Origin of the sequence: Pantoea sp. Ap-870 (assembly GCF_011752515.1) — a bacterium.
GTDB classification, from domain to species: Bacteria; Pseudomonadota; Gammaproteobacteria; order Enterobacterales; family Enterobacteriaceae; genus Pantoea; species Pantoea dispersa.
Genome location: NZ_VWXG01000011.1, coordinates 1 through 57,214, shown reverse-complemented (window position 1 = coordinate 57,214; position 57,214 = coordinate 1). Strand labels below are relative to the sequence as shown.

Here is a 57,214-nt window from a genome sequence, read left to right as displayed (position 1 = left end):
CTGACACTGGCGCTGCTGAAAGGTTTTCGCGATGCGCGCGGTAACGCGCTGGCGCTGATTGCCGGCAGCCTGATCGGCGTGGTGGGTTATGTGTTGTGCTGGTGGCTGGGTGGCTATGCCGGTGCGCTGGTCGGGCTGGCGCTGGTGCCGGCGCTGCTGGTCGGGCCGGCGCTGTGGATGCTGCGACGCCACCGCGAGGAACTGCCGCTGCGCTGGCTGATGCCGCAGTGGCAGCCGGCGCTGGCGCGTAATCTGGCCAAATTTACCCTGATGGCGCTGATGACGGCCGTGACCCTGCCGGTAGCCTGGGTGATGATGCGTAATCTGCTGGCGCAGCAGCAGGGCTGGGCGCAGGTCGGGCTGTGGCAGGGCGTCACCAGCATCTCCGATGCGTATCTGCAATTTATCACCGCCACGTTCAGCGTCTGGCTGCTGCCAACGCTGGCGCGGCTGGAGCATAAAGCCGACATCGCGCGCGAAATTGGCCGTGCGCTGCGCTTTGTGTTGCCGGCGGTGGCGGCGGCCAGCTTTTGTGTCTGGCTGCTGCGCGATGTCGCCATCTGGCTGCTGTTTTCCCCGCAGTTCAGCGCCATGCGCGATCTTTTTGTCTGGCAGTTGTGCGGTGACGTCTTTAAAGTAGGCGCCTATGTTTTCGGATACCTGGTGATCGCCAAAGCCTCACTGCGCTTTTATATTCTCACGGAAATCAGCCAGTTTGTGCTGCTGACCGCCTTTGCGCACTGGCTGATCCCACTGCACGGAACGGCGGGCGCGGCGCAGGCTTATATGGCGACCTACGTGCTCTACTTTGCCCTTTGCTGTGGCGCTTTCTTGATTTATTGCCGAAAAAAATGACGCTATTTCACGTGCTGGGCTCCGATATCCCGCATCACAATCACACGCTGCTGCGCTTCTTTAACGACGTCATGAGCGTCGAAGCGCCAGCCGACGCGCCGCGTCAGTTTATGGTGGTATCGGCCGCGCCGGATACCCTGCTGGCCTATCCTCAACTGCAGATCGACGTGTATCCCAGCAAGCGCGCGCTGGCGCAGGCGGTGATCGCACGCGCCGCCGATCGCCATCAGCGCTTCTTCTTTCACGGCCAGTTCAATCCGCGCCTGTGGCTGGCGCTGCTCAGCGGCAAGCTGCGGCGACAGCAGGCGTTCTGGCACGTCTGGGGCGCCGATCTCTATGAAGAGGGCGCCGGGCTGAAGTACCGCCTGTTTTATCTGCTGCGGCGTATCGCCCAGGGGCGCATGGCGCAGGTGTTTGCCACGCGCGGCGATCTGCACTTTTTCCAGCAGCGCCATCCGCGCGTACCCACTTCGCTGCTCTATTTTCCAACGCGCATGCCGGAGGCCGCGATACCCGCCCCTGCCGCCAGCGACAGCTTTACCATTCTGCTCGGCAACTCGGGTGATCGCAGCAACCGGCACATTGAAGGATTGCAGGCGATTCGCCGCCAGTTTGGTGAGCAGGTTAACGTGGTGATCCCGCTCGGTTATCCGGCCAGCAACTATGAGTACATCGATGAGATTGATGCTGCCGCGCAGCGCCTGTTTCCGCGCGGCCAGGTGACGCTGCTGCGCGACAAAATCGACTTCACTGCCTATCTGCAATTGCTGAGTCGCTGTCAGCTCGGTTATTTTATGTTCGAGCGTCAGCAGGGCATCGGTACGCTGTGCCTGCTGATTCAGGCCGGCATTCCGTTTGTGGTCAACCGTAAGAATCCGTTCTGGCGTGACCTGAGCGAGCAGGGGCTGCCGGTGTTATTTAGCGCTGATGCGCTGGATCGCACGCGCGTGGCGGAGGCGCAGCGTCAACTGGCGCAGTGCGATCGTTCCGCTATCGCCTTTTTTGCCCCGGGCTATCTGGCGGGATGGCGCCACGCGCTGGCGGAGAGTGAAAGGGAGTCGACATGAGCCTGCTGCAGTTTAGTGGTCTGCTGGTGGTGTATCTGTTTTCGCTGGGCTTCATTCTGACGCTGACCTGGCGCGAATTTAAACGGGTGCGTTTTAATTTCCACCTGTTTTTTACCCTGCTGTTTTTACTGACATTTTACTTTGGCTTTCCGCTGACCAGCGTGCTGGTATTCCGCTTTAACGTCAGCGTGGTGCCGGCAGACTATCTGCTGCAGGCGCTGCTGGCCGCCACCAGTTTCTACGCCATCTATTACGTCAGCTACAAAGTGCGGCTGCGGCCTGCGCAGGCGGAGCCGCGCAAACCCTGGCTGACGATGAACCGGGTGGAAACCCATCTGACCTGCCTGCTGCTGGCGCTGGTGGCGGTGGGAACCGTCACGGTGTTCTTTATGCATAACGGCCTGCTGCTGTTCCGGCTGTCGGCCTATAACCAGATCTTCTCCAGCGAAGTGTCCGGCGTGGCGCTCAAGCGTTTCTTCTACTTCTTCATTCCGGCGATGCTGATCCGCTATTTCCTTAATCCTACCCAGCGCCAGTGGCTGCTGTTTTTGCTGATCACGGTGGCGTTTGGTCTGCTAACCTATGCGCTGGTGGGCGGGACGCGCGCCAATATCATCATCGCCTTTGCGCTGTTCCTGTTCATCGGCATTACGCGCGGCTGGATTACGCTGTGGATGCTGGTGGGGGCCGGCGTGATGGCGATTGGCGGCATGTTCTGGCTGGCGCTGCGTCGTTACAATCTGGATGTGGTGGGCGATGAAGCGTTTTATACGTTTCTCTATCTGACGCGCGACACCTTTTCGCCGTGGGAAAACCTTGCGCTGCTGCTGCAGAATTACGACAAATTCGATTTTCAGGGGCTGGCACCGATCTGGCGTGATTTCTACGTGTTTATCCCAGGCTGGCTGTGGCCGGATCGGCCCTCAATGGTGCTCAACAGCGCCAACTATTTCACCTGGGAAGTGCTGAATAATCACTCCGGGCTGGCGATTTCGCCCACGTTGCTCGGTTCGCTGCTGATCATGGGTGGCGCAGGCTTTATTCCCCTTGGGGCGATAGCGGTCGGGCTGTTGATGAAAGGGTTTGATTCTCTCTACCAGCAGGGGCGCGAAGCCGGCAACCGCTACAGCGGTGCCATTTTGCAAAGCTTCTGCTTTGGCGCGGTGTTCAATATGATCGTGCTGGCGCGCGAAGGGCTGGATGCATTCGGCTCGCGCGTGGTGTTCTTTTGCCTGATTTTCGCCGCCTGCGTTGGGCTGGCGAAGTTACTTTTCTGGCTGTTAGCGCGTGCCGGGCTGATTCGCCCGCGCGCGGAGCCAGTTTTATCGCGCTCTGCTTAACCTCCGGGCCTGACGGGAAATACCGACCATGGAAACCGATCATCCGCGTTATACCCTGCGCGGCATCGATTTACACGCTTTCGCCGATATGGCGAGCTTTCTTCATTTTCTGCTGCCGGACGGCAAGCCGCGCAGCGGCACGCTGGTGGCGATCAACGCCGAAAAGATGCTGACGCTGGAAGAGGATGCCCAGCTGCGCGCGCTGATCGCCGCCGCGGAGATTAAATACCCGGACGGCATCAGCATTGTGCGTTCGCTGCGTAAAAAATACCCGCAGCTAACGGTGAACCGCATCGCCGGCGCCGATCTGTGGGAAGCGCTGATGGAACAGGCGGGCCGCAGCGGTATTCCGGTATTTTTAATCGGCGGGCGTGAGCAGGTGCTGCAGGAAACCTGCGATAAATTACGCCGTCAGTGGAACGTCAACATCGTGGGCAGCCAGAACGGCTACTTCGCCCCTGCCGAACGCGAGGCGCTATTTGCGCGCATTGCCGCCAGCGGGGCGCAGATTGTGACCGTGGCGCAGGGATCGCCGCGCCAGGAGCTGCTGATGCGCGACTGTCGCGAACACTGGCCGCACGCGCTGTATATGGGCGTCGGCGGCACCTATGATGTCTTTACCGGCCACGTCACGCGTGCGCCGCGCATCTGGCAGCAATTAGGGCTGGAGTGGCTGTATCGCCTGATACGTCAGCCATCACGCTGGCGCCGTCAGTTAAAACTGCTGAAATATTTACGCTATCACTGGCGCGGCGATCTGTAACGCGGCAGGAATAGTGCTGTAATTCCGGCAGGTTAAGCAGGCAAATTGCGTTATTTATCGACGGAATGCACAAAGCGTAAGCAAACGCGATTTTTTTATGAAAAAGCACTGGACAGCCTGGAGTCAAATACGTAGTATGCCCATCCGCAACGGCGCTACGCGCCCGTAGCTCAGCTGGATAGAGCGCTGCCCTCCGGAGGCAGAGGTCTCAGGTTCGAATCCTGTCGGGCGCGCCATTTAGTTTGTGCGCAAGAGCTTCGGTGGTTGGTTTAACCGCGTTATGCAGTGCATTAAGTAAGCGGTTACGCTTACGCACCAGAATTATGGTGGCTATAGCTCAGTTGGTAGAGCCCTGGATTGTGATTCCAGTTGTCGTGGGTTCGAGTCCCATTAGCCACCCCAGATTTTGCTGGGACATGCGAAGGTGGCGGAATTGGTAGACGCGCTAGCTTCAGGTGTTAGTGTTCTTACGGACGTGAGGGTTCAAGTCCCTCTCTTCGCACCAGGCAAAACAAGTAAGCAGTAACAGGCAGTACAAAATCGGCGAGTAGCGCAGCTTGGTAGCGCAACTGGTTTGGGACCAGTGGGTCGGAGGTTCGAATCCTCTCTCGCCGACCATCATTTAAGAAACCTGCTTTGCAAAAAGCAGGTTTTTTTTCGTCTGTAGCAAAAGAGGATGAGAACCTCCGAAGGAGGTTTGAGCCGAGCGCAGCGAGACAACGTTGCGTCAGCAACGGCCCGCAGGGCGCTTCTCGCAGAGAAGCGTAATCCTCTCTCGCCGACCATCATTTAAGAAACCTGCTTTGCAAAAAGCAGGTTTTTTTTCGTCTGTAGTAAAAGAGGATGAGAACCTCCGAAGGAGGTTTGAGCCGAGCGCAGCGAGACAACGTTGCGCCAGCAACGGCCCGCAGGGCGCTTCTCGCAGAGAAGCGTAATCCTCTCTCGCCGACCATATTCGTAAAGCCCGCTTTGCAAAAAGCGGGCTTTTTTCGTCTGTAGCAAAAGAGGATGAGAACCTCCGCAGGAGGTTTGCGCCGGGCGCAGCGAAGGAAAAGCAGTCGGGGTAGTTGTCGCTATTACGCGACATATAACCTGCTGATTTTTAACAGCCTTACCTTTCCTTGCACAGCCTGTCGCTCAGCGGAGACAGCTTTAAACCGGTCTGTCGCGTTTTCGCGACATCGCAACCGCTGTCAGCGGGCAGAGATTGCCTAACTGACTGATATAAAATAACTTCCCGTGACTCATGACATTCTGGCACGCTTTGTGCAATAATCTCTGCGTAGATGCTCATTCCACCTCTTATGTTCGCGGATGCAACATAAACCTGGGAATGATGCAGAGCCCCTTACGGTATCCGTTGTCCAGCTGGCAGTAACGTGCACGCGCTACTGCAGTAAGAAGGACATTACGTTGAGTCGGATACCATCAGTTGTCTTACCGACCTGATCTTACACCTGCTTCTGGCAGGTGTTTTTTTATCTGCCGTTCACGGATTGATGCCGCATTCCCTGCACGCTCTCTCAGGCAAAAAAAAGCCGGGACTGGCCCGGCGTGCACAAAAATAACAACTGTAAAATCAGGCGCCAGGATTGTTCTTCAGCGTCAGTAACAGACCTTCGCGACGCATTTTAGCCGCGTCTTCCGGGCGATGCAGGCGATCGTAAACGTCCGCCAGCCAGGCGTAGTCAAAGCCATCGGGACGCTGTGCCAGCGCCTGCTGGAAGGCTTCTGCGGCCTGCTGCCATTCACCGTGACGCATCAGCAGCTGGCCGAGCGTGCTGTGCAACAGCGGCGTGGCACCGTGCTGTTTAATCTGCTGACGCAGCGCTTTCTCCAGTGCCTGCGGGTCACCGCTTTTGATGCGCGGCATCAGCAGCACCAGCCGATCGTCATACTGACGCTTCAGCCCTTCCAGCACGATGCTTTGCGCTGTGTCCGGGTCGTCGCACTCGATCAAATGCTCAGCCATCGCCACCTGCAGCGCGGTCTCCTGGCGGGTTTTGCGACTCTGGTTCTGCCACCATTTTTTCAGGCCTTCGCTGCCCTGATCGGCCATGGCCTGATTCATCAGACCCAGCCACGCCTGCTGCTGCAGCGCGTTACGCTGGTTCTCATCGTTAATCTGCGCCTTCTGCATAGAGGGCAGGATATCCAGCAGTGCGCCCCAGGCGCCGGTGCGGATATAAGCCTGCTCGGCCAGACGCAGCACTTCCGGATGGCGCGGCGCCACTTCCAGCAGGCGATCGATACCGTGACGTGCGGCGTGATCTTCGTTACGCGCCAGCTGCAGGCGCACGCGGGTGATCTCAACCGGAATGGTATCGTTCTCGGAGAGCTCAGAGGCGCGCTCCAGGTGCTGGTTAGCACGGATTTCATCGCCACGCTGCTGCGCTGCTTCCGCCGCCAGCAGATAGTTCGCCACCGGCTGATCGGCGTGATCGGCATTCTTTGACAGCAGCTTTTCTACCTGACGGTAATCACCTTCCGCCAGCTTCATCAGCGCGCTTTGCGTGTGACGCTGGGCGCTGCGACGTTTCCGCCCGGTGAACCAGCCGCGGGTACGGGCGCCGGTGCGGAACAGGCGACGCAGAATCCACTCGACCAGCAGAATCACCAGCAGGCTGAGAATCAGGATGATGGCCAGACCGGTGACGCTGGTCTCAATGTTCCAGTTATCGGTCTGGATCAGCACGTAGCCCTGATGGCCGGCAACCATCGGCCCCAGCACAATGCCGGCAATCAGCAGCAGGAAAAGCACCAATACTTTCAGCATGGTTAGCCTCCCTGTTGATCAGCCGCAGCCGATGGCTGCGCCAGCAGATTGCGCACGCGCGTTTGCATCAGTTTTTCCAGCAGCGCCTGGCTCTCCAGCGTGTCCGGCACGTCCATCGAAATACTTTGCTGACTCAGCTCGTCGAGCTGGGCGAGGAAGGCTTTGGTCGCCGCATCGTTAGTGTCGTACCAGGCTCGCACCCAGGTGGATACCGCATCGATGGACTGTTTGTAGATCTCATCCTGATGGCGCGGCACCGCCTGCGCGGCAATCAGCAGACGTGAACGGATGTTTTCGCGCAGATAAACATCCTGATTCGGTGCCAGCAGCGGCTGCGCGGTATTATCGCGGCGGCGGATGGTGATGAAATCATCCATGAAGTTGTGCCAGCTCTTCACCAGATTCTGACGCCATTCGTGCAGCGAGCTGGAGAGCTCACCGCTGTCGGCATCCATCGGCGATTCATCGCTATCGTTATCGGCCAGACGCAGATTATCCACGCCGTTCGACAACTGGTTCAGCTTGAGGATGATGCCGTCGTAGTCCACCTGGCTGACCGCCGCCAGTGAACTGATATCCTGGGTCAGCGCGCGGCGCACGTTCATGATGCTGGGATCGTTCATCTCCGCCAGGCTGGTGTCCGCGCTTTTCAGCAGCGCTGCCGCGGTGGTGACGTCCTGATCGCTCCACAGTTTGCGACCCGCCAGTTTAACGAGGTAGTCGGCCTGCGCCAGCAGCCAGGTGCGGGTATCGTTGCCGGAAATAGTGGCCACTTTTTCACGCAGCGTCTCCAGCTCTTTGGCGCTGTTATCCTGCTGGCTGCGCGCTTCCTGCAGCGCGGTGTTGGCGTCCGCCAGCTGCTGCGAGAGCTGTTGTTTATCGCTGCCCAGTTGCTGCTGCAGGGCGCTCAGCTGCTCGCTCAGGTTCTGGTTAGTCTGAGCCTGTAAGTCGGCCTGGTGTTTCCCATTCAGGTAAAGTCCCGCGCCAATCGCCAGTGCAATGACAATTGCCACCGCGCTCAGCACCTTGCCGTCGCTCTTTTTCGCGCGAGGCGGCTGGCTGGCTGGCGTCGGGGAAGTGTCCGCAGGGGTGGTTTCTTCAACCATGGCGGAGGAGTCTTTTTGTTCCGTCATTGTGGCTCATCCCAATGTTAAGTTCAGCGTAACGCACGCAGCAGCGCGTCGTTATCCGCACCATCGGCTACCTCAATCTCCTGCCAGCCTAATTCGGCGGCCTGGGTAGCCAAACGTTCACTGACGACCAGCAGTCGACAGTGCAGCAGCCATTCCCGCCGATCGATTGGCGGAAACAGCGCAAACAGTTGTTGTAACATTTCACCGCTGGTCACCACCAGCGTGGTAATACCGCGATCGCGCCAGCGACGGCCTTCAATCGCGCCGTCGTACTGCTTTTCACAGCGCTGATAGCACTCACAGTATTGCACGTCCGCGCCGCGGGCGATCAGCGTCTCCGCCAGCAGTTCACGGCCCGGACTGCCGCGCAGAATCAGCGCACGCTTGCCGCTGACCTGCTGCAGGCGATTCAGCCGCACCAGCTCTTCGCTGGTTTCCCGCGCATGCGGATAGTCAACTTTCAGATTACTGACGGTGTGCAGCGCCAGCGCGGTGCTGCGACCAATGGCATAATAGTCGAGAAATGCCGGCCACGCGCTGCGCTGCTGCTGTAAAGCGGGCTGGGCAAAGTGCACCACCTGCTGCGACAGCAGAAATACCAGGTCACCGGGCTGCAGGGCAGCCAGCTTTAGCGTCAGTTGGGGGAGATCGCGACCCGGCGTGAATTCAATCAGCGGAAACGACCACGCCAGTTTGCCCTGGCTGCGCAGGCGCGCGACCAGTTCGCTGGCGGCGGGTTCCGGACGGGTCACGAGGATAGTCATGCGGGCGGCTGTCCCTGATAAACTTCACGCAGAATGTCACGCGCACCGCCGTCCAGCAGCTCTTCGGCCAGTGAAATCCCCATCTGTTCGGCCTGTTCACGCGGGCCGCGGCGTTCGCCCACCACCATCTGGCTGCCATCCGGCGCACCGACCAGGCCGCGCAGCCACAGCTGATCGTCTTCCAGCACGGCAAAACTGCCGATCGGCACCTGACAGCCACCTTCGAGACGGGTATTCATGGCGCGCTCGGCGCGCACGCAGACGGCTGTGTCGCTGTGGTTCAGCGCCTGCAGCAGCGTAATTAACGGCTGATCGTCGAGGCGGCACTCAATGCCGACCGCGCCCTGGCCCACCGCCGGCAGGGAAAACTCCGCCGGCAGCGCCTGGCGAATGCGATCTTCCAGTCCAAGGCGTTTCAGCCCGGCGGCAGCAAGAATGATGGCGTCATACTCGCCGGCGTCCAGTTTGCAGAGACGCGTACCGACGTTACCGCGCAGCGAGCGGATTACCAGATCCGGGCGCCGTGCGCTGATCTGGCACTGGCGACGCAGGCTGGACGTGCCGACCACCGCGCCCTGCGGCAGCGCGTCGATCGAGGAATAATGATTAGAGACGAACGCGTCGCGCGGATCTTCGCGCTCGCAGATGGTCACCAGTCCCAGACCGTCGGGAAAATCGACCGGCACATCTTTCATGGAATGCACCGCCATATCGGCACGGTTTTCCAGCATCGCCAGCTCAAGCTCTTTGACAAACAGTCCTTTGCCACCCACTTTCGCCAGCGGCGTATCAAGGATGACATCGCCTTTGGTGACCATCGGCACCAGCTCAACCTGCAAGCCGGGATGCGCAGCCATCAGGCGCTGTTGGACATATTGTGCCTGCCACAAGGCAAGCGGACTTTGCCTGGTAGCAATTCTGAAAATTTTGTTTAACATGCTGTTAACCATTTTGATCGTTCATCGATTATCCTATCATTGATAGGGGAATGCTGTCAGTTTCAACGGATTGACCAGGCTGCAATCTCAGACCGGAGCCCGCTTTTTACGGCGTCAGATTCTGAGGCTGGAGTCCGAAAATGCAGGGCTACGTTTGGAACGTGCTAAACTGTCAGGTAGCGCAACTTTCTTTACGGTCAATCTTCCAGGTGTTAGATTGATCACGTTTCCAGCAATAATTTGCCCGACATCTTTATTATTAAGCGGCAGATTTTGGAAACAGGGTGCTTAACACTGGGACAATCAGGCGAAACGTCTTGTACCTCTACATTGAGACACTGAAACAGAGACTGGATGCGATTAACCAGCTGCGTGTAGATCGCGCACTGGCTGCCATGGGACCTGCTTTCCAGCACGTCTACAGTCTGCTGCCAACATTACTGCATTATCATCATCCGCTGATGCCGGGTTACCTTGAAGGTAGCGTTCCCCATGGCGTCAGCTTCTTTGCGCCTGATGAAAACCAGCAGCAGCTGCTGCAACAGTTAGCGGGCGACCATCCGCTCGAACTCAGCAGCGCGGTGAAGGGCGAACTGCCTATCACCGGCATCTACTCGATGGGCAGCACCTCGTCCGTCGGCCAGAACAGCGTCTCCGATCTCGACATCTGGGTATGCCATCAGTCATGGCTGGATAACGAAGAGCGTCTCAATCTGCAGCGCAAGTGTACGCTCCTGCAAAAATGGTGTGTGTCGCTGGGTGTGGAAGTCAGCTTCTTCCTGATCGACGAAAACCGTTTCCGCCATAATGAGAGCGGCAGCCTCGGCGGTGAAGACTGCGGTTCTACCCAACATATTTTACTGCTGGATGAGTTCTACCGTACCGCCGTGCGCATGGCGGGGAAACGCATTCTGTGGAACATGGTGCCCGGCGAAGAAGAACATCACTACGATGATTACGTGATGTCGCTCTATTCACAGGGCGTGCTGACGCCGAATGAGTGGCTGGATCTCGGCGGTCTCGGCACGCTGTCGGCGGAAGAGTATTTCGGTGCCAGCCTGTGGCAGCTGTATAAAAGTATCGATTCGCCTTACAAAGCGGTGCTGAAAACCCTGCTGCTGGAAGCTTACAGCTGGGAATACCCGAACACGCAGCTGCTGGCGATGGATATCAAACAGCGGCTGCACGACGGCGAAATTGTCTGCTTCGGTCTCGATCCCTACTGCATGATGCTGGAGCGCGTGACGCGCTATCTGACCAGCGTCGATGACACCGCGCGCCTCGACCTGGTGCGCCGCTGTTTTTACCTCAAAGTGTGCGAAAAACTCTCCAGCGAGGAGCAGCATCCGCGCGCGGGCTGGCGGCGTGAAATTCTGTCGCAGCTGGTGAAAGAGTGGGGCTGGGACGATGAGAAGCTGGCGGTGCTGGATAATCGCGCGCAGTGGAAAATCGAACGGGTGCGCGAGGCGCACAACGAGCTACTGGATGCGATGATGCAGAGCTATCGCAACCTGATCCGTTTTGCCCGTCGCAACAATTTAAGCGTCAGCGCCAGCCCGCAGGATATCGGCGTGCTGACGCGTAAATTGTACGCCGCGTTTGAAGCGCTGCCGGGCAAAGTCACGCTGGTGAACCCGCAAATCTCGCCCGATCTGTCGGAAGAGAACCTGACCTTTATTCATGTGCCGGCCGGGCGCGCCAACCGTGCCGGCTGGTATCTGTATAACCAGTCGCCGGACATGAGTTCAATCATCAGCCATCAGCCGCTGGAATATAACCGCTATCTCAACAAGTTAGTGGCATGGGCGTGGTTCAACGGATTGCTGACGCGCAAAACCCGTCTGCACATTAAGGGCAACGAGTTCTGCGATCTGCCGCGCCTGCAGGAGCTGGTCAACGATGTCTCCAGCCACTTCCCGCTGCGCCTGCCGGCACCGACGCCGAAAGCGCTCTACAGCCCGTGCGAAATCCGGCATCTGGCGATCATCGTTAACCTCGAACACGATCCGACCTCGGCGTTCCGCAATCAGGTAGTGCACTTCGACTTCCGTAAGCTGGATGTGTTTAGCTTTGGTCAGCAGCAGCAGTGCCTGATCGGCAGCATCGATCTGCTGTACCGAAACTCGTGGAACGAAGTGCGTACGCTGCACTTCAGCGGCGAGCAGGCGATGATTGAAGCGCTGAAAACCATTCTGGGCAAAATGCATCAGGACGCCGCACCGCCGGACACGGTAGAAGTATTCTGCTACAGCCAGCATCTGCGCGGCCTGATTCGTACCCGCGTGCAGCAGCTGGTGTCGGAATGCATTGAGCTGCGCCTGTCGAGCACGCGTCAGGAGCCGGGCCGCTTTAAAGCGCTGCGCATGGCCGGTCAGACCTGGGGCCTGTTTTTCGAACGCATGAGCGTCTCGGTGCAGAAGCTGGAAAACGCGGTCGAGTTTTACGGCGCGATTTCCAACAACAAGCTGCACGGTTTGTCGATCAAAGTTGAATCGAACCAGACGCCGCTGCCACCGGTGGTCAACGGCTACGCCAGCGAAGGCATCATTCAGTTCTTCTTTGAAGACACCAGTGACGATCGCGGCTTTAATATCTATATCCTCGATGAAAGCAACCGGGTTGAGGTGTATCACCATTGCGAAGGCAGCAAAGAGGAGCTGGTGCGTGACGTCAGCCGCTTCTATTCGTCGTCGCACGATCGCTTTACCTACGGCTCAAGCTTTATCAATTTCAACCTGCCGCAGTTCTATCAGATTGTGCACGCCGGCGATCGCTTCCAGGTGATTCCGTTCCGCAGCCAGACGCTGACGCAGCTGTGCGCCACCCAGCCGGACAACGACAACGGCGACTTCCAGCCGCGCTACCAGATGCACTAAAGCCGCTGCGCTGCACGCAGTGGCCTGCCCCCGTTTCTGAACCTTCTGCCGGATATTTCCTGTTGCTTTTACAACGTCAACTGCGATGATAAGCAGCTGGGATTTGGATAAAAAGAGCAGACAGAATGATACGAGTGATGAGCCAGCTGGGTATGGCGCTGGCACTGGTCAGCCTGGTAGGCTGTGGCCTGAAAGGACCGCTGTATTTCCCGCCCAACGATCGGCCGCAACAGAAAAATCAGCCGGTGACTGAGCAGCAGCAGAAAGCGGCACAGGATGCGGATACCAGCGGCCTGGTCACCAGCAAACCGGCTGGCGTGCAGGCGAATTAAACCCGATGAGTCATCCGGCGGAGCAGAAAATGCAGTTCTCGAAAATGCACGGTCTCGGTAACGACTTTATGGTCGTCGATGCCGTGACGCAAAACGTCTTTTTTTCGCCGGAACTGATTCGCCGCCTGGCGGATCGGCATCTGGGGATCGGCTTCGATCAGTTGCTGATCGTCGAGCCACCTTACGATCCGGATCTCGATTTCCACTACCGCATCTTCAACGCTGACGGCAGCGAAGTGGCGCAGTGCGGCAACGGCGCGCGCTGTTTTGCCCGCTTTGTTCGCCTCAAAGGGCTGACCAATAAAAGCGACATTCGCGTCAGCACCCAGACCGGCCGCATGGTACTGAGCGTCACCAGCGATGAGCTGGTGCGCGTCAACATGGGCGAGCCCAACTTTGACCCGCAGCAGGTGCCGCTACGCGCTAACAAGGCGGAAAACCTCTATCTGCAGCGCGTGGCCGAGCAGACCGTGATGTTTGGCGCGGTATCAATGGGCAATCCACACTGTGTGATTCAGGTTGAAAGCGTGAAAACCGCCGCGGTGGAGACGCTTGGTCCGGCACTGGAGAGCCATGAGCGCTTTCCCGAGCGCGTGAACGTCGGCTTTATGGAAGTGGTCAATCCGGAACACATCCGTCTGCGCGTGTATGAACGCGGCGCGGGCGAAACCCAGGCGTGCGGCAGCGGCGCCTGCGCCGCAGTGGCCTGCGGCATTCAGCAGGGCATTCTGGCGGAGAAAGTGCGCGTCGATCTGCCCGGCGGCACGCTGCATATCGCCTGGAAAGGGGCCGGTCAGCCGCTGTTTATGACCGGGCCAGCCACACACGTCTATGATGGGTTTATTCATCTATGAAAAATATCGAAGAGCAGACCGACAGCGCGGTTTTGCTGGACGATCAGGCGGTGAGCGCCTGGCTGCGTCACAACCCCGATTTCTTTATTCGCAATGCGCGCCAGGTTGAGCAAATGATGGTGCCGCATCCGGTGCGCGGCAGCGTATCGCTGGTGGAGTGGCATATGGCGCGTCAGCGCAACCACATCCAGCAGCTGGAAGAGGAGATCACGCTGCTGATGGAGCAGGCAACCGCCAATCATCAGCTGTTCGATCGCCTGCTGGCGTTGCAGAGCCATCTCGCGGCGGCCGATAGCCTGCAGGAGATGCTGACGCGCCTGCATCGCTGGGCGCGCGAGCTTGGCCTGGCGGGCGCTAATGTGCGGCTGTTCAGCGACCGCTGGCGCATCGGCGCACCCTCCGATTTCACCCAGCTTGGTCTGTCACGCCAGGCGTTTGAGCCGCTGCGCATCCAGCGCTTTGGTCAGCAGCATCACTACCTTGGCAGCCTGAACGGACCGGAGCTGCTGCTGCTGCTGCCGCAGGCAAAAGCCGTCGGATCGGTGGCGATGTCGCTGATGGGCGAGCAGGGCGATCTCGGCGTACTGATCTTCAGCAGTCGCGACAACCAGCACTATCAGGCGGGCATGGGCACGCTGCTGCTGCAGCATCTGGCACAAATGCTGCCCGACCTGCTGTCTCGCTGGGTGGAGCGCGCATGAGCAGCGCCAGCCCGCTGTTGCCGGCCGTTGAGGGCTTTCTGCGCTATCTGAAAGTCGAACGCCAGCTCAGCCCGCTGACGCAAAAGAATTACCAGCGCCAGCTGCAGGCGCTTATCGCCATGGCGGATGACATGCACATTACCGCGTGGTCGCAGCTGGAACCGGCACAGGTGCGCAGTCTGGCGGCGCGCAGCCGGCGCGGCGGTCTCGGTGCCAGTAGCCTGGCCCTGCGCATGTCGGCGCTGCGCAGCTTTCTCGACTGGCAGGCCAGCCAGGGCATGCTGAGCGCCAATCCGGCGAAAGGCATCGCCACGCCGCGCAACGCACGGCATCTGCCAAAAAATATGGATGTCGACGAAGTCAGCCAGCTGCTGGAGATCGACCTCGACGATCCGCTGGCGGTGCGCGACCGCGCCATGCTGGAAACCATGTACGGCGGCGGTTTACGTCTCGCTGAGCTGGTGGGCATCGACTGTCGTCATCTGGACCTGGAGAGCGGTGAGGTCTGGGTGCGCGGTAAAGGCAGCAAAGAGCGCCGCGTGCCGATTGGCGGCACCGCCGTCACCTGGCTGCAGCACTGGCTGCCGTTACGCAACAGCTTCGCGCCGCAGGATGATGCGGTTTTTGTGTCGACGCGCGGCAGCCGTATTTCGGCGCGCAATGTGCAGAAACGCTTCGCCGAATGGGGCATTAAGCAGGGCGTCGCCAGCCATATCCACCCGCATAAGCTGCGCCACTCGTTTGCTACCCATCTGCTGGAATCGAGCGGCGATCTGCGCGCGGTGCAGGAGTTGCTCGGCCACGCCAACCTCTCGACCACGCAAATCTATACCCACCTGGATTTCCAGCATCTGGCGTCGGTATACGATGCGGCACACCCGCGTGCCAAACGAGGAAAGTCTGAATGAAGTTTTATCGCCCGCTGGGCCCGATCAAAGCCATCACCTTCGATCTTGACGATACGCTGTATGACAACTATCCGGTGATCCGCAAAACCACGGCGGAATCGCACGCTGCGCTTCAGGCGTATCACCCGGCGCTGCGCGAGTTTACGCCGGAAGATTATCAGGCGCTGCGCGATGAACTGCTGCTGCGTGAGCCGGAAATTTATCACGATGTCTCTGAGTGGCGTCGCCGCTCGGTAGAGCTGGCGCTGCTCAACGCCGGACTGCCGGCCGCGCAAGCCAGCGCAGGTGCCCGCGACGTGATGAGCGTGTTTCACCAGTGGCGCAGTGCGGTGGAGATGCCAGAAGAGACGCATCAGACGCTGGCCTGGCTCGGCGAGCGCGTGCCGCTGGTGGCGATCACCAATGGCAACGCCGACCCGCAAAAGCTCGGCATCGATCACTACTTCCAGTTCGCGCTGCGCGCCGGTCCGCACGGGCGCGCCAAGCCGTGGCAGGATATGTACCATCTGGCCGCCGAACGGTTGGGCATTGCGCCGCAGCATATTCTGCACGTCGGCGATGACCTGACCACCGACGTCGCCGGTGCGCTGCGCGCCGGTCTGCAGGCGTGCTGGATCAACCTGCGTGACGGCAATCTGATGAAGATTGATGACGCGCGCCTGCTGCCACACGTGGAAATTCATCAGTTGGCATCGCTGACCTCGCTGCTATAATGGCTGTAAATTTATCCAGTCGTATTCTGTATTCTGCAACGCGTGGCCGTGCAGGCTGTGTGTCACCAGCCTGATCGCTTAGCTGATTACGCCCTCGCAGATGTCTGCCCTTGCCGCCTGGCGGCAACGCGAACGGTGCAGGATACGCATCCTACTTGCTTAAAACGGTGCTTATGGACGTTTCCGATCTGCTTAACGGCTTGAATGACAAACAGCGCGAAGCGGTCGCCGCGCCGCGCAGCAATCTGCTGGTGCTGGCCGGAGCAGGCAGCGGTAAAACCCGCGTGCTGGTGCATCGCATCGCCTGGCTGTTGTCGGTAGAGAACTGCTCGCCTTACTCAATCATGGCGGTGACCTTCACCAACAAGGCGGCAGCGGAGATGCGCCACCGTATCGACCAGCTGATCGGTACCAGCCAGGGCGGCATGTGGATTGGCACCTTCCACGGCCTGGCGCACCGTTTACTGCGCGCGCACCACCTGGATGCCGGGCTGCCGCAGGATTTCCAGATCCTCGACAGCGAAGATCAGCTGCGTCTGCTCAAGCGCCTGATCAAAGCCATGAACCTCGACGAGAAACAGTGGCCGGCGCGTCAGGGCATGTGGTACATCAACGGCAAAAAGGACGAAGGGCTGCGGCCTAAGCACATTGAAAGCTACGGCAATCCGGTGGAGCAGACGTGGCTGCGTATCTATCAGGCGTACCAGGAAGCCTGCGATCGCGCCGGGCTGGTCGACTTCGCCGAACTGCTGCTGCGGGCGCATGAGCTGTGGCTCAACAAGCCGCAGATTCTCAATCACTACCGCGAGCGCTTCAGCAATATTCTGGTGGACGAATTCCAGGACACCAACAACATTCAGTACGCGTGGATTCGCATGCTGGCTGGCGACAGCGGCCGGGTCATCATCGTTGGCGATGACGATCAGTCCATTTACGGCTGGCGCGGCGCGCAGGTGGAGAACATCCAGCGTTTCCTGCAGGATTTCCCAGGCGCGGAAACCATCCGTCTTGAGCAGAACTATCGCTCCACCAATAACATTCTGAAAGCAGCCAACGCCCTAATTGCCAATAACAATGGCCGTCTGGGGAAAGAGCTGTGGACCGACGGCAGCGACGGCGAAAAGATTTCACTGTATTGCGCGTTCAACGAGCTGGATGAAGCGCGCTTTGTCGTCAATCGCATCAAAACCTGGCATGAAAACGGCAACGCGCTGCAGGATTGCGCGATTCTCTACCGCAGCAACGCCCAGTCGCGCGTGCTGGAAGAGGCGCTGCTGCAGGGCAGCATGCCGTACCGCATTTATGGCGGCATGCGCTTCTTCGAGCGCCAGGAGATCAAAGATGCGCTGGCCTATTTGCGGCTGCTGGCCAACCGCAATGACGATGCGGCATTCGAGCGCGTGGTCAACACGCCGGTGCGCGGGGTTGGCGATCGCACGCTCGATGTGGTGCGCCAGACCGCGCGTGAGCAGCAGCTGACGTTGTGGCAGGCCACGCGCGCACTGCTGCAATCCAAAGCGCTGGCTGGCCGTGCCGCCTCGGCGCTGCAGCGCTTCTGCGAGCTGGTGGATGCGCTGGCGACGGAAACCGCTGAGCTGCCGCTGCACGTACAGACCGATCGGGTGATTAAAGACTCCGGCCTGTGGCTGATGTACGAGCAGGAAAAGGGCGAAAAAGGCCAGGCGCGTATCGAAAACTTAGAGGAATTGGTCACCGCCACGCGCCAGTTCAGCTATCAGGACGAAGACGAAGATCTGATGCCGCTGCAGGCGTTTCTGTCGCACGCGGCGCTGGAAGCCGGTGAAGGCCAGGCGGACAAGTGGCAGGATGCGGTGCAGCTGATGACGCTGCACTCGGCGAAAGGGCTGGAGTTCAGCCAGGTGTTTATCGTCGGCATGGAAGAGGGCATGTTCCCGAGCCAGATGTCGCTGGACGAAGGCGGCCGGCTGGAGGAGGAGCGTCGCCTGGCGTATGTCGGCGTGACGCGCGCGATGGAGAAGCTGACGCTCACCTACGCCGAAACCCGTCGCCTTTATGGTAAGGAAGTGTATCACCGGCCATCGCGTTTCATTGGTGAACTGCCGGAAGAGTGCGTGGAAGAGGTGCGGCTGCGCGCCAGCGTGAGCCGGCCGGTGAGTCATCAGCGCATGGGCACACCGGTGGCGAAGAGCGACAGCGGCTTCGCGCTCGGGCAGCGCGTGCGCCACGCTAAGTTCGGCGAAGGCACCATTATCAATCTGGAAGGCAGCGGCGAGCACAGCCGTCTGCAGGTGGCCTTCCAGGGCCAGGGCATCAAGTGGCTGGTGGCGGCTTACGCCCGGCTGGAAACCGTGTAGCGCGGTTGCGCTACCTTGACGACTTTTTCGTCTCAGCGTAACATGCGCGCACTATTATCATGAGAGGACAATGCCTTGGACGCGCCCAGTCGATGCTGGCTCTATACCCTGGTTAACAGGGACAATTTCTAAGGCTACCTCTTTAACGCGGGTAGCCTTAGCGGTTATCAGCGACCTCCCTTTTTGATCCCGTCGCACGAGTCAGCACTGATTTACCCTTGAAGCGAAAGTTTCCGCGTTCAGGCTTTGCCGTGCCCGTGGTGCCAGCAGCACTGCGGTTCACCGCCTTGTCCCATGTCGTCTGCAATGGGGAGTATTGCTATGCTGAGCGCATTTAAACTGGAGCGCGATCGCCTGACGCGCATCGAGCTGGAAGACAACAACGACAAACTCAACACCTCGGTGTGGGTCGATCTGATCGAGCCGGACGACAGCGAGCGTGAGCGCGTGCAGTCAGAACTGGGGCAGAGCCTGGCAACGCGTCCCGAACTGGAGGACATTGAGGCCTCGGCGCGTTTCTTCGAGGACGAAGACGGCCTGCACATCCACTCCTTTTTCTTTTTTGAAGATGCTGAAGATCACGCCGGCAACTCCACCGTGGCGTTTACCATCCGCGAAGATCGTCTGTACACGCTGCGCGAGCGTGAGCTGCCGGCGTTCCGCCTGTACCGCATGCGCGCGCGCAATCAGCAGCTGACCGACGGCAACGCCTACGAGCTGCTGCTCGATCTGTTCGAAACCAAAATCGAGCAGCTGGCGGATGAGATCGAGAACATCTATAGCGCGCTGGAAAAACTCAGCCGCGTGATCATGGAAGGGCAGCAGGGCGAAGAGTACGACGACGCGCTGTCGCGCCTGGCGGAGCTGGAAGATATCGGCTGGAAAGTGCGTCTGTGCCTGATGGATACCCAGCGTGCGCTGAACTTCCTGGTGCGTAAAGCGCGGCTGCCGGGCAATCAGCTGGAGCAGGCGCGCGAGATCCTGCGCGACATCGAATCGCTGCTGCCGCACAACGAATCGCTGTTCCAGAAGGTTAACTTCCTGATGCAGGCGGCGATGGGCTTTATTAACATCGAGCAGAACCGCATCATCAAAATCTTCTCGGTGGTGTCCGTGGTGTTCCTGCCGCCGACGCTGGTGGCCTCCAGCTACGGCATGAACTTTGAGTTTATGCCGGAGCTGAAGTGGAGCTTTGGTTATCCCGGCGCGATTGGCCTGATGATTCTCGCCGGGCTGGCGCCGTATCTCTATTTCAAACGGAAGAACTGGCTGTAAGTTTACCAGGTGCGCATTAATGCGCACCCTACGGGTTAACGCACCGATTGTGCATACATACCGTCAACTTCACGCGCGTGCGTTCTTTTCAACCTGCCAGGCCGTCGTAGGGTCGTCATTCATGACGACCGTCTCCATCGCTATCCGTGGCCTTACCCCTGACGCGCCAGCGCTAATCTGCTAACCTGTTGCCTCAATTCACTTTCTGATTTCCACCCTATGGCGCGTTTCTCTTTGCGGCAGCAGTGGGCGCTGCTGCTGACGGCTTCGCTGGTGCTGGGCTGCCTGCTGCAGCTATTGCACCTGCCGGCCGCACTGCTGCTCGGTCCGATGATTGTCGGTACCATTATGGGGCTGAGCGGCGCAACCGTGCGCATCGACAAACGGCTGTTCGTGCTGGCGCAGGCGGTGCTGGGCTGCATGATCGGCCAGAGCCTGTCGCCTGCGATCCTCTCGCCGCTGCTTGATGACTGGCCGGTGGTGCTGGCGGTGCTGCTGCTGACGCTGGCGGCCAGCGGGCTGTCCGGTTTTCTGCTGGTGCGCTTTAGCTCGCTGCCGGGACCGACCGGCGCGTGGGGATCGTCGCCGGGCGGCGCGTCCGCAATGGTGGCGATGGCGGGCGATTTCGGCGCCGACGTGCGGCTGGTGGCGTTTATGCAATATCTGCGCGTACTGTTTGTTGCTACCGCCGCGGCCGTGGTGGCCCGCATCGGCCTCGGCAGCAGCGGTGCTGCCGCCCACATTGTCTGGCTGCCGCCGCTGCACAGTGGCTTCGTGCTAACGCTGCTGGTGATGGTGGCGGGTGCGTGGCTCGGGCAGAAACTGCGTATCCCGTCCGGCGCGCTGCTGCTGCCGGCACTGATGGGTGCCACGCTGCACGGAACGGGGGTCGCGACGCTGCAGGTGCCGGAGTGGCTGCTGGCACTGGCCTATGCGCTGATCGGCTGGAGCGTTGGCCTGCGCTTTACCCGGCCGATCTTTTTGCTGGCGCTGCGCACGCTGCCGCAAATGATCGCCTCGATTATCGGCCTGATGCTGCTGTGCGGGGGGCTGGCGTGGATGCTGACGCGCGTGCTGCACGTCGATCTGATGACCGCTTATCTGGCAACCAGCCCGGGCGGGCTGGATACGGTGGCGATTATTGCTGCTGGCAGCCGGGTCGATATTGCGTTTGTCATGGCGCTGCAGACGCTGCGTCTGTTTACTATTCTGCTTACCGGCCCGGCGATGGCCCGTTTTATCTCACGCTATGCGCACGCGCGTGCGGGCTGAAAACAGCAGCGCGTCCAGAATGAAGATCGCCAGCGCCAGCCAGATGAAGCCGAAGGTCACCATTTTATCCGGCGTCAGGCTCTCACCGTAAAACAGCACCGCCAGCAGGAACATCAGCGTCGGCCCGAGGTACTGAAAGAAACCGACCGTCGACAGGCGCAGGCGCGCGCAGGCGGCGGCAAACAGCATCAGCGGAATGGTGGTAATGATGCCGGCGGCGATCAGCTTGAGGTTCAGGCTGAGCGGATTGGCGCTGAGGTGGCTGGTGGCGCTGTCAGCAAAGCCAAACAGATAGATGGCCGCCAGCGGGAACAGCCACGCGGTTTCAATCAGCATACCGCTCTGTGCATCTACCTGAATCTTCTTGCGCACCAGTCCGTACAGCGCGAAGCTCAGCGCCAGGCCGAGGCCGATGACCGGCAGCGAACCGAACTGCCACAGCTGCACCAGCACGCCGGTGGCCGCCAGCAGCACCGCCAGCCACTGCAGACGGCGGAAGCGCTCACGCAGAAATAGCATGCCAAACACCACGTTAATCAGTGGGTTGATAAAGTAGCCGAGGCTGGCCTCCAGCATATGCTGATTATTCACCGCCCAGATAAACAGCAGCCAGTTGCCGCCGATGGTCAGTGCGGTCAGCGCCAGCAGCAGCACTTTTTTCGGCTGGGCCAGCACGCTGCGCACCTGACGCCAGCTGCGGCTCAGGGTAATCAGCCCCAGCATAAACAGGGCCGACCAAATCACACGGTGGGTCATAATTTCCGTCGGTGGCACCTCTTTGACCAGCTTGAAGTAGGCCGGCGCGATGCCCCAGATAAAGTAAGCGCCCAGCGCATAAAAAATGCCCTGACGCGTTTGTTGCGTATCCATCATCTATTCCAGAAAAGCGGCGAGTGTCGCAGGCCGCGCGAAGTTAACCAATAAGATAGGTCGCAGTCGCAGTGGCGATGTAATCGCCCTGCTGATTGTGCAATTCGACGCGCGCTACCGCGACTTTATTCCCGGCGCGCAGCAGACTGCTGGTGGCGACAAAGCGCTCGCCGCGGCCCGGGCGCAGGTAGTCGACGCGCATATCAATGGTGCCCATGCGCGACAGGCGCTGACGCAGCTCCTCTTCGCTGATGCTCTGCTGGCGCGACAGCGCATGGCTGACGCACATCAGCCCGGCGGCAACATCCAGCACTGAGGCAATCACGCCACCGTGCAGAATCTGCTGCGCGGCGTTACCCACCAGCATGGTTTTATTGGCAAAGCCGAGTTCGGCGTAATCGGCTTCAAGGCGATCCAGCTCAAGGCCCAGTGCCTGATTAAACGGCATGTGATAGACAAAAATTTCGCCAATCAGCCGGCGCGCTTCCTGCTGTGTCAGCATCGGGGATGACATTTTTCCTGCCTTAAGATGTTAAAGAATTGTGTATATTATGCCGCGTTCGTGCCGCTTTCCAGTTTCAGAAATCCGCGCTAATCAACCACCGGGTTTGCGTGTAGAATGGCGTGCTTTTTGAACCGTCGCCCGACGATAACTTTTGCAGCGCTCTGGAGAATTCTATGCGTAAGCAGTACGCCTTGCTGGCCGCGGCATTTATGGTTCCTGCGCTGGCGCAGGCCGATGAAGCCACCGTGAAAGAGGTTCATGACGCACCAGCGGTGAAGGGCAGTATTATCGCTAACCTGCTGGAAAAACACGATAACCCATTCGTGCTTTATCCCTATGAAAATAACTATCTGCTTTACACCTACACCAGCGACATGAATAAAGAGGCGATTTCCTCTTACAACTGGGCAGACAAAGCGAAAAAGGATGAAGTAAAATTCCAGCTCAGCCTGGCGTTTCCGCTGTGGCGCGGCATTTTGGGTGACAACTCGGTGCTGGCCGCGTCGTATACTCAGCGCTCCTGGTGGCAGTTGTCGAACCGGGGGGCTTCATCACCGTTTCGTGAAACCAACTATGAGCCGCAGATTTTTCTCGGCTGGGCTACCGACTATTCGCTGGGCGGCTGGACATTACGCGACGTCGAGCTGGGTCTGAATCATCAGTCAAACGGCCGCAGCGATCCCACGTCACGCAGCTGGAACCGCGCTTACGCCCGTCTGATGGCGGAGAACGGCAACTTCCTGGCGGAAATCAAACCCTGGTATCGTCTGCCGGAAAGTGCCAGCAACGACGATAACCCGGACATCACCAAGTACATGGGCTACTACCGCGCGAAGCTGGGCTATATGCTCGGCGACAGCATTTTCAGCGCGGAAGGCAACTACAACTGGAATAGCGGCTACGGCGGTGCAACCTTCGCGTGGAGCTATCCGATTTCTGAACACGTGCGCTTTTACACGCAGCTGTTCAGCGGTTATGGTGAATCCCTTATTGACTATAACCATCGCCAGACGCGTCTTGGCGTCGGCGTAACGCTTAACGATCTGTTCTAACCAGTCAAAACAGGATTACCGTGGCAACATCGGCAGTGCTTAATCAGGAAATGCTGGCGCAGCAGGTATTACAGGATACCTTCGGCTATCAGCAGTTCCGTCCGGGTCAGCAAACCATCATCGAAACCGCGCTGTCAGGGCGCGACTGCCTGGTGGTGATGCCGACCGGCGGCGGCAAATCGCTGTGCTATCAAATCCCGGCGCTGGTGCGCGAAGGGTTGACGCTGGTGGTTTCGCCGCTGATTTCACTGATGAAAGATCAGGTTGATCAGCTGCTGGCGAACGGCGTGGCGGCGGCGTGCCTTAACTCGACGCAGACGCGTGAGCAGCAGCAGCAGGTGTTTGCGGACTGCCGCAGCGGCAAACTGCGGCTGCTGTACATCGCGCCGGAACGTCTGATGATGGATAACTTCCTCGACACCCTGCAGCACTGGAATCCGGTGATGCTGGCCGTCGATGAAGCGCACTGTATTTCGCAGTGGGGCCACGATTTCCGTCCGGAATATGGCGCGCTCGGTCAGCTGCGCCAGCGTATTCCGCAGCTGCCGGTGATGGCGCTGACCGCCACCGCCGATGAAGCCACGCGTAACGACATCGTGCATCTGCTGCAGATGCACGATCCGCTGATTCAGATCAGCAGTTTTGACCGTCCCAACATTCGCTACACGCTGGTGGAGAAGTTTAAGCCTACCGAGCAGCTGCTGCGCTACGTGCAGGATCAGCGCGGCAAAAGCGGCATCATCTACTGTAACAGCCGCGCCAAAGTGGAAGACACTGCTGCGCGTCTGCAGAGTCGCGGCATCAGCGTTGGCGCTTATCATGCCGGCATCGACAGCGAGCAGCGCGCACGCGTGCAGGAAGCGTTTCAGCGTGACGATTTGCAAATCGTGGTCGCGACCGTGGCGTTTGGCATGGGCATCAACAAGCCCAACGTGCGTTTTGTGGTGCACTTCGACATTCCGCGCAATATCGAATCCTACTATCAGGAGACCGGCCGCGCCGGGCGTGATGGCCTGCCGGCGGAAGCGATGATGCTGTACGACCCGGCCGACATGGCATGGCTGCGTAAGTGTCTGGAAGAGAAAGCGCCCGGGCCGCTGCAGGATATTGAACGCCACAAACTCAACGCCATGGGCGCGTTTGCCGAGGCGCAAACCTGCCGTCGTCTGGTCTTGCTTAACTACTTTGGTGAAGGTCGCCAGCAGCCGTGCGGCAACTGCGATATCTGCCTCGATCCGCCGCGTCGCTATGACGGCCTGGTCGAAGCGCAAAAAGCGCTGTCGGGCATTTATCGTACCGGGCAGCGTTTTGGGATGAGCTATATTGTTGAAGTTTTGCGCGGCTCAACCAACCAGCGCATCCGCGATAACGGCCACGACAAACTGCCGGTGTACGGCCTCGGGCGCGAGCAGAGTCAGGAGCACTGGGTCAGCGTGCTGCGCCAGCTAATCCATCTGGGCATGGTGACGCAAAACATCGCCATGCACTCGGCGCTGCAGCTCACCGAGGCCGCGCGCCCGGTGCTGCGTGCTGAAGTGCCGCTGATGCTGGCGGTACCGCGCACCGTGACGGTGAAAAGCCGCAGCAGCGCGCCAAAAGTCTACGGCGGCAATTACGATCGCAAGCTGTTCGCCAAGCTGCGTAAGCTGCGTAAAGCCATCGCCGACGAAGAGAATATTCCGCCTTACGTGGTGTTTAACGACGCCACGCTGATTGAAATGGCAGAACAAATGCCGGTCAGCGCTTCAGAGATGCTGAGCGTGAACGGGGTCGGTCATCGCAAACTGGAGCGCTTCGGTAAGCCGTTCCTGCTGATGATCAAAGAACATCTTGATGAAGAATAAGGGAAATAAACCATGCTGATGTTATTTGCCACCGTCGCGCTGGTGCATCTGGTTGCGCTGATGAGTCCGGGACCGGACTTCTTTTTTGTCTCACAGACCGCCGCCAGCCGCTCGCGCAAAGAAGCGATGATGGGCGTGCTCGGCATTACGCTGGGGATTGTGATTTGGGCCGGTGTCGCGCTGATGGGCCTGCATCTGATTCTGGAGAAAATGGCGTGGCTGCATGAAATCATCATGGTCGGTGGCGGGCTGTATCTGCTGTGGATGGGCTGGCAGCTGCTGCGCTCAGCGCGTCAGCGTCACAAGCAACCTCATACGGAAGCGCCGGTGGTTGAGCTGCCAAAGCGTGGCATGAGCTTCCTCAAAGGGTTTCTCACCAACCTGTCTAACCCGAAAGCCATCATCTACTTCGGCAGTGTGTTTTCACTGTTCGTGGGTAACGATGTGGGCGCGATTGAGCGCTGGGGCCTGTTCCTGCTGATCGTCGGTGAAACCTTTGCCTGGTTTACCCTGGTGGCGGCGATTTTTGCCCTGCCGTGGATGCGCGATAAGTATCAGCGGATGGCGAAGTGGGTGGACGGTATGGCGGGCGTGCTGTTTGCCGGGTTTGGTATTCACCTCATCATCTCCCGATAAGATCCCGAACCGTAGCGGCGCAATTTTTTGCGCGTTTCAACTGGGCGCGATAAAGCGTGCCGCTACGATCAATGCCAATCGTTACGCCATTTTACGTGCGCTGGCCAGCAGTGCGCCGACCGCCATAAACAAGCCACCAAACACCCGGTTCAGCAGCTTCATCTGCTTCGGACCTTTGATCCAGCCAGCAATGCGCGTCGCCAGCGTGGCGTAACCAATCATCACAATGATGTCGACCACGATGGTGGTCACGCCGAGCACCAGATACTGCATCAGCTGCGGCTGGTGCGGCACGATAAACTGCGGAAACAGCGCGGCGAGAAACACAATGCTCTTCGGATTGGTGAGATTCACCAGCAGCGCGCGCTGAAACAGACGACGACGCGGCATCGCTTTGGCCACCGCATTGAGATCGATTCCGCCCGCTGAACGCCACTGCTGAATGCCAAGCCACACCAGATAGGCCGCGCCCGCCCATTTCAGTACCTCAAACGCCAGCACCGACTGCGAAAACAGCGCGCCCAGACCGGCGCCCACCAGCACAATATGCACGGCAAGACCCAGCTGTAATCCGGTAATTGAGGCTGCCGCACCGCGATAGCCGTGGCTGATGCCGGTGCTCATGGTGTTGATCGCGCCGGAACCGGGCGAGAGGCTGAGGATGGTCGTGGTTAACAGGTAGGTTAACCACCATTCAATGGTCATGGGTGACATTCCCTGAAGAGAGTGAAGTGTGACACAATACGCCAGAAAATCGCGCTGCGCTATTAAGTGCAGAGCCGCGTTTGACGTTTTTTCAGGGGGACGGATGCAGCAGCATAAACAGAGTTGGCTCGGACGTGAGCACGCTTTTTCAGCCTTTGCTACCGGTCCGCTGCTCGACTTCTGGCGTCAGCGTGAAGAGTGTGAATTCAGCGGCGTGGGCAATCTGACCATTCGCTATGTGCGCTTCACCTCACCGCAACACCGGCGTGTCATCCTGATTGTGCCCGGACGCATTGAAAGCTACATCAAATACCCCGAGCTGGCCTATGACCTGTTCCACTGCGGCTACGATGTGGTGATTATCGACCATCGCGGTCAGGGGCGTTCAGACCGGCTGCTGGCCGATTCGCATCGCGGTCACGTGGTGGAGTTCAGCGATTATGTCGACGATCTGGAAACGCTGTATCTGAAAGAGATGGTCAGCCATCACTATCAGCAGCGCTACGTGCTGGCGCACTCGATGGGCGGCGCAATTGTGGCGCTGTTTCTGGCGCGTCAGCCGCAGGCCTTCCACGCGGCGGTGTTTTGTGCGCCGATGTTTGGTATCGTGCTGCCGCTGCCGCCGTTTCTGGCGCACCGTATTCTCGACTGGGCGGAAAAGCTGCCCGCGCTGCGCGACGGCTACGCGCTGGGCACCGGACGCTGGCGCGCCAGCCCGTTTGGCATTAACCGGCTGACGCACAGTCGCGAACGTTATCGTCGCAATCTGCGTTTTTATGCCGACGATCCGGCGATTCGCGTCGGCGGCCCCACCTATCACTGGGTGCGGGAAGGGATTCAGGCCGGACGCCATATCCTTAATCAGGTGGCGCAGATTACGACACCGATTCTGCTGCTGCAGGCCAGTGAAGACGACGTGGTGGATAACCGCGCGCAGGATCTGTTCTGTGAAGCCATGGCGGCAGCGGGACATGCGGTGGAAGGCTCCACGCCTTACATCATTCAGGGCGCGCGTCACGAGATCCTGTTTGAAACAGACGCCATGCGCGCCGAAGCGCTCAATGCGGTGGTCGACTTTTATCAGCGCCACCGTGACTAATGTATTCTTAGACATCAATACCAGAGGCCTACATGTACCACATCGTTGCATCCGACCTGGATGGCACGCTGCTTTCTCCGCAACATCGTCTGACGCCGTTCGCCCGCACCACGCTGCAGGAACTGGTGGCGCGCGATGTGCATTTTATTTTTGCCACCGGACGCCACTACATCGACGTCGGTCAGATGCGCGATAAGCTCGGCATTCCGGCGTATATGATCACCTCAAACGGCGCGCGCGTGCACAACGCCGACGGCGAGCTGGTGTTCAGCCACAATCTGGACAGCGATATCGCCAGCGAACTGTATGGCCTGAAATATCACGATGAGAAAATCCTGACGCACGTTTACCGCGACGATGAGTGGCATATCAGCCGCCATAATCCGCAGGAAGCGGAGTTTTTCCAGGAGTCGGTGTTTACCTATCAGGTGTATCAGCCGGGCATGCTGGCGACCGACGGCATCAGCAAAGTGTTCTTCACCTGCGACGATCCGGAGCATCTGGTTCCGCTGGAACAGGCGATTGAAGCGCGCTGGGGTGACCGGGTTAACGTCAGTTTCTCGCTGCCCACCTGTCTGGAAGTAATGGCTGGCGGCGTCTCGAAAGGGCACGCGCTGGAAGCCGTGGCGAAACAGCTTGGCTATTCGCTGAAAGAGTGCATCGCGTTTGGCGACGGCATGAATGATGTCGAGATGCTGAGTATGGCGGGCAAAGGCTGCATCATGCGTAACGCCCATCAGCGCCTGAAAGATACCCTGCCGACGCTGGAAGTGATTGGCAGCAACGCCGACGACGCGGTGCCGCAGACGCTGCGTAAGTTGTTCCTGGCCTGAATAAAACGGGCCGGTATGCACCGGCCCGCTCAGATTACGCCTGCTGCTGCTTGTGGCGATGCTCGCTGACCATGGTCAGCAGCAGTAACACCACCGCCAGCACCGATCCGACAATCATCACTAAGAAACCGCCGTCCCAGCCGAAGAAATCCACGGTGTAACCGACAATCGCACTGGCTGCCACCGATCCGCCGAGATAGCCGAACAGACCGGTAAAGCCTGCCGCAGTGCCGGCCGCTTTTTTCGGTGCCAGCTCCAGCGCGTGCAGACCAATCAGCATCACCGGACCGTAGATCAGGAAGCCAATGACGATCATGCAGATCATATCTATGCCCGGATTGCCCGGCGGGTTCAGCCAGTAAATGATGGTGGCGATGGTCACCAGCGTCATGAAAAACACCCCGGTGGCGCCGCGATTGCCGCGGAATACCTTGTCCGACATCCAGCCGCACAGCAGCGTGCCCGGAATCCCGGCGTATTCGTACAGGAAATAGGCCCACGAGGATTTATCCAGCGTGAAGTGCTTCACCTCTTTCAGATAGGTTGGTGACCAGTCGAGGATGCCGTAGCGCAGCAGATAAACGAACACGTTGGCCAGCGCGATGTACCACAGCAGCTTATTCGGCAGCACGTACTGCATGAAAATCTGCTTCGCCGTCAGCTCCTGTTCGTGGTTCTCGCTGTAATCCGGCGGATAGTCATTCTTCCATGCCTCAATCGGTGGCAGCCCGCACGACTGCGGCGTATCGCGCATCAGCGCAAAAGCGATGATGGCGACGAGGATGGCACCAAACGCCGGCATATAGAGCGCGGCTTTCCAGTCGTTAAACCACGCCATGCCGAGCAGGAACAGCAGCGGAGGAATGCCGCCACCCACGTTGTGCGCGCAGTTCCATACCGACACAATGCCGCCGCGCTCTTTCTGCGACCACCAGTGCACCATGGTGCGTCCGCACGGTGGCCAGCCCATGCCCTGGAACCAGCCACACAGAAACAGCAGCACGAACATCACCATGATGCTTGAGGTTGCCCACGGCACGAAGCCCATCACCAGCATCACGGCGGCGGCGAGAATCAGGCCGGCGGGCAAAAATACCCGCGGGTTGGAGCGATCCGAGACCGATCCCATGATGAATTTGGAAAAACCGTAGGCGATGGAGATGCCGGAGAGGGCAAAGCCAAGGTCGCCGCGGGAAAAGCCCTGTTCGACCAGGTAAGGCATCGCCAGCGCAAAGTTTTTGCGCACCAGATAATAGGCGGCGTAGCCAAAGAAAATGCCGAAGAAGATCTGCCAGCGCAGACGACGATAGAGCGGATCGACGCGATCGTCCGCCACCTGGGGCTGGTGTGGTGCAGGTTTAAAAATACTCAACATCAGAATGGCCCTCCAAGGGCGCAATATAGTTATCGATTCCCAGCAGGTTGGGGCAAAAAAAGTACGACAGCGAACAGAAAGCAACCTTTCCATTTCGCGCACAGAATAGTGATGGTTACGCGCAGTTACTGTGACGTGTGACACATATGTTACAGTTTTATGACAATAAAGAGCGATATAAACCAGTAAATGTTGGATTTCGCGCATTTCTGTCAGAGAAAACGGCGCGCTGCCTCATAAAAATCGCCGCCCGTCGGTCAACCCGCCATGCGGACGCGTGCCTGCTGACCGGGCAGGGAAGATGCGATCGTGTTTAATTTCATCACATGTCAACCAGATTATCCCGCCAGCGCGCTGTAGTTTGTTTACACTAGCGCCAGTGTTGAACTTTAGGATGCATAACCGTGCTGTTGCTGATCGTTACCACCATTCTGTGGGCTTTTTCTTTTAGTTTAATCGGGGAGTATCTGGCGGGGCAGGTGGATACCTGGTTCTCGGTGCTGATGCGTTTAGGCCTGGCGGCGCTGGTCTTTCTGCCGTTTCTGCGCTGGCGCGGTTACCGCGCCTCAACGTTGCTGCTCTATATGCTGGTGGGCATGCTGCAATTAGGCATCATGTATCTGATCAGCTTTGAGGCTTATCTCTATCTCAGCGTGCCGGAATTCCTGCTGTTTACGGTGATGACGCCGCTGTATGTCACGCTGATTTATGACCTGCTCAGCAAGCGCCCGCTGCGCATTGGCTATGCCTTTAGCGCCCTGCTGGCGGTGCTCGGTGCGGCCATTATCCGCTACGACAAAGTCAGCGATGATTTCTGGTTCGGACTGCTGCTGGTGCAGGCGGCTAACATCTGCTTTGCGATTGGCATGGTGGGCTATAAGCGCCTGCAGGAAGTCCGTCCAATGCCGCAGCACACCGCGTTCTCGTGGTTCTATCTTGGCGCGGTGCTGATCGCGGTAATCGCCTGGTGCATCTGGGGCAATCCGCACAAGCTGCCGACCACCACGCTGCAGTGGGGCGTGCTGGTGTGGCTGGGCGTGGCCGCATCCGGACTGGGTTACTTCATGTGGAACTACGGCGCGACCCAGGTCGATGCCGGGACGCTGGGCATTATGAACAACATGCACGTGCCGGCAGGATTACTGGTGAACCTGGCGATCTGGCAGGAGAAACCGCACTGGCCGAGCTTTATCGCCGGGGCGATAGTGATTTTTGCGTCCCTGTACGTGCATAAACGCTGGGTACTGGGACACACGGCCAAAAGCGGCAGTTCAGGCGCTTAGCTTTTTTTCGCGGGTGTCGATGGCCGCTGAATCAGCGTTAAGCCTTTCAGGAAGTTACGCAGAATCTGGTCACCGCACTCGCGATAATTTTTATGATCCGGATTACGGAAAATCGCGCCGATCTCGGCCTGTGACACCTTGAAGTTAGCCTTCAATAAAATATCCGGGATATCGGTGGTTTTCAGCGCGAAGGCGATGCGTAACTTTTTGAGAAAGATATTATTGTTCATGCGGCGCTCAATCGACGGGGCCGGCGCGTCTTCGCTTTTGCCGCGACGGTAGAAAATCAGACCGTTGAGGAAGTAACCCATCAGCACATCCGGCAGTTTACGAAACGCTTCATCGTCATCTTTCTTCAGCCACGCCTGCACATCTTCACGCGGTACTTCACTGCCCGCCAGCGCAAAAATCTCCACCACTTTGCTGTCGCTCAAATCCAGCATATAGCGCACGCTGCGCAGCACATCGTTATTGGTCATGGTGAAACTCTCCGGTAGCGGTTAAGGCGGCGCATTATAGAGCAGGCAGGGCGGGGATAACAGCACGGGCGACATTGGCCGCCCGCGGCATCAGGACGAGACCGGCTGCAGGGAGCCGGGGCGCGAGGCATCGCGCACGTAAGGCAGGTGCTCGCAGGCGTGCTGACGGGCAAAGCGCACAAAGGCCTCCAGCACCGGCTGCCGCTGCTCGCCATCGCGCATCGCCGCGTATAAACGGCTCCACAATCCGTCGCCCAGCGTGCGTGTCACCACCAGCCCCTGGTGCTCAAAGCTCTCTACCACCCAGTGCGGCAGCGCGGCAATGCCCATGCCGGCCGACACCATCTGGATCAGCAGCAGCGTATTATCCACGCTCTTCAGCGCCGGGCTGACGCCGGCTGGCTGTAAGAAGTTACGCCACACGTCCAGCCGCTGACGCTGTACCGGATAGATCATCAGCACCTCATCGGCCAAATCTTCCGGCGTGATGTGGGCCAGCTGCGCCAGACGGTGATCCGGCGCCAGCACCAGCCGCACCTCAAAATCAAACATCGGCGCATAGAACAAACCGCTGCGCGGCAGAATATCGGACGTCAGCACCACGTCCAGTTCGCCCTGCTGCAGCGCCGGCTGCGGATCAAAGGTCACGCCGGATTTGAAGTCCATCACTACCTGCGGCCAGCTCTGACGGAAATTGTTCAGGGCCGGCGTCAGCCACTGGATGCAGCTGTGGCATTCGATAGCGATGCGCAACGTGGTCTGATGCGGCTCATGACAGGCCTGCAGCGCCTGCTGGATCTGCGGCAGAATCTGCTCCGCCAGCTGTAACAGAATCTCTCCCTGCGGCGTAAAACGGAGCGGCTGGCTCTTACGCACGAACAGCCGGAAGCCCAGCCGCTGTTCCAGGTCGCTGAACTGGTGAGACAACGCCGATTGCGTCTGATGAAGCTGGGCGGCGGCGGCAGCCAGCGAGCCGGTGTGCCGTAACGCCTGCAGCGTCCGCAGGTGTTTGAGTTCGATCATGAGAGTCCTTCACATCGAGATTGAACAAATTGCGCTTGAGACACATACAGTACCCGCAGATTATAGCGGTGTAAACATCTGGACGGCTAAACATCTCAGTCAGACGCGACGGCCACTTTACCTTTGTCCAGCTAACACGCTCAGCGCACGGCAGGATTGCCCGCTGGATGAACGTAAATCGGTTGCTGCGACTGTCGCACAGCGAATAACTTCTGGAGAATCTCACATGACCATTCTGAACCATACTCTCGGTTTCCCTCGCGTCGGACTGCGCCGCGAACTGAAAAAAGCGCAGGAAAGCTACTGGGCCGGGAACAGCTCACAGGACGAACTGCTGGCGGTGGGGCGTGAGCTGCGCGCCCGTCACTGGCAGCAGCAGAAAGACGCCGGTGTCGATCTGCTGCCGGTCGGCGATTTTGCCTGGTACGATCACGTGCTGACCACCAGCCTGCTGCTCGGTAACGTACCGTCACGGCACCAGAATAAAGATGGCTCGATTGACCTCGACACCCTGTTCCGTATCGGCCGCGGTCGTGCGCCCAGCGGCGAGCCCGCGGCGGCGGCGGAGATGACCAAATGGTTTAACACCAACTATCACTACATCGTGCCGGAATTTACCCAGGGTCAGCAGTTCCGTCTCAGCTGGACGCAGCTGCTGGACGAGGTGGATGAAGCGCTGGCGCTCGTCCATACCATCAAACCGGTGCTGCTGGGGCCGGTGACGTATTTGTGGCTGGGAAAGGTGAAAGGTGACGCCTTTGACCGCCTGTCGCTGCTGCAGGCCATTCTGCCGGTGTACCGTCAGGTGCTGGCAGAACTGCGTCAGCGCGGCATCGAATGGGTGCAGATTGATGAGCCGGCGCTGGCGCTGGAACTGCCGCAGGCGTGGCGCGAGGCGTTTAAACCGGCGTACGACGCGCTACAGGGCGAAGTGAAACTGCTGCTGACCACCTACTTTGACAGCATTGGTCAGAATCTTGATGTCATCAAAACGCTGCCGGTGCAGGGCCTGCACGTGGACCTGGTGCACGGCAAAGACGACCTCGAGCAACTCAACCAGCAGATCCCGGCGGACTGGCTGCTGTCGCTGGGGGTGATCAATGGCCGTAACGTCTGGCGCGCCGATCTCACCCGCTGGTTTGAGCGCCTGCAGCCGCTGATCGGCCAGCGTCAGCAGCTGTGGATTGGATCTTCCTGTTCACTACTGCACAGCCCCATTGACCTGAGCGTCGAAACCCGTCTCGACGACGAGGTAAAAAGCTGGTTCGCCTTTGCGTTACAGAAGTGTACGGAGCTGTCGCTGCTGAGTCAGGCGCTGAACCAGCACGATGCCGCTGCGCTGCACGCCTGGAGCGCGCCGATTCGTGCCCGGGCAAACTCTGCTCGCGTGCATAACCCCGCCGTGGCGCAGCGTCTGGCGCAAATCCAGGCCAGAGACACTGAGCGCAACAGCAGCTACACCGTGCGTGCTCAGGCGCAGCGTCAGCGCTTTAACCTGCCGGCGTGGCCTACCACCACCATCGGTTCTTTCCCGCAGACGACCGAGATCCGCGGCCTGCGCCTTGACTTCAAAAAAGGCAACATTGACGGCGGCCACTACCGCACCGGTATCGCGGAACACATCCGGCAGGCGATTGCGGAGCAGGAACGTCTGGGGCTCGACGTGCTGGTGCATGGCGAAGCCGAGCGTAACGACATGGTGGAGTACTTCGGCGAAAACCTCGACGGCTTTGTTTTCACGCAGAACGGCTGGGTACAGAGCTACGGCTCGCGCTGTGTTAAGCCGCCGGTGATCATCGGGGACGTCAGCCGCCCGCAGCCGATCACCGTCGAGTGGGCAAAGTATGCGCAGTCGCTGACCGACAAACCGGTGAAGGGCATGCTGACCGGACCGGTCACCATCCTGTGCTGGTCGTTCCCGCGGGAAGACGTGACGCGCGAAACCATCGCAAAACAGATTGCGCTGGCGCTGCGCGACGAAGTGCAGGACCTGGAAAAAGCCGGTATCGGCATCATTCAGATTGACGAACCGGCGCTGCGTGAAGGCTTGCCGCTGCATCAGTCTGACTGGGCAGCCTACCTGCGCTGGGCGGTGGACGCGTTCCGCCTCAACGCTGCGGTGGCGCAGGACGAGACGCAGATTCACACCCACATGTGTTATTGCGAGTTCAACGACATCATGGATTCGATCGCCGCGCTGGACGCCGACGTGATCACTATCGAAACCTCACGTTCTGATATGGATCTGCTGGATGCGTTTAAAGCGTTCGAATATCCCAATGAAATCGGGCCGGGCGTGTATGACATCCACTCACCCAACGTACCGAGCGTGGAGTGGATGGAAGATCTGCTGCGCAAAGCGGCGCAGAGTATTCCGCAGCAGCGCCTGTGGGTGAATCCGGACTGCGGCCTGAAAACGCGCGGCTGGAGTGAAACGCGTCAGGCGCTGGCCAACATGGTGAAAGCGGCGCAGAAGCTGCGCGCCGAAACCGTTTGATGGCAGGATAATACGTTGTGTTGTTGAGTTGGGGGGCGCTGGCGCCCCTTTTTTTATTCCGCGTTTGGCGCGACGCCATACTGCTTAAACCACGCCAGCATGCGCTGCCAGCCATCCTGTGCGGAATCGGCGTGGTAGCTCGGACGATAGTCGGCGTTAAAGGCGTGGCCAGCTTCCGGATACACCACAATCTCGGCTTTGGCATTGGCCGCGTGCAGAGCCTGGCGCATCTTATCGATGCTTTCCAATGGAATGCTTTCATCCTGGCCGCCATACAGGCCCAGCACCGGTGCATTCAAATCTACTGCAATATCAATAGGATGTTTCTGCTGCTTCAGCGTTTTCTCGCCCTCCAGGCGACCGTACCAGGCGGCGGCGGCGCGCACCTGCGGATTATGGGCGGCAAACAGCCAGCTGATGCGACCGCCCCAGCAGAAACCGGTGATCGCCAGACGACGGATATCGCCGCCGTGGCGCGCCGCCCAGTTGGCCACGTGGTCGAGATCCGACAGTACCTGCGAATCCGGCACTTTGCTCACCAGCTCTTTGAACAGGGTGGGGATATCGTGGTAATCGTTGGGATCGCCTTCGCGGAAATAGAGCTCCGGCGCCACGGCGAGATAGCCTTCCAGTGCCAGACGGCGGCACAGATCGCGGATGTGCTCGTGCACGCCGAAAATTTCCTGCACCACCAGCACGACCGGCAGCGTGCCGCTAAACTGTTGCGGACGAGCATAATAAGCCGGCAGGTTCTCACCCTGGCTCGGCACGGACGTCTCGCCCGCGTGAATGGCATCGCTGGCGGTAATGATGGTGCTGGCTGCGGTGGGCTGCACCGCTGGCGCAAAGCCGTCGGTGGCGGGTTTTTGTGCCATATTGTCTTCGGTTTTCATGGTTCTCTCCGTGCTAGCAAGTGCGCAATCACGTAACTATAGCCTGGCCTTACGGCAAGGCTGGCGTAGGGTACGGGGGATGGTTAACCTGGTCTGCTTCTCTATTAACACTGCCTTTTACGGTTACACAGCACCGCTTGTAGCAATTCAGCGCAGCAGACCGCTAATATGTGATTAGAGTCACACAATATTTTTAGTTCAATGTAACTTTCATTATTGATAGTGAATTCAGTCACATATTTATCCGGGCCGCTGACGTAAAGTGGCGCGCTTATTCCCCCTTATCTTCCAGGAGTCTGATATGGCCCAGTCTGACGTTTTCCACCTTGGCATCACCAAAGCCGATTTGAAAGGAGCCACGCTGGCGATTGTTCCTGGCGATCCGGAGCGCGTGAAGAAAATCGCGGCGCTGATGGAGAATCCACAGCACCTCGCGTCGCACCGTGAATTCACCACCTGGCTGGCGGAGATCGACGGCAAACCGGTGGTTGTCTGTTCCACCGGTATTGGCGGTCCGTCTACCTCTATCGCCGTTGAAGAGCTGGCGCAGCTGGGCGTGCGTACCTTCCTGCGTGTGGGTACCACCGGCGCGATTCAGCCACACATCAACGTGGGTGATGTGCTGGTGACCACCGCCTCGGTCCGTCTGGACGGTGCCAGCCTGCACTTTGCGCCGATGGAATTCCCGGCGGTGGCTGACTTCGCCTGCACCACCGCGCTGGTGGCCGCGGCAGAAGCCTGCGGCGCGACCACGCATATTGGTGTCACCGCCTCGTCAGACACCTTCTATCCTGGCCAGGAGCGCTACGACACCTTCTCCGGACGCGTGGTGAGCCGCTTCCAGGGCTCGATGAAAGAGTGGCAGCAAATGGGCGTGCTTAACTATGAGATGGAATCCGCTACACTGTTAACCATGTGCGCCAGTCAGGGACTGCGTGCCGGCATGGTGGCTGGCGTCATCGTGAATCGCACGCAAAAAGAGATCCCGGATGCGGCCACTATGAAGCAGACAGAAAGCGATGCGGTGAAAATTGTGGTGGATGCCGCGCGTCGCTTACTTTAGCGCGCCAGTCAGGGAATGATTTCGAGACCAGGCTTATAGGGAGCTCAGCAATTGCCTGATTAGAATGCGCGCAATTTCAGCCGATTCTGAGAAATTTCCTATGCGCAAAACGATCTCTGTCCCACGTCCGGGCTTTACCAGCCGTCCTGCTGCAATGCAGGCCCGCGTTGAGAGTGCCGCCGCGCGCTTTCGTCAGGCAATGGCCGCGTCAGATTATCCTCTGGCGCGCCAGTGCTGCGAAGAAGTGCTGCGCGTCATGCCTAACCAGATGCAGGTGCTCAGCGACTACGCGCTGACGCTGATGCGCGTCGGCGAACATAAAAAATCCTACAAGATTTACCAGAAAATCTATCAGGCACCGGCGGCGCAGCGCGCGCAGGCGTCGGAAACCTGGCTGGATGGCCTGACGGAAGTGTGTGGCTGGCTGGATAAGACAGATGAAGTGGCGCGTTATGGCCTGGAATCGCTCACCCAATCCGACGTGCGCTTCAGTCAGGGCGCGAAAGCGACTTTTCCCGCACCAGCTCCTGCGCCGATTAACCGCAGCAATCCGGCAGAAAATATCATCTCCTTCAGTCTGTACGGCGGTCAGCCGCGCTACTGCGAAACCCTGATTAAAAACGTTGAAGTGGCGCGCGAGCTCTATCCGGACTGGATGTGCCGCATCTATCTCGACGATAGTGTGCCGCAGCACGTGTGGCAGCGCCTGACCCAGCCAAACACCCAGCTGGTGGATATGTCGCAGGAGAAAACCATTTTCCCTACGCTGTGGCGTTTTCTGGTGATGGACGATGTCAGCGTAAAACGCTACATCGTGCGGGATGCGGATTCGCTGCTGTCAGAGCGCGAAGTCGCGGCCGTCGACGCCTGGCTGGCTTCGCCATTCTGGTTCCACCACATGCGCGATTATTATTCGCACACCGAGCTGTTACTGGCCGGCATGTGGGGCGGCTGTCACGGCGTGTTTCACAATGTGGAGCAGCAGATGCGCGACTTTATCGCGCAGTATGACGGCAGCGAGCGCTTTACCGACCAGTACTTCCTCAAGGTAGCGCTGTGGCCAACGGTGCGCGACAGCATCCTCAATCACGACGATATCTTTCACTTCCACCACGCGCAGCCGTGGCCGGCGCATGCGCCGATTCGCTGGCAGACCGACAGCTTCCACGTCGGCAGCAATGCCGGTTTCGCCAGCATGGCCGGCAAAGTGGCCAACGCCGAAAATGGCCAGCAGCAGGTGGAGCTGACCTACGGCGGCAACAGCTGGTGCTATCCGGCGAAGGTGAAAAGCGACAGCGAATGGGTGCTGCCGATGCCGTTTTTCCTGATTGACGCCTGGAAAGCCGGCGATCTGACCGTGCGCGCCCTGTAGTTGCCCGGACGGTGCCCATCGCGCCCGCGATAAAATCCGCGGGTTGCCATGAATGTTCTGGACATTCATACAGTGGCGCTCTACCTTCTCCTCAGCGAGACGATCCGCGGGGGGATTATGGATCAGCAACTTATCATCAGCGGCGCGCTGGCGCTGGCCGGTTTGGGCATTGGCTGGATTATTGCCCAGCTGCGCGCCGGCCATCAGCACGCCAGCTTCACCACTGAACGCCGCCTGCTGGAACAGGCGCAGCAGCGTCAGCAGCAGCAGCTGGAACAGCTGCAACAGCAACTGCAGCAGCGCGAACAGGAGCTGCGCCAGCTTCACGGCACGCTTAGCGGCGCGCAGGAGCGCCTGCAGCAGCTGGATTACTGGCGGGCCGAGAGTGAACAGCTCAGCCGCGAGCTGCGTAATCAGCTGGAAGTTAACAGCGCGCAGGAAGCCGAACTGCGGGAAGTCACCATTCGATTAGAAGAGACGCGTTTCGCCGCTGAGGAGAAGCAGCGTCTGCTGACTAACAGCGAACAGCGCCTGAGTGCGCAGTTTGAAAACCTCGCCAACCGAATCTTCGAAAACAGCGGAAAACGCGTCGACGAGCAGAACCGGCAGAGCCTCAATAGCCTGATCGGCCCGCTGCGCGAACAGCTGGACGGCTTTCGTCGCCAGGTCAACGATAGCTTCGGCCAGGAAGCGCGTGAACGCCACACGCTGGCGCACGAAATTCGCCAGTTGCAGCAGCTCAACGCGCAGATGGCGCAGGAAGCGATCAACCTCACCAAAGCGCTAAAGGGCGACAATAAAATTCAGGGCAACTGGGGCGAAGTGGTGCTCAGCCGGGTGCTGGAGGCCTCAGGCCTGCGCGAAGGCTACGAGTACCAGACCCAGGTCAGTGTGCAGCTGGAGCAGCAGGGCCGTATGCAACCGGATGTGATTGTGCGTCTGCCGCAGGGTAAAGATGTGGTGATTGACGCCAAAATGACGCTGATTGCCTATGAGCGCTACTTCAACGCCGACGATGAGCTGACGCGCGAGCAGGCGATTCAGGAGCACATCAACGCGGTGCGCGGCCATATCCGGCTGCTGGGGCGTAAAGATTATCAACAATTGCCCGGTTTACGCTCGCTGGATTATGTGCTGATGTTTATTCCGGTCGAACCGGCGTTTCTGCTGGCGATCGATCGTCAGCCGGAGCTGATCAGCGAAGCGCTGCAGCAAAACATTATGCTGGTCAGCCCGACCACGCTGCTGGTGGCGCTGCGCACCATCAATAATCTGTGGCGCTATGAGCATCAGAGCCGCAACGCGCAGCGCATCGCCGACCGCGCTGCGCGCTTGTACGACAAGATGCGGCTGTTTGTTGATGACATGAGTGGCATCGGGCATAGCCTCGACAAAGCGCAGCAGAGTTATCAGCTGGCGATGAAAAAGCTGGCGCAGGGGCGCGGCAATCTGATCGCCCAGAGTGAGTCGTTTCGTGCGCTTGGCGTGGAGATCAAACGGCCCATCAACCCGCAACTGGCAGAGCAGGCGCAGCCCGACGCGGCGGATGATACATGGGCCGATGACAGCGAGCCCGCTGAAAATGCGGCAGATTCTTCCGCCGCTTCCCTGCGCCGCATCAACGAATAACACGCCGGTGGCGTGCTCGGATCGCCCGACTCTGATACACTTCGGGAAGTATTGTTTGTGGAACAGGTAAAACCGATGGCAGATGAATCACAGCAGGAAACTACCCATTTTGGCTTTCAGACCGTCGCCAAAAGTGAAAAGGCCGATAAAGTCGCGGACGTGTTTCACTCCGTCGCGGCGAAATATGACCTGATGAACGATCTGATGTCGTTCGGCATCCATCGCGTCTGGAAGCGTTTTACCATCGACAGCAGCGGCGTGCGCCGCGGTCAGCGCGTCCTGGATCTGGCCGGCGGTACCGGCGATCTGACGGCAAAATTCTCGCGCCTGGTCGGTGAAACCGGTCAGGTGGTGCTGGCGGACATCAACAGCTCAATGCTGAAGATGGGACGCGAAAAGCTGCGCAATCTCGGCGTAACCGGCAACGTCAGCTACGTGCAGGCTAACGCAGAAGCGCTGCCGTTCCCGGATAACTACTTCGACTGCATCACCATCTCCTTCGGCCTGCGTAACGTGACCGAAAAAGAGAAGGCGCTGGCGTCGATGTTCCGCGTGCTCAAGCCGGGCGGCCGTCTGCTGGTGCTGGAGTTCTCTAAACCGGTTTTCGATCCGCTGAGCAAAGCCTACGACACTTACTCTTTCCACATTCTGCCGCGCATCGGCCAGCTGGTGGCAAAAGACGCGGAGAGCTATCGCTATCTGGCGGAGTCGATTCGTATGCATCCGGATCAGGAAACCCTGAAGGCGATGATGAACGACGCGGGCTTTGAAAATACCAGCTACTACAACATGACCGGCGGCATTGTGGCGCTGCATCGTGGCTTTAAGTTCTGATTAATCATGACTTTTACCCCTCTCATCACCGGCGGTCTTGAGACCGCCCTGAACCGTGTGTTGTACCGCGATCGCAGCCTGAAAACCGCACGCCAGCGTCTGGCCGGCAAAGTCCTGCTGCTGCGCCTGCAGGAGCTGGATTTTCCGCTGGTGCTGGTGTTCAGTGAAAACCAGCTGGATGTGCTGAGTGACTGGCAGGACCGCAGCGACTGCAGCGTCAGCCTGCGTTTCAGCACGCTGCCTAAGCTGCGCGATCGTCAGCAGCTGACCAGCCTGATTCGCAGCGGTGAGCTGGATGTGGAAGGCGATCTGCAGGTGGTACAGCAATTCTCCGCGCTGATGGATCTGGCTGAACTCGATCCGGCCGAATATCTCGCGCCGTGGGTGGGCGACATCGCGGCACAGGGCATCAGCCAGGCCGCTCAGCGTGCGCTGGCCCAGCTCAGACAGCAGGTCACCCGCCGTCAGGATTATCTGGGGCAGGTGCTGACCGAAGAGTGGCGCGTGGCACCGGGGGCGCTGGAGCAGGCGTGGTTTTGTGAGGAGGTAGAAGCGATGGAACGTGCGCTTAATGCGTTTGAGGCGCGTTTGGCACAGCTGGAGGCGAAATGACGCTGGGAGAAATTCGGCGCTTATACTTCATTATCAAAGTTTTTCTGACCTACGGGCTGGATGAACTGATTCCGCATATGCGCATTACGCTGCCGCTGCGGCTGTGGCGACGCTGTGTTTTCTGGATCCCCAACCGGCACAAAGAAGCTGAGATGGGCATCCGTCTGCGTCTGGCCATGGAGCAGCTCGGTCCGGTTTGGATCAAGTTCGGTCAGATGCTCTCGACGCGCCGCGACCTGTTCCCGCCGAAAATTGCCGATGAGCTGGCGATTCTGCAGGACCGTGTGGCGCCGTTCGATGGCGTGAAAGCCAAAGCGCAGATTGAGCGTTCGATTGGCGGCCCGGTAGAAACCTGGTTCGACGACTTCGATATCAAACCGCTGGCATCGGCTTCGATCGCCCAGGTGCATACCGCGACGCTGAAATCCAACGGCCGCGAAGTGGTGATCAAAGTGATTCGCCCGGATATCCTGCCGGTGATCAAAGCTGACATGAAGCTGATTTACCGCCTGGCGCGCTGGGTGCCACGTCTGCTGCCGGACGGTCGCCGTCTGCGTCCGATGGAAGTGGTGCGCGACTACGAAAAAACGCTGATTGATGAACTCAATCTGCTGCGTGAAGCTGCCAATGCGATTCAGCTGCGCCGCAACTTCGACCAGAGCCGCATGCTGTACGTGCCGGAAGTGTTCTCCGACTACTGCAGCGAAACCATGCTGGTAATGGAGCGCATTTACGGCATTCCTATCTCCGACGTTGCCACGCTGGAGCAGCACGGCGTCAACATGAAGCTGCTGGCCGAACGCGGCGTACAGGTGTTCTTCACCCAGGTGTTCCGCGACAGCTTCTTCCACGCCGATATGCATCCCGGCAACATCTTCGTCAGCTACGAGCATCCGGAAGATCCGCAGTATATCGGCATTGACTGCGGCATCGTTGGCTCGCTGAACAAAGAAGATAAGCGCTACCTGGCGGAAAATTTCATCGCCTTCTTCAACCGCGACTACCGCAAAGTGGCCGAGCTGCATGTCGACTCGGGCTGGGTACCGCCGGATACCAACGTGGAAGATTTTGAGTTCGCGATCCGCACCGTGTGCGAGCCGATTTTCGAAAAGCCGCTGGCGGAAATCTCCTTTGGTCACGTGCTGCTCAATCTGTTCAACACCGCGCGCCGTTTCAATATGGAAGTGCAGCCGCAGCTGGTGCTGCTGCAGAAGACCCTGCTGTACATCGAGGGCATCGGCCGTCAGCTCTATCCGCAGCTCGATCTGTGGAAAACCGCCAAGCCGTTCCTGGAGGACTGGATTAAGGATCAGATCGGCATTCCGGCCATCCTGCGGGCGGTGAAAGAGAAGGCGCCGTTCTGGGCGGAGAAACTGCCGGAGCTGCCGGAGCTTTTTTACGACAGTATGCGCCAGCACAAGTTATTGCAGCACAGTGTCGATAAACTCGTCACCGATTTAAACGCGCAGCGCACCCGGCATCATCAGGCACGTTATCTGTTTGGCGTCGGGGCTACACTGTTATTAAGTGGCACCGCCGTGCTGTTGAGCCGGCCTGACTGGGACTTCTTCCCGGCACTGTTAATGGCCGCCGGCATCGTCACCTGGCTCATCGGCTGGCGCAAGACAAACTGATTGTCTGCCTGGTGCAAATCGCGTAATGTCGCAGGCTTAAGTCCGGGTAAAAACGGACTTTCTGTGCGTTACAGTTAACCGTTTTTCACAGAATATTAGAGGCATATCTCATGGGCGGTATCAGTATTTGGCAATTGTTAATCATTGCCGTCATTGTTGTACTTCTGTTCGGTACCAATAAGCTTCGTAACCTGGGTTCGGATTTAGGCTCTTCCATTCGCGGCTTCAAAAAAGCCATGAGCGATGAAGACGATAAAAAGGATCAACCGAAAGAGCAGGACGCTGACTTCAACGCCAAACTGGCAGACAAACAGCACACCCCGGCGAGCAAAGACGACGCCCGGGACAAGTAAGGTAAAACTGTGTTCGATATTGGTTTTAGTGAACTGGTATTGGTGTTCGTGATCGGGCTGATTGTACTGGGCCCGCAGCGCTTACCGGTTGCGGTGAAAACCGTTGTTGGCTGGATCCGGGCCATTCGCTCGCTGGCTGCTAATGTGCAGAACGAACTGGCCCAGGAGCTGAAACTGCAGGAGCTGCAGGACAGCCTGAAAAAGGTCGAAGAGGCAGGACGTGGCACGCTGTCGCCGGAGCTGAAGCAATCCATGGAAGAGCTGCGTAAAACCGCGGACTCCATGAAGCGCTCGGTGCAGCAGAGCATCGATATCGAAAAAGCGGAAGATGAAGCCAACACCATTCATCAGCCGCCCGCTGCTGCGCCACAGCCCGCTGCCGCACCGCAGCCCGCTGAGCCGCACAGCGTTGTGACGCCGGCCAGCGCGGCGCATCAGGCCAGCGCCCCGGCGCAGGCGCCGCAGCCTGCACCAGCCACCAGCCACACCGATTCCGTCGCGCCTGCGACCACTCCTCCCGTAAAAGATGAACGATAAACATGGCCGTTGAAGATACCCAACCGCTCATCAGCCACCTGATTGAGCTGCGCAAGCGTCTGCTGAACTGCATCATCGCGGTGTTTGTTATCTTCCTGTGTCTGGTTTACTTCGCCAACGACATCTATCACGCGGTGGCAGCGCCGCTGATTAGCCAGATGCCCGCCGGTGCCAGCATGATCGCCACGGACGTGGCCTCACCGTTCTTTACGCCGATCAAACTGACCATCATTGTGTCGGTGTTTCTTGCGGTGCCGGTGATTCTTTATCAGGTCTGGGCGTTTGTCGCCCCCGCGCTGTATCGCCATGAGCGCCGCCTGGTGATGCCGCTGCTGTTCTCCAGTACGCTGCTGTTTTACGTCGGCGTGGCCTTTGCCTACTTCATTGTGTTCCCGCTGGCATTTGGCTTCTTCGCCAAAACCGCGCCGCAGGGCGTCACCATCGCCACGGACATCACCAACTACCTCGACTTTGTCATGACGCTGTTCATGGCGTTTGGCGTGGCGTTTGAGGTACCGATTGCCATCGTGCTGCTGTGCTGGACCGGCATTACCAGCCCGGACGATCTGAAAAAGAAACGGCCGTATATTCTGGTCGGCGCGTTTGTGGTTGGGATGTTGCTCACACCGCCGGACGTTTTCTCGCAAACTTTGCTCGCTATTCCGATGTACTGCCTGTTTGAAGTCGGCGTATTCTTCTCCCGCTACTATGTGGGTAAAGGACGTCAGGCGGCAGACGATGAGGAACAGAACCCCGACGCCTGATGTCTTTTATGCAGGGCATCCCGCTGATGGGGTGATGATGAATCTTAACCGCCCGCCTGCCGGGCGGTTTTTCTATCCGTCGCTTTAAGACGGAATGGGGAGCAAACATGTTTGATATCGGTGTAAACCTGACCAGCACGCAATTCGCAAAAGATCGCGATCAGGTGGTAAAACGCGCGCGCGAAGCAGGCGTCACCGGCCTGTTAATTACCGGCACCAATGCCCTGGAGAGCCAGCAGGCGCGTCAGCTGGCGACCCGGCACGCGGGCTACTGCTGGTCGACCGCCGGCGTGCACCCGCATCATGCCAGCGAGTGGTCGGCGGAAACCGCCAGTACGCTGCGCCGCCTGGCTGACAGCGAGCAGGTGGTCGCGATTGGTGAATGCGGGCTCGACTTCAACCGGAACCTTTCCGCGCACGAGCAGCAGGAGTACGCGTTTGATGCGCAGCTCCAGCTGGCGGCGGAACTGCAGCTGCCGGTGTTTTTACACTGTCGTGAGGCACATGAACGTTTTCTGGCGGTGCTGCAGCCGTGGCTGCCGAAACTGGTGGGCGCGGTGGTGCACTGTTTTACCGGCACGCGTGACGAGCTGGAAGCCTGCCTGGCGCTGGGGTTATCGGTGGGCATTACCGGCTGGGTGTGCGATGAACGGCGCGGAATGGCGCTGCGTGACATGCTGCCGCTGATTCCAACAGATCGTCTGCTGCTGGAGACCGACGCGCCCTATCTGCTGCCGCGCGATATGCGTCCGCGTCCGACCTCGCGCCGTAACGAACCCTGCTTTCTGCCGCATATCGTTCAGCAGGTGGCGCACTGGCGTGGTGAACAGCCAGACGCACTGGCGGCACGCGTCGACCACAACGCACGTCAGCTATTCAGGCTGGCTTAAACCTTACGGAACTGCTTGTTGTCCACGCTGCGCATCACCTGTTTATTCAGCAGGTTAAGCAGCAGGATTGAGCGGGTTTCACCATCGGGCTCGGCAAAGATAGCGCGCAGCCCTTCAAAGGTGCCGTCGGTGATCAGCACTTCATCACCGACCTGCGGCGTTTCCGGATCCAGCAGGATCTGCGGCGCATCGGTTTGCAGCGCTTCGATCACTTCATACGGCACCGTCGCGGGCATGGCGCCAAAGCGCACAAAGTGGCTGACGCCGCGCGTGCTGCTGATGGTGGTGGTGTGAATCGCTTCCGGATCGAATTCGATAAACAGATAGTTGGGAAACAGCGGCTCACTCACGGTGGTGCGTTTGCCGCGCACAATCTTCTCCAGAGCGATCATCGGGCTGAGGCAATTCACCTCCTGCCGCTCAAGATGCTCCTTCGCGCGCAACAGCTGACCACGTTTGCAATAGAGTAAGTACCAGGATTCCATAACTGCTCCCAAATAATGGACGCTAAGAATAACAAACCTGTTGTCAGAGTTATAGCGCATCGGCGGCCGGAAACCCGGTCACAGAAGAAAAATCTCTACGAATTTTCCGATTGGTGCGGCGAACTAACGCTTTTCAGCAAGAAAATTGACGTCTGGCGATCATCTGTATCAGACTGCCAACCCATTAGACGAAGAAAAAGGACGGGCTGATGGAACTGTTTTTACTGAGCAATGGCAAAGTGGCCGACGATGCGCCGCTGCTGAGCTATGCGCATCCGCAGCTGCACGCGATGATTGCCCAGCGCGGTATCACCTCGGCGGTGCTGGTGCCCTACGCCATTATTCGTGACGATCATGCCCAGCGTGCGCAGGCGTTGTCTCAGTCACTGGGCATTCCGGTGCGCACGGTACACGAGTTCGAGACACCGGTTGCGGCCATTGAGCAGGCGGAGCTGATTCTGGTGAGCGGCGGCAATACCTGGCTGCTGAACCAGATGCTGCACGAGCAGGGGCTGATCGTGGCGATTCAGCGCGCAGTGCGCGAGCGCGATGTCCCTTACGTTGGCTGGAGCGCGGGCTGCAACGTGGCGACACCGTCGATTCGCACCACCAATGATATGCCGGTACGCAGCAGCGTGGTGCTGCCTGCGCTGGGGCTGTTCCCGGTGCAAATCAATCCTCACTATCTTGATGCGCACGTCAGCGGCCATATGGGCGAAACCCGTGATGAGCGTCTGGCCGAATTCTGCGCGGTGAATCCGCAGGAGTCGGTGATTGCGCTGCGGGAAGCCAGCTTCCTGCACGTCAGTGAGAACCGTCTGCGCTACTACAGTGCGCGCGGTGAAGATTTCAAAGTGTTCCGTCACGGTGAAGCGATTGCCGCTTATCACGATGTGCTGGCCCTGCAGTCGCTGGTGCCGTTTTCCTGTCAGCCCGCCTGACGCAGAAACTCAAACACGCTGGCGTGAACAAACTTATAATGACGCTTCACTCTGGCCGGAAGACTAACGCCGCATGAAATATCAGGATTTACGAGACTTTCTCGCGCTGCTGGAACAGCGCGGCGAGTTAAAGCGCATCACTCAGGAGATCGATCCTGTCCTTGAGATGACCGAAATCGCCGACCGCACGCTGCGGGCCGGTGGCCCGGCGCTGCTGTTTGAAAACCCGAAGGGCTACAGCATGCCGGTGCTGTGCAACCTGTTTGGCACGCCGAAGCGCGTGGCAATGGGTATGGGCCAGGAAGAGGTCAGCGCGCTGCGCGAAGTGGGTAAGCTGCTGGCGTTTCTGAAAGAGCCGGAGCCGCCGAAAGGGTTCCGCGATCTGTTCGATAAGATGCCGCAGTTCAAACAGGTGCTGAACATGCCGACCAAACGGCTGCGTAATGCGCCGTGTCAGGAAGAGATTTTCAGTGGTGACGAGGTCGATCTGGCGCGCATCCCGGTCATGAAATGCTGGCCGGGCGATGCGGCGCCGCTGATTACCTGGGGATTAACCGTCTCGCGCGGACCGCATAAAGAGCGGCAGAATCTCGGCATTTATCGTCAGCAGGTGATTGGTAAAAATCGGGTGATTATGCGCTGGCTGTCGCATCGCGGTGGCGCGCTGGATTTCCAGGAGTGGTGCAAAGCACATCCCGGTGAACGCTTCCCGGTAGCGGTGGCGCTGGGCGCCGATCCGGCCACCATTCTTGGCGCGGTGACGCCAGTGCCGGATACGCTATCGGAATATGCGTTTGCCGGTCTGCTGCGCGGCAACAAAACCGAGGTGGTGAAGTGCGTCTCGAACGATCTGGAAGTGCCGGCCAGCGCCGAAATCGTGCTGGAAGGCTACATCGAACCGGGTGACATGGCGCCGGAAGGGCCGTACGGCGATCACACCGGCTACTACAATGAAGTAGACAGCTTCCCGGTGTTTACCGTGACGCACGTGACCCAGCGGCGCAACCCGATTTACCACTCCACCTACACCGGCCGTCCGCCGGATGAGCCCGCGGTACTGGGCGTGGCGCTGAACGAAGTGCTGGTGCCGATTCTGATCAAACAGTTCCCGGAGATTGTGGATTTCTATCTGCCGCCGGAAGGCTGCTCTTATCGCCTCGCGGTAGTGACGATTAAAAAACAGTATGCCGGTCACGCCAAGCGCGTGATGTTCGGCGTGTGGTCGTTCCTGCGCCAGTTTATGTACACCAAGTTTGTGATTGTGTGTGACGATGACGTCAACGCGCGTGACTGGAACGACGTGATTTGGGCCATCACCACGCGGATGGATCCGGCGCGCGATACGGTACTGGTAGAAAACACGCCGATTGACTATCTCGACTTCGCTTCGCCGGTTTCCGGACTTGGCTCGAAGATGGGACTGGATGCCACCAACAAGTGGCCGGGTGAAACCCAGCGTGAATGGGGGACGCCGATTGTGAAAGATCCTGCGGTTACGGCGCGTATTGATGCAATCTGGGATGAGTTAGCGATCTTTGCCGAGCCGCCGCAGCGCTGATGGCGGCTGAGAACCATAAAAAAGGGCACCTATGACGACGTTAAGCTGCAAAGTGACTTCGGTTGAAGCAATTACGGACACGGTTTACCGCGTGCGGTTAATTCCGGCGGCGGATTTTAGCTTCCGCGCCGGCCAGTATCTGATGGTGGTGATGGATGAGCGCGACAAGCGCCCGTTTTCGCTGGCATCGACGCCAATGGAAAAGGACATCATTGAGCTGCACATTGGTGCCTCAGAGCTGAACCTGTACGCCATGGCGGTGATGGATCGCATCAAAAACGATCGGCAGATCACCGTGGATATGCCGCACGGCGACGCCTGGCTGCGTGAAGACAGCGCGCGGCCGATTGTGCTGATTGCCGGCGGCACCGGCTTCTCCTATGCGCGTTCGATTCTGCTGACCGCGCTGGCGCAGCAGCCAGATCGCGATATCGCTATCTACTGGGGCGGCCGCGAGCTGAGACATCTGTACGATCTGGATGAACTCAATGCGCTGGCGGTGAAGCATCCGAACCTGAAAGTGATTCCGGTGGTGGAGCAGCCGGCGGAGGACTGGCAGGGACGCAGCGGCACGGTGCTGACCGCGGTGATGCAGGATTATGCCAGCCTGAGCGGACACGATATCTATATTGCTGGCCGGTTTGAGATGGCAAAAATTGCCCGCGAGCGCTTCTGTGCCGAACGTGGTGCGTTAGAAGCGCAGATGTATGGCGATGCGTTTGCCTTTATCTGATGTGTGATGCGGTGCGCATGCACGTGCCGCTGCAAAAAAAGCCCGCCCGGTTGGGCGGGAACACGTGCAAGTGTAGTGGTCAACGTATTAAACCCGTTCGAATACCGTCGCGATGCCCTGGCCTAAGCCAATGCACATGGTTGCCAGACCAAACTGTGCATCGCGTCGCTCCATCAGATTCAGCAACGTGGTGCTGATACGCGCGCCGGAACATCCCAGCGGATGCCCGAGGGCGATTGCGCCGCCGTTAAGGTTCACCTTCTCATCCAGCTGCTCCAGCAGCCCTAAATCTTTCAGGCACGGCAGCGTCTGCGCGGCGAAGGCTTCGTTGAGTTCGAACAGATCGATATCCTGCACGCTCAGCCCGGCGCGCTTCAGCGCCAGCTTACTGGCCGGTACCGGACCGTAACCCATGATCGACGGATCGCAGCCAACCACCGCCATGCTGCGGATGCGTGCGCGCGGCGACAGCCCCAGTTCGCGCGCGCGGCTTTCGCTCATGATCAGCATGGCGGCCGCGCCGTCGGACAGCGCCGACGAACTGCCGGCGGTAACCGTGCCGTTGACCGGATCGAACGCCGGACGCAGCGCGGCTAAGCCTTCAAGGCTGGTGTCTTCGCGAATCACTTCATCGCTGTCATAGCGTTTCAGCACGCCATCGGCATCGTGGCCGTAGGTCGGCACGATTTCGCGTTTGAAATCACCGCGCTGAGTGGCGGCCGCAGCGCGCTGGTGTGAACGCAGCGCGAAGGCGTCCTGCTGTTCACGGTTGATGTGGTGCATGCGCGCCAGCATCTCGGCGGTCAGCCCCATCATGCCCGCCGCTTTCGCCACGGTGCGCCCCAGGCCGGGATGAAAATCCACGCCGTGGTTCATCGGTACGTGGCCCATATGTTCCACGCCGCCAATCAGACAGCTGTGGGCATCGCCGACCATAATCGCGCGCGCCGCATCGTGCAGCGCCTGCATGGACGAGCCGCACAGGCGATTGACGGTGCTGGCCGGCACGCGATGCGGGATCTCCGCCAGCAGCGCGGCGTTGCGGGCGATATTAAAGCCCTGTTCCAGCGTCTGCTGCACGCAGCCCCAGATAATGTCATCCAGCGCGGCGGCATCGACGGCCGGATTGCGGCTGAGGAGTTCGCGCATCAGATGGGCGGAGAGATCCTCGGCGCGCACCTGGCGAAAGGCGCCGCCTTTGGAACGGCCCATCGGCGTGCGCACGGCATCAACAATCACTACGTTTTCCATGTTCATTACCTCAGGCAGTTTGCAGCGCCGCTGCGTCAATCGGTTGAGCGACGGGATACCAGCTCTGATGCTGGTGGGCTTTCTGAACCAGCAACTCAGGCAGCGCGTACAGCGGGCCGAGCGCGAGGTAGCGTTTAGCCTGATCGACGACATTGCTGATGCCCAGCGTGTCCATATAGCGGAACGCGCCACCGCGGAACGGCGGGAAGCCTAAGCCATACACCAGCGCCATATCCGCCTCGGCGGGGGAAGCGATGATGTTTTCTTCGAGGCAGCGCACCACTTCGTTGAGCATCGGCAGCATCATGCGGTTGGCGATCTCTTCATCGCTGAATACCCGCTTCGGTTCACATACCGGCTCCAGCAGCGCATCGACCTCCACATCGGCGCGCTTCTGCGCTTTGCCTTTTTTGTCCTGTTCCCAGCGGTAAAAGCCCTGGCCATTTTTCTGGCCGTAGCGTTTGGCTTCAAACAGCACATCAATGGCATCGCGGTAATCTTTCTGCATCCGCGACGGGAAGCCCTGCGCCATCACCTGTTGCGCATGATGCGCGGTATCAATGCCCACCACGTCCAGCAGCCACGCCGGCCCCATCGGCCAGCCAAACTGCTTCTCCATCACTTTATCGATCTGGCGGAAGTCCGCGCCGTCGCGCAGTAGCAGGCTGAAGGCGGCAAAGTAGGGGAACAGCACGCGGTTCACAAAGAAGCCGGGACAGTCATTCACCACAATCGGTGTTTTGCCCATCTTGCTGGCCCACGCCACCACTTTGCTGATGGTGGCTTCAGAGGTTTGCGTACCGCGAATCACTTCGACCAGCGGCATACGCGGCACCGGATTAAAGAAGTGCATGCCGCAGAAATTTTGCGGACGCTGCAGCGCCTGCGCCAGCTGGCTGATTGGAATGGTGGAGGTATTCGAGGCCAGCACGGCATCATCCCGCAGCTGCTGCTCGGTTTCAGCCAGCACTTTGGCTTTGATTTGCGGGTTCTCGACCACCGCTTCGACCACCACATCGGCGCGATCAAAGCCGCTGTAATCCAGCGTCGGCTGAATGCTCGCCAGCACGCTCGCCAGCCTGGTACCATCGATTTTGCCGCGCTCCAGCTGCTTATTAAGCAGCTTACTGGCTTCATTCATGCCCAGCGTCAGCGCCTGCGGATTAATATCTTTCATCTTCACCGGCACGCCTTTCCAGGCCGACTGCCAGGCGATCCCGCCGCCCATGATGCCTGCGCCGAGTACCGCCGCCTGCTCTGGCGTGCCGGCCGCGCTGCTGTGTTTTTTCGCCAGGCCTTTTACGTACTGGTCATTGAGGAAGATGCCGACCAGCGCGCGTGCCACATCACTCTGCGCCAGCGGCACAAAAGCAGCGGTTTCCAGCTTCAGCGCATCATCACGACCTAAGCCCGCTGCCGCTTCGATGGTTCGCACCGCGGCGATCGGCGCCGGATAGTGTTTACCGGCGGTTTGCTGCACCATGCTTTTGGCGAGGGTAAAACTCATCGCAGCTTCAATCGGACTCAGCTTAAGCGGTGCCAGCTTCGGCGCACGACGCGCCTGCCAGCTGCCCTGGGCTATGGCATCCTGCAGCATGGTCAGCGCCGCGCTGCGCAGCTTCTCGCTGCTGACCACCGCATCCACCAGACCGAGCTTCAGCGCGCCCGGGCCATCAATATCTTTACCGGCGGCGATGATCTCCAGCGCGCTGTCGGCACCGAGCAGGCGCGGCAGACGCACGCTGCCGCCGAAGCCCGGCATGATGCCGAGTTTGGTTTCCGGCAGGCCAATGCGCGCGGTGGGCGTGGCCACGCGGAAGTCGGTCGCCAGCACACACTCGCAGCCCCCGCCCAGCGCGTAGCCGTCAATGGCGGCGATGGTTGGCACCGGCAAATCTTCCAGACGATTAAAGATGCTGTTGGCGAATGTCAGCCACTGGCTGAGCTGCTCAGCGGGCGCATCAAACAGCGACAGGAATTCTGTGATATCCGCCCCGACAATAAACGCCGGTTTGGCGGAAGAGAGCAGCAGGCCGCGCAGCGTGCTTTGCTGCTCCAGTACGCTCAGCGCCTCGCCTAAGGCGGCGACGGTTTTGGTATCAAGTTTGTTCACCGAACCGGGCGCATCAAAAACCAGCTCGGCGATGCCATCGTCAAGCCAGTGCACTGAAAGGGTATCGCCTTGGTAGAGCATGTCCGTCTCCTGAAACGCGAAAGGTGATCTGGTCATACCAGATGATCAGGAGTGTGGGTGTCATGTTAATTTTTTGCAAACGAGAGTTTGCTTATTTGATACGGCGATCACAGCGCGCGCAGCACGGCATCCCCCGCGCGGCTGTGCTACACTGCCGCCACTTTCGCGACATCGGAGACAAGTCCATGGATTCACTGAAAACCCTGTATCACGCGCATATCTCAACGCTGCAGCAGCGTGCGCAACAGGTGCTGGCGCGCTTTAAGCTGGACGCCATGCTGATTCATTCAGGCGAGTTGCTGACCGTATTTCTTGACGATCATGACTATCCGTTTAAGGTGAATCCCCAGTTTAAAGCCTGGGTACCAGTGACGCAGGTGCCCAACTGCTGGCTGTGGATCGATGGCGTGAATAAACCCAAACTGTGGTTCTACTCGCCGGTCGATTACTGGCACAACGTCGAGCCACTGCCGGACAGCTTCTGGACCCAGGATGTCGAGGTCATCGGCCTGAAAAACGCTGACGATATCGCTCAGCTGTTGCCGGCACAGCGCGACAATGTGGCCTATATCGGGCCGGTACCGTCCCGCGCCACCCAACTGGGCATCCGCAGCGAGGGGATCAATCCTCAGGGCGTCATCGACTTCCTGCATTATCATCGCAGCATCAAAACCGATTACGAGCTGGCCTGTATGCGCGAAGCGCAGAAGCTGGCGGTGGCAGGCCATCGCGCAGCGAAAGAGGCGTTCTTCTCCGGCATGAGCGAGTTTGATATCAATCTTGCCTATCTGACCGCCACCGGCCACCGTGACATTGATGTACCGTATGGCAATATCATCGCGCTGAATGAACATGCTGCGGTGTTGCACTACACCCGGCTTGACCATCAGCCGCCGGCGAAACGTCACAGCTTCCTGATTGATGCCGGCGCAGAGTATCTTGGCTATGCGGCAGACCTGACGCGCAGCTACGCGGCGCAGAGCAAAACGCGCTACGCGGAAATGGTTGCTGCGATGAATAAAGAAGAGCTGGCGCTGATCGCCACGCTGAAAGCCGGCGTGCGCTATACCGATTACCATCTGCAAATGCATCAGCGTATCGCGCGTCTGCTGCTGAAGTTTGAACTGGTGCAGGGGCTGAGCGAAGAGACGCTGGTGGCGGAAAACCTCACCGGGCCGTTTATGCCGCACGGCCTCGGCCATCCGCTGGGCCTGCAGGTGCACGACGTTGCCGGGTTTATGCAGGACGACAGCGGCACGCATCTGGCAGCGCCATCGCAGTATCCTTATCTGCGCTGTACGCGGGTGCTGCAGCCGGGCATGGTGCTGACCATTGAACCGGGCTTCTATATTATCGATTCACTGCTGGCGCCGCTGCGCAGCGGTAAGTTTAGTCAGCACTTTGACTGGCAGGCGATTGATGCCCTGAAGCCGTACGGGGGCATTCGTATTGAGGATAATGTGGTGATTCACGCCAGCCGCATCGAAAACATGACGCGTGACTTGCATCTGGCCTGATGGACGCTTACGACATTCCCGCTGAGGCCGTCAGTCTCAGCGAGGAGACCATCAAAAAGAGCCGCTTTATTACCCTGCTGGCGCATACCGATGGGGTGGCCGCTGCGCGCGCCTTTGTGCAGCAGGTAAAGCACGAACATCCGACCGCGCGGCATCACTGCTGGGCCTGGGTGGCGGGCGCGCCCGATGATTCACAACAGCTGGGGTTTTCTGACGATGGCGAACCCTCCGGCACGGCCGGTAAGCCGATGCTGGCGCAGCTGATGGGCAGCGGCGTGGGCGAGATCACCGCCGTGGTGGTGCGCTATTATGGCGGTATCATGCTGGGCACCGGCGGGCTGGTAAAAGCCTACGGTGGCGGCGTGCAGCAGGGGCTGAAGCTGCTGGCGCGCCAGCGTAAAGTGCCGATGCAACGTTTTACCCTGCAGTGTGACTATGCGCAGCTGAGCGATATAGAGCGCCTGCTGCAGCGTTTTGACGGCAGCATTGAACAGAGCCATTATCAGGATCGCATTACGCTACGTCTGGCGTTGCCCCATCCGCAGATTGATGGCTTCAGGCAAAACCTTTCTGATTACAGCCGGGGCGCTTTGGCGCTGATCCCGCTGGACAACTAACCGCATCTGTTTAAAGGAAACGGCTGAATGCATTTTCGCGCCATTACCCGCATCGTGGGCCTGCTGGTGATTCTGTTCTCGGTAACCATGATCCTGCCTGGCTTAGTGGCCCTGATTTATCGCGACGGTGCCGGGCGCGCGTTCAGTCAGACGTTTATGATGGCGATCGTCATCGGTTCGCTGCTGTGGTGGCCCAACCGCAAACAAAAAAGTGAGCTGAAACCGCGTGAAGGCTTTCTGATTGTGGTGCTGTTCTGGACCGTGCTGGGCAGCGTGGGGGCAATGCCGTTTATCTTCGCCGAGCAGCCACATCTGTCGGTGACCGACGCCTTCTTCGAATCGTTCTCTGGCTTAACCACCACCGGTGCCACCACGTTGGTGGGGCTCGACTCGCTGCCCAAAGCGATTCTGTTCTATCGTCAGATGCTGCAGTGGCTTGGCGGCATGGGGATCATTGTGCTGGCGGTGGCCATTCTGCCGATTCTTGGCGTCGGTGGTATGCAGCTGTATCGCGCCGAAATGCCGGGGCCGCTGAAAGATAACAAAATGCGCCCGCGCATTGCCGAAACGGCGAAAACCCTGTGGCTGATTTATGTGCTGCTGACGGTGGCCTGTGCGTTGGCGCTGTGGCTGGCGGGCATGCCGATGTTTGATGCTATCGGCCACAGCTTCTCGACCATCGCCATCGGCGGTTTTTCTACCCATGATGCCAGCATCGGCTACTTCAATAGCCCGACCATTAATACCATCGTGGCGATTTTCCTGCTGATCTCCGGCTGTAACTACGGCCTGCACTTCTCGTTGCTCAGCGGGCGAAACCTGAAAGTCTACTGGCGCGATCCGGAATTCCGCATGTTCATTGGCGTGCAGCTGACGCTGGTGCTGATTTGTACCCTGGTGCTGTGGTTCCATAATGTCTATTCCAGCGGCTGGCAAACCCTCAATCAGGCGTTTTTCCAGGTGGTATCGATGGCGACGACGGCGGGCTTTACCACCGACAGTATTGCGCGTTGGCCGCTGTTCCTGCCGGTGCTGCTGCTGTGTTCAGCCTTTATCGGCGGTATGGCGGGTTCGACAGGCGGTGGCCTGAAGGTGATTCGCATTCTGCTGCTGTGCAAGCAGGGGTCGCGCGAACTGAAACGCCTGGTGCATCCCAATGCGGTCTATACCATTAAACTGGGGAACCGAGCACTGCCGGAACGTATTCTCGAAGCAGTGTGGGGCTTTTTCTCGGCTTACGCGCTGGTGTTTCTGGTCAGCATGCTGGCGATTATCGCCACCGGTGTGGATGACTTCTCGGCCTTCGCCGCGGTGGCGGCGACGCTGAATAACCTTGGCCCGGGTCTGGGTGTGGTGGCAGATAACTTCACGTCGATGAATGATGTCGCCAAGTGGATTTTAATCTCCACCATGCTGTTTGGACGCCTTGAAGTGTTCACGCTGCTGGTGCTGTTCACGCCCACCTTCTGGCGCGAATAATAAAACAGGAATGAGTGATGAAAGCGTTAATTCTTTATTCCAGCCGTGACGGGCAAACCCGCGAAATCGCGGCGCGTATTGCCCGCACGCTGACACCGCAGCAGCTGTGTGATGTGCTGGATCTGGCGCAGGCACCGCAGGTGGAGTGGGCACAGTATGATCGCGTGCTGATTGGCGCCTCGATTCGCTATGGTCACTTCCAGCCCGAGCTGATGAAATTCGTCACGCAATATAAGGCGGAACTGCAGCAGCGCGTCAGCGGCTTTTTCAGCGTCAATCTTACTGCGCGTAAAGCCGATAAGTGCACGCCGGAAACCAATGCCTATACGCGTAAGTTCCTGGCGCAGTCACCGTGGCAACCGGATCGCTGTGCGGTGTTTGCCGGTGCGCTGCGCTATCCACGCTATCGCTGGTTCGATCGCATCATGATTCAGTTCATTATGCGTATGACCGGCGGCGAAACGGATACCACCAAAGAAGTTGAATACACTGACTGGGAGAAAGTCACGCGTTTTGCCCAGGATTTCGCACAGTTACCAGGCAAATTGCCGCAAAATAACGCGTAGTGGTGAAATTTAGGCCGAACGATCATTTTTTTGCAATAAACCCTTGTCAGCCAGAATTAACTCCCTATAATGCGCCACCACTGAGACGGCAAAGCGGCAACGCAGACGGCTCAGCAGGGCGTGAAGCGATTCACCCCGCCGGAGAAAAACGCTGAAAAAAGTGTTTGACTCTGAAGGAGGAAAGCGTA

51 protein-coding genes, 4 tRNA genes and 2 other RNA genes (1 of these 57 cut by a window edge) are annotated in these 57,214 nt (G+C 58.9%); 43 read left to right on the top strand and 14 right to left on the bottom strand.

The window, feature by feature from the left end; all coding sequences use genetic code 11:
* From wzxE to F3J41_RS21045, 10 genes are all read left to right on the top strand, one after another.
* Nucleotides 1-855 carry the 3' portion of a lipid III flippase WzxE gene (gene wzxE, locus F3J41_RS21090; RefSeq protein ID WP_058758104.1) on the top strand. It extends 399 nt beyond the left edge of the window, so only the last 855 of its 1,254 coding nucleotides appear in the window; its start codon lies off the left edge, out of view; it ends in the stop codon at nt 853-855.
* Nucleotides 852-1,922, top strand: a complete 1,071-nt coding sequence (locus F3J41_RS21085) for a TDP-N-acetylfucosamine:lipid II N-acetylfucosaminyltransferase (RefSeq protein ID WP_166712328.1) — start codon at nt 852-854, stop codon at nt 1,920-1,922. The genes wzxE and F3J41_RS21085 overlap by 4 nt, the downstream gene beginning before the upstream one ends.
* The gene (gene wzyE / locus F3J41_RS21080) at nt 1,919-3,262 is read left to right on the top strand and encodes an ECA oligosaccharide polymerase (RefSeq protein WP_166712326.1); all 1,344 of its coding nucleotides are present in this window, start codon (nt 1,919-1,921) and stop codon (nt 3,260-3,262) included. Before F3J41_RS21085 ends, wzyE begins: the two co-directional genes overlap by 4 nt.
* Nucleotides 3,263-3,290: 28 nt before the next feature.
* Nucleotides 3,291-4,025 (top strand): lipopolysaccharide N-acetylmannosaminouronosyltransferase, encoded by a 735-nt coding sequence (wecG, locus tag F3J41_RS21075; protein ID WP_021506979.1) that lies wholly within the window; start codon nt 3,291-3,293, stop codon nt 4,023-4,025.
* Between the two features lie 159 nt (nt 4,026-4,184).
* Nucleotides 4,185-4,261, top strand: a tRNA-Arg gene (locus F3J41_RS21070).
* 90 nt (nt 4,262-4,351) lie between these two features.
* Nucleotides 4,352-4,427: transfer RNA gene (locus F3J41_RS21065), tRNA-His, on the top strand.
* A gap of 16 nt (nt 4,428-4,443) precedes the next feature.
* Nucleotides 4,444-4,530 (top strand) — tRNA-Leu (locus F3J41_RS21060).
* Nucleotides 4,531-4,566: 36 nt separating this feature from the next.
* A tRNA-Pro gene (locus tag F3J41_RS21055) sits at nt 4,567-4,643 on the top strand.
* Nucleotides 4,644-4,680: 37 nt separating this feature from the next.
* A non-coding RNA gene (locus F3J41_RS21050) (RtT sRNA) lies at nt 4,681-4,810 on the top strand.
* Between the two features lie 37 nt (nt 4,811-4,847).
* A non-coding RNA gene (locus tag F3J41_RS21045) (RtT sRNA) lies at nt 4,848-4,977 on the top strand.
* Between the two features lie 627 nt (nt 4,978-5,604).
* Here F3J41_RS21045 and hemY read toward each other — a convergent pair.
* The 4 genes from hemY to hemC are packed head-to-tail and all read right to left on the bottom strand — an operon-like array spanning nt 5,605 to nt 9,636.
* A complete protein-coding gene (gene hemY / locus F3J41_RS21040; protein ID WP_058775512.1) occupies nt 5,605-6,801 on the bottom strand; it encodes a protoheme IX biogenesis protein HemY in 1,197 nt (398 codons plus the stop codon).
* Between the two features lie 2 nt (nt 6,802-6,803).
* Nucleotides 6,804-7,934 carry a uroporphyrinogen-III C-methyltransferase gene (gene hemX, locus F3J41_RS21035; RefSeq protein WP_058758109.1) on the bottom strand — a complete coding sequence of 377 codons (1,131 nt, stop codon included), beginning with the start codon at nt 7,932-7,934 and terminating at the stop codon, nt 6,804-6,806.
* 23 nt (nt 7,935-7,957) lie between these two features.
* The gene (hemD, locus tag F3J41_RS21030) at nt 7,958-8,698 is read right to left on the bottom strand and encodes a uroporphyrinogen-III synthase (protein WP_166712324.1); all 741 of its coding nucleotides are present in this window, start codon (nt 8,696-8,698) and stop codon (nt 7,958-7,960) included.
* On the bottom strand, nt 8,695-9,636 hold the full coding sequence (gene hemC, locus F3J41_RS21025; RefSeq protein WP_166712322.1) for a hydroxymethylbilane synthase: 942 nt from the start codon (nt 9,634-9,636) through the stop codon (nt 8,695-8,697). Before hemC ends, hemD begins: the two co-directional genes overlap by 4 nt.
* Nucleotides 9,637-9,953: 317 nt before the next feature.
* On the opposite strand from hemC, the gene F3J41_RS21020 reads away from it, so the two are divergent.
* The 9 genes from F3J41_RS21020 (at nt 9,954) to F3J41_RS20980 (ending at nt 20,903) form a co-directional block, all read left to right on the top strand.
* Nucleotides 9,954-12,512: a class I adenylate cyclase gene (locus F3J41_RS21020; protein ID WP_058758111.1), complete on the top strand. Its 2,559-nt coding sequence runs from the start codon at nt 9,954-9,956 to the stop codon at nt 12,510-12,512.
* 125 nt (nt 12,513-12,637) lie between these two features.
* Nucleotides 12,638-12,844, top strand: coding sequence for a lipoprotein (locus F3J41_RS21015; RefSeq protein ID WP_022548017.1), 207 nt, complete (start codon nt 12,638-12,640; stop codon nt 12,842-12,844).
* Nucleotides 12,845-12,873: 29 nt separating this feature from the next.
* The gene (gene dapF, locus F3J41_RS21010; RefSeq protein WP_031279612.1) at nt 12,874-13,698 is read left to right on the top strand and encodes a diaminopimelate epimerase; all 825 of its coding nucleotides are present in this window, start codon (nt 12,874-12,876) and stop codon (nt 13,696-13,698) included.
* On the top strand, nt 13,695-14,399 hold the full coding sequence (locus tag F3J41_RS21005) for a DUF484 domain-containing protein (RefSeq protein ID WP_021506972.1): 705 nt from the start codon (nt 13,695-13,697) through the stop codon (nt 14,397-14,399). Before dapF ends, F3J41_RS21005 begins: the two co-directional genes overlap by 4 nt.
* Complete coding sequence (gene xerC, locus F3J41_RS21000; protein WP_166712321.1) at nt 14,396-15,307, top strand: tyrosine recombinase XerC; 912 nt, start codon at nt 14,396-14,398, stop codon at nt 15,305-15,307. The genes F3J41_RS21005 and xerC overlap by 4 nt, the downstream gene beginning before the upstream one ends.
* Complete coding sequence (gene yigB / locus F3J41_RS20995) at nt 15,304-16,020, top strand: 5-amino-6-(5-phospho-D-ribitylamino)uracil phosphatase YigB (RefSeq protein ID WP_021506970.1); 717 nt, start codon at nt 15,304-15,306, stop codon at nt 16,018-16,020. The genes xerC and yigB overlap by 4 nt, the downstream gene beginning before the upstream one ends.
* A gap of 173 nt (nt 16,021-16,193) precedes the next feature.
* Nucleotides 16,194-18,356: a DNA helicase II gene (uvrD, locus tag F3J41_RS20990; protein ID WP_021506969.1), complete on the top strand. Its 2,163-nt coding sequence runs from the start codon at nt 16,194-16,196 to the stop codon at nt 18,354-18,356.
* Between the two features lie 321 nt (nt 18,357-18,677).
* Nucleotides 18,678-19,631: a magnesium/cobalt transporter CorA gene (gene corA / locus F3J41_RS20985; protein ID WP_010617090.1), complete on the top strand. Its 954-nt coding sequence runs from the start codon at nt 18,678-18,680 to the stop codon at nt 19,629-19,631.
* 219 nt (nt 19,632-19,850) lie between these two features.
* Nucleotides 19,851-20,903, top strand: coding sequence for an AbrB family transcriptional regulator (locus F3J41_RS20980; RefSeq protein ID WP_058775517.1), 1,053 nt, complete (start codon nt 19,851-19,853; stop codon nt 20,901-20,903).
* Here the strand turns inward: F3J41_RS20980 and rarD are convergent.
* Both rarD and F3J41_RS20970 read right to left on the bottom strand, forming a co-directional pair.
* Nucleotides 20,874-21,773: an EamA family transporter RarD gene (gene rarD / locus F3J41_RS20975; protein WP_021506967.1), complete on the bottom strand. Its 900-nt coding sequence runs from the start codon at nt 21,771-21,773 to the stop codon at nt 20,874-20,876. The genes F3J41_RS20980 and rarD overlap by 30 nt on opposite strands.
* A gap of 43 nt (nt 21,774-21,816) precedes the next feature.
* Nucleotides 21,817-22,287: a thioesterase family protein gene (locus F3J41_RS20970; protein ID WP_166712319.1), complete on the bottom strand. Its 471-nt coding sequence runs from the start codon at nt 22,285-22,287 to the stop codon at nt 21,817-21,819.
* Nucleotides 22,288-22,451: 164 nt separating this feature from the next.
* On the opposite strand from F3J41_RS20970, the gene pldA reads away from it, so the two are divergent.
* From pldA to rhtC, 3 genes are read left to right on the top strand one after another with little or no spacing between them, the layout of a single operon-like run.
* Nucleotides 22,452-23,330 (top strand): phospholipase A, encoded by an 879-nt coding sequence (gene pldA, locus F3J41_RS20965; RefSeq protein ID WP_166712317.1) that lies wholly within the window; start codon nt 22,452-22,454, stop codon nt 23,328-23,330.
* A 20-nt stretch (nt 23,331-23,350) separates the two neighbouring features.
* The gene (recQ, locus tag F3J41_RS20960; RefSeq protein ID WP_058758115.1) at nt 23,351-25,174 is read left to right on the top strand and encodes an ATP-dependent DNA helicase RecQ; all 1,824 of its coding nucleotides are present in this window, start codon (nt 23,351-23,353) and stop codon (nt 25,172-25,174) included.
* Between the two features lie 12 nt (nt 25,175-25,186).
* Complete coding sequence (gene rhtC / locus F3J41_RS20955; RefSeq protein WP_021506963.1) at nt 25,187-25,810, top strand: threonine export protein RhtC; 624 nt, start codon at nt 25,187-25,189, stop codon at nt 25,808-25,810.
* A gap of 81 nt (nt 25,811-25,891) precedes the next feature.
* Here rhtC and rhtB read toward each other — a convergent pair whose 3' ends face one another.
* Complete coding sequence (rhtB, locus tag F3J41_RS20950; RefSeq protein WP_021506962.1) at nt 25,892-26,515, bottom strand: homoserine/homoserine lactone efflux protein; 624 nt, start codon at nt 26,513-26,515, stop codon at nt 25,892-25,894.
* Nucleotides 26,516-26,618: 103 nt separating this feature from the next.
* On the opposite strand from rhtB, the gene pldB reads away from it, so the two are divergent.
* Complete coding sequence (gene pldB / locus F3J41_RS20945) at nt 26,619-27,614, top strand: lysophospholipase L2 (protein WP_166712315.1); 996 nt, start codon at nt 26,619-26,621, stop codon at nt 27,612-27,614.
* Nucleotides 27,615-27,646: 32 nt separating this feature from the next.
* Nucleotides 27,647-28,447, top strand: coding sequence for a sugar/pyridoxal phosphate phosphatase YigL (yigL, locus tag F3J41_RS20940; protein WP_058758117.1), 801 nt, complete (start codon nt 27,647-27,649; stop codon nt 28,445-28,447).
* A gap of 34 nt (nt 28,448-28,481) precedes the next feature.
* Here yigL and glpT read toward each other — a convergent pair whose 3' ends face one another.
* Nucleotides 28,482-29,822: a glycerol-3-phosphate transporter gene (glpT, locus tag F3J41_RS20935; RefSeq protein WP_021506959.1), complete on the bottom strand. Its 1,341-nt coding sequence runs from the start codon at nt 29,820-29,822 to the stop codon at nt 28,482-28,484.
* Nucleotides 29,823-30,226: 404 nt separating this feature from the next.
* Here glpT and F3J41_RS20930 point away from each other — a divergent pair, with 404 nt between their 5' ends.
* A complete protein-coding gene (locus F3J41_RS20930) occupies nt 30,227-31,105 on the top strand; it encodes a carboxylate/amino acid/amine transporter (RefSeq protein ID WP_088516577.1) in 879 nt (292 codons plus the stop codon).
* On the opposite strand, the gene F3J41_RS20925 is transcribed toward F3J41_RS20930, so the two are convergent.
* Nucleotides 31,102-31,584 (bottom strand): DUF1456 family protein, encoded by a 483-nt coding sequence (locus F3J41_RS20925; RefSeq protein WP_058775519.1) that lies wholly within the window; start codon nt 31,582-31,584, stop codon nt 31,102-31,104. The two genes, F3J41_RS20930 and F3J41_RS20925, sit on opposite strands and share 4 nt — an antisense overlap.
* A gap of 90 nt (nt 31,585-31,674) precedes the next feature.
* The gene (metR, locus tag F3J41_RS20920) at nt 31,675-32,607 is read right to left on the bottom strand and encodes an HTH-type transcriptional regulator MetR (protein WP_021506955.1); all 933 of its coding nucleotides are present in this window, start codon (nt 32,605-32,607) and stop codon (nt 31,675-31,677) included.
* Nucleotides 32,608-32,833: 226 nt separating this feature from the next.
* Between metR and metE the strand changes: the two genes are divergently transcribed.
* Nucleotides 32,834-35,104, top strand: a complete 2,271-nt coding sequence (gene metE, locus F3J41_RS20915; protein WP_166712313.1) for a 5-methyltetrahydropteroyltriglutamate--homocysteine S-methyltransferase — start codon at nt 32,834-32,836, stop codon at nt 35,102-35,104.
* 53 nt (nt 35,105-35,157) lie between these two features.
* Here the strand turns inward: metE and F3J41_RS20910 are convergent, their stop codons facing one another.
* Nucleotides 35,158-35,997 carry a dienelactone hydrolase family protein gene (locus tag F3J41_RS20910; RefSeq protein ID WP_166712311.1) on the bottom strand — a complete coding sequence of 280 codons (840 nt, stop codon included), beginning with the start codon at nt 35,995-35,997 and terminating at the stop codon, nt 35,158-35,160.
* A gap of 301 nt (nt 35,998-36,298) precedes the next feature.
* Here F3J41_RS20910 and udp point away from each other — a divergent pair, with 301 nt between their 5' ends.
* From udp to tatD, 10 genes are all read left to right on the top strand, one after another.
* Entirely contained in the window at nt 36,299-37,060 is a 762-nt protein-coding gene (gene udp / locus F3J41_RS20905) for a uridine phosphorylase (RefSeq protein ID WP_021506952.1), read from the top strand.
* 100 nt (nt 37,061-37,160) lie between these two features.
* Nucleotides 37,161-38,432 (top strand): tetratricopeptide repeat protein, encoded by a 1,272-nt coding sequence (locus F3J41_RS20900; RefSeq protein ID WP_166712309.1) that lies wholly within the window; start codon nt 37,161-37,163, stop codon nt 38,430-38,432.
* A 117-nt stretch (nt 38,433-38,549) separates the two neighbouring features.
* Complete coding sequence (gene rmuC / locus F3J41_RS20895; protein WP_021506950.1) at nt 38,550-40,061, top strand: DNA recombination protein RmuC; 1,512 nt, start codon at nt 38,550-38,552, stop codon at nt 40,059-40,061.
* A 75-nt stretch (nt 40,062-40,136) separates the two neighbouring features.
* On the top strand, nt 40,137-40,895 hold the full coding sequence (gene ubiE / locus F3J41_RS20890; RefSeq protein ID WP_021506949.1) for a bifunctional demethylmenaquinone methyltransferase/2-methoxy-6-polyprenyl-1,4-benzoquinol methylase UbiE: 759 nt from the start codon (nt 40,137-40,139) through the stop codon (nt 40,893-40,895).
* A 6-nt stretch (nt 40,896-40,901) separates the two neighbouring features.
* A complete protein-coding gene (locus tag F3J41_RS20885) occupies nt 40,902-41,507 on the top strand; it encodes an SCP2 domain-containing protein (RefSeq protein WP_058758122.1) in 606 nt (201 codons plus the stop codon).
* On the top strand, nt 41,504-43,141 hold the full coding sequence (gene ubiB, locus F3J41_RS20880; protein ID WP_021506947.1) for a ubiquinone biosynthesis regulatory protein kinase UbiB: 1,638 nt from the start codon (nt 41,504-41,506) through the stop codon (nt 43,139-43,141). Before F3J41_RS20885 ends, ubiB begins: the two co-directional genes overlap by 4 nt.
* Nucleotides 43,142-43,251: 110 nt before the next feature.
* Nucleotides 43,252-43,494 (top strand): Sec-independent protein translocase subunit TatA, encoded by a 243-nt coding sequence (gene tatA / locus F3J41_RS20875; RefSeq protein WP_166712307.1) that lies wholly within the window; start codon nt 43,252-43,254, stop codon nt 43,492-43,494.
* Between the two features lie 9 nt (nt 43,495-43,503).
* On the top strand, nt 43,504-44,031 hold the full coding sequence (gene tatB, locus F3J41_RS20870; RefSeq protein ID WP_021506946.1) for a Sec-independent protein translocase protein TatB: 528 nt from the start codon (nt 43,504-43,506) through the stop codon (nt 44,029-44,031).
* Nucleotides 44,032-44,033: 2 nt separating this feature from the next.
* Complete coding sequence (gene tatC, locus F3J41_RS20865) at nt 44,034-44,795, top strand: Sec-independent protein translocase subunit TatC (RefSeq protein ID WP_021506945.1); 762 nt, start codon at nt 44,034-44,036, stop codon at nt 44,793-44,795.
* Nucleotides 44,796-44,902: 107 nt separating this feature from the next.
* Complete coding sequence (tatD, locus tag F3J41_RS20860; protein ID WP_125310340.1) at nt 44,903-45,685, top strand: 3'-5' ssDNA/RNA exonuclease TatD; 783 nt, start codon at nt 44,903-44,905, stop codon at nt 45,683-45,685.
* Here tatD and rfaH read toward each other — a convergent pair.
* Entirely contained in the window at nt 45,682-46,170 is a 489-nt protein-coding gene (rfaH, locus tag F3J41_RS20855) for a transcription/translation regulatory transformer protein RfaH (RefSeq protein WP_031279607.1), read from the bottom strand. The two genes, tatD and rfaH, sit on opposite strands and share 4 nt — an antisense overlap.
* A 209-nt stretch (nt 46,171-46,379) precedes the next feature.
* Between rfaH and pepE the strand changes: the two genes are divergently transcribed.
* From pepE to fre, 3 genes are all read left to right on the top strand, one after another.
* On the top strand, nt 46,380-47,111 hold the full coding sequence (gene pepE / locus F3J41_RS20850; RefSeq protein WP_058758126.1) for a dipeptidase PepE: 732 nt from the start codon (nt 46,380-46,382) through the stop codon (nt 47,109-47,111).
* Between the two features lie 73 nt (nt 47,112-47,184).
* Nucleotides 47,185-48,669 (top strand): 4-hydroxy-3-polyprenylbenzoate decarboxylase, encoded by a 1,485-nt coding sequence (ubiD, locus tag F3J41_RS20845; RefSeq protein ID WP_021506941.1) that lies wholly within the window; start codon nt 47,185-47,187, stop codon nt 48,667-48,669.
* 31 nt (nt 48,670-48,700) lie between these two features.
* A complete protein-coding gene (gene fre, locus F3J41_RS20840; protein ID WP_021506940.1) occupies nt 48,701-49,402 on the top strand; it encodes an NAD(P)H-flavin reductase in 702 nt (233 codons plus the stop codon).
* A gap of 87 nt (nt 49,403-49,489) precedes the next feature.
* Here the strand turns inward: fre and fadA are convergent, their stop codons facing one another.
* Together fadA and fadB are read right to left on the bottom strand one after the other, a co-directional pair.
* Nucleotides 49,490-50,653, bottom strand: a complete 1,164-nt coding sequence (fadA, locus tag F3J41_RS20835; protein WP_166712305.1) for an acetyl-CoA C-acyltransferase FadA — start codon at nt 50,651-50,653, stop codon at nt 49,490-49,492.
* Nucleotides 50,654-50,663: 10 nt separating this feature from the next.
* Nucleotides 50,664-52,847, bottom strand: coding sequence for a fatty acid oxidation complex subunit alpha FadB (gene fadB, locus F3J41_RS20830; RefSeq protein WP_166712303.1), 2,184 nt, complete (start codon nt 52,845-52,847; stop codon nt 50,664-50,666).
* Nucleotides 52,848-53,032: 185 nt separating this feature from the next.
* On the opposite strand from fadB, the gene pepQ reads away from it, so the two are divergent.
* The 4 genes from pepQ to hemG are packed head-to-tail and all read left to right on the top strand — an operon-like array spanning nt 53,033 to nt 57,026.
* Nucleotides 53,033-54,364 carry a Xaa-Pro dipeptidase gene (pepQ, locus tag F3J41_RS20825; protein WP_058758128.1) on the top strand — a complete coding sequence of 444 codons (1,332 nt, stop codon included), beginning with the start codon at nt 53,033-53,035 and terminating at the stop codon, nt 54,362-54,364.
* Nucleotides 54,364-54,981, top strand: coding sequence for an IMPACT family protein (locus tag F3J41_RS20820; RefSeq protein WP_021506936.1), 618 nt, complete (start codon nt 54,364-54,366; stop codon nt 54,979-54,981). The genes pepQ and F3J41_RS20820 overlap by 1 nt, the downstream gene beginning before the upstream one ends.
* 27 nt (nt 54,982-55,008) lie before the next feature.
* Nucleotides 55,009-56,460: a Trk system potassium transporter TrkH gene (trkH, locus tag F3J41_RS20815; protein WP_021506935.1), complete on the top strand. Its 1,452-nt coding sequence runs from the start codon at nt 55,009-55,011 to the stop codon at nt 56,458-56,460.
* 17 nt (nt 56,461-56,477) lie between these two features.
* Entirely contained in the window at nt 56,478-57,026 is a 549-nt protein-coding gene (hemG, locus tag F3J41_RS20810) for a menaquinone-dependent protoporphyrinogen IX dehydrogenase (RefSeq protein WP_152391449.1), read from the top strand.
* Nucleotides 57,027-57,214: the final 188 nt, after the last annotated feature.

Coding starts and splice junctions, on each gene's coding strand:
- F3J41_RS21085 (WP_166712328.1), top strand. CDS start 852: ATGACGCTATTTCACGTGCTGGGCTCCGATATCCCGCATCACAATCAC.
- wzyE (WP_166712326.1), top strand. CDS start 1,919: ATGAGCCTGCTGCAGTTTAGTGGTCTGCTGGTGGTGTATCTGTTTTCG.
- wecG (WP_021506979.1), top strand. CDS start 3,291: ATGGAAACCGATCATCCGCGTTATACCCTGCGCGGCATCGATTTACAC.
- hemY (WP_058775512.1), bottom strand. CDS start 6,801: ATGCTGAAAGTATTGGTGCTTTTCCTGCTGCTGATTGCCGGCATTGTG.
- hemX (WP_058758109.1), bottom strand. CDS start 7,934: ATGACGGAACAAAAAGACTCCTCCGCCATGGTTGAAGAAACCACCCCT.
- hemD (WP_166712324.1), bottom strand. CDS start 8,698: ATGACTATCCTCGTGACCCGTCCGGAACCCGCCGCCAGCGAACTGGTC.
- hemC (WP_166712322.1), bottom strand. CDS start 9,636: ATGTTAAACAAAATTTTCAGAATTGCTACCAGGCAAAGTCCGCTTGCC.
- F3J41_RS21015 (WP_022548017.1), top strand. CDS start 12,638: ATGATACGAGTGATGAGCCAGCTGGGTATGGCGCTGGCACTGGTCAGC.
- dapF (WP_031279612.1), top strand. CDS start 12,874: ATGCAGTTCTCGAAAATGCACGGTCTCGGTAACGACTTTATGGTCGTC.
- F3J41_RS21005 (WP_021506972.1), top strand. CDS start 13,695: ATGAAAAATATCGAAGAGCAGACCGACAGCGCGGTTTTGCTGGACGAT.
- xerC (WP_166712321.1), top strand. CDS start 14,396: ATGAGCAGCGCCAGCCCGCTGTTGCCGGCCGTTGAGGGCTTTCTGCGC.
- yigB (WP_021506970.1), top strand. CDS start 15,304: ATGAAGTTTTATCGCCCGCTGGGCCCGATCAAAGCCATCACCTTCGAT.
- uvrD (WP_021506969.1), top strand. CDS start 16,194: ATGGACGTTTCCGATCTGCTTAACGGCTTGAATGACAAACAGCGCGAA.
- corA (WP_010617090.1), top strand. CDS start 18,678: ATGCTGAGCGCATTTAAACTGGAGCGCGATCGCCTGACGCGCATCGAG.
- F3J41_RS20980 (WP_058775517.1), top strand. CDS start 19,851: ATGGCGCGTTTCTCTTTGCGGCAGCAGTGGGCGCTGCTGCTGACGGCT.
- rarD (WP_021506967.1), bottom strand. CDS start 21,773: ATGGATACGCAACAAACGCGTCAGGGCATTTTTTATGCGCTGGGCGCT.
- F3J41_RS20970 (WP_166712319.1), bottom strand. CDS start 22,287: ATGTCATCCCCGATGCTGACACAGCAGGAAGCGCGCCGGCTGATTGGC.
- pldA (WP_166712317.1), top strand. CDS start 22,452: ATGCGTAAGCAGTACGCCTTGCTGGCCGCGGCATTTATGGTTCCTGCG.
- rhtC (WP_021506963.1), top strand. CDS start 25,187: ATGCTGATGTTATTTGCCACCGTCGCGCTGGTGCATCTGGTTGCGCTG.
- rhtB (WP_021506962.1), bottom strand. CDS start 26,515: ATGACCATTGAATGGTGGTTAACCTACCTGTTAACCACGACCATCCTC.
- pldB (WP_166712315.1), top strand. CDS start 26,619: ATGCAGCAGCATAAACAGAGTTGGCTCGGACGTGAGCACGCTTTTTCA.
- yigL (WP_058758117.1), top strand. CDS start 27,647: ATGTACCACATCGTTGCATCCGACCTGGATGGCACGCTGCTTTCTCCG.
- glpT (WP_021506959.1), bottom strand. CDS start 29,822: ATGTTGAGTATTTTTAAACCTGCACCACACCAGCCCCAGGTGGCGGAC.
- F3J41_RS20925 (WP_058775519.1), bottom strand. CDS start 31,584: ATGACCAATAACGATGTGCTGCGCAGCGTGCGCTATATGCTGGATTTG.
- metR (WP_021506955.1), bottom strand. CDS start 32,607: ATGATCGAACTCAAACACCTGCGGACGCTGCAGGCGTTACGGCACACC.
- metE (WP_166712313.1), top strand. CDS start 32,834: ATGACCATTCTGAACCATACTCTCGGTTTCCCTCGCGTCGGACTGCGC.
- F3J41_RS20910 (WP_166712311.1), bottom strand. CDS start 35,997: ATGAAAACCGAAGACAATATGGCACAAAAACCCGCCACCGACGGCTTT.
- udp (WP_021506952.1), top strand. CDS start 36,299: ATGGCCCAGTCTGACGTTTTCCACCTTGGCATCACCAAAGCCGATTTG.
- F3J41_RS20900 (WP_166712309.1), top strand. CDS start 37,161: ATGCGCAAAACGATCTCTGTCCCACGTCCGGGCTTTACCAGCCGTCCT.
- rmuC (WP_021506950.1), top strand. CDS start 38,550: ATGGATCAGCAACTTATCATCAGCGGCGCGCTGGCGCTGGCCGGTTTG.
- ubiE (WP_021506949.1), top strand. CDS start 40,137: ATGGCAGATGAATCACAGCAGGAAACTACCCATTTTGGCTTTCAGACC.
- F3J41_RS20885 (WP_058758122.1), top strand. CDS start 40,902: ATGACTTTTACCCCTCTCATCACCGGCGGTCTTGAGACCGCCCTGAAC.
- ubiB (WP_021506947.1), top strand. CDS start 41,504: ATGACGCTGGGAGAAATTCGGCGCTTATACTTCATTATCAAAGTTTTT.
- tatA (WP_166712307.1), top strand. CDS start 43,252: ATGGGCGGTATCAGTATTTGGCAATTGTTAATCATTGCCGTCATTGTT.
- tatC (WP_021506945.1), top strand. CDS start 44,034: ATGGCCGTTGAAGATACCCAACCGCTCATCAGCCACCTGATTGAGCTG.
- tatD (WP_125310340.1), top strand. CDS start 44,903: ATGTTTGATATCGGTGTAAACCTGACCAGCACGCAATTCGCAAAAGAT.
- rfaH (WP_031279607.1), bottom strand. CDS start 46,170: ATGGAATCCTGGTACTTACTCTATTGCAAACGTGGTCAGCTGTTGCGC.
- pepE (WP_058758126.1), top strand. CDS start 46,380: ATGGAACTGTTTTTACTGAGCAATGGCAAAGTGGCCGACGATGCGCCG.
- ubiD (WP_021506941.1), top strand. CDS start 47,185: ATGAAATATCAGGATTTACGAGACTTTCTCGCGCTGCTGGAACAGCGC.
- fre (WP_021506940.1), top strand. CDS start 48,701: ATGACGACGTTAAGCTGCAAAGTGACTTCGGTTGAAGCAATTACGGAC.
- fadA (WP_166712305.1), bottom strand. CDS start 50,653: ATGGAAAACGTAGTGATTGTTGATGCCGTGCGCACGCCGATGGGCCGT.
- fadB (WP_166712303.1), bottom strand. CDS start 52,847: ATGCTCTACCAAGGCGATACCCTTTCAGTGCACTGGCTTGACGATGGC.
- pepQ (WP_058758128.1), top strand. CDS start 53,033: ATGGATTCACTGAAAACCCTGTATCACGCGCATATCTCAACGCTGCAG.
- F3J41_RS20820 (WP_021506936.1), top strand. CDS start 54,364: ATGGACGCTTACGACATTCCCGCTGAGGCCGTCAGTCTCAGCGAGGAG.
- trkH (WP_021506935.1), top strand. CDS start 55,009: ATGCATTTTCGCGCCATTACCCGCATCGTGGGCCTGCTGGTGATTCTG.
- hemG (WP_152391449.1), top strand. CDS start 56,478: ATGAAAGCGTTAATTCTTTATTCCAGCCGTGACGGGCAAACCCGCGAA.